Origin of the sequence: Kitasatospora sp. NPDC058218 (assembly GCF_042882445.1) — a bacterium.
Lineage (GTDB): Bacteria > Actinomycetota > Actinomycetes > Streptomycetales > Streptomycetaceae > Kitasatospora.
Map to the genome: position 1 here is coordinate 1 of NZ_JBHVWC010000078.1, position 48,673 is coordinate 48,673.

General features: G+C 74.2%; 49 protein-coding genes. 36 read left to right on the forward strand and 13 right to left on the reverse strand.

Translation table 11 applies throughout. The features are described 5' to 3' along the window. The 4 genes from ACFVYI_RS36420 to ACFVYI_RS36435 all read left to right on the forward strand — a co-directional run. A partial coding sequence (locus ACFVYI_RS36420; protein ID WP_387893571.1) for a glutamine synthetase occupies positions 1-1,333 on the forward strand: 1,333 nt, incomplete at its 5' end. A gap of 3 nt (positions 1,334-1,336) precedes the next feature. Further along, positions 1,337-2,455, forward strand: a complete 1,119-nt coding sequence (locus tag ACFVYI_RS36425; protein ID WP_387893572.1) for an amidohydrolase family protein — start codon at positions 1,337-1,339, stop codon at positions 2,453-2,455. A 349-nt stretch (positions 2,456-2,804) separates the two neighbouring features. After that, complete coding sequence (locus ACFVYI_RS36430; protein WP_387893574.1) at positions 2,805-4,295, forward strand: S8 family serine peptidase; 1,491 nt, start codon at positions 2,805-2,807, stop codon at positions 4,293-4,295. 191 nt (positions 4,296-4,486) lie between these two features. Next, the gene (locus ACFVYI_RS36435; protein WP_387893576.1) at positions 4,487-4,852 is read left to right on the forward strand and encodes a hypothetical protein; all 366 of its coding nucleotides are present in this window, start codon (positions 4,487-4,489) and stop codon (positions 4,850-4,852) included. Positions 4,853-4,913: 61 nt separating this feature from the next. Here the strand turns inward: ACFVYI_RS36435 and ACFVYI_RS36440 are convergent, their stop codons facing one another. After that, positions 4,914-5,807 (reverse strand): HipA family kinase, encoded by an 894-nt coding sequence (locus ACFVYI_RS36440; RefSeq protein ID WP_387893578.1) that lies wholly within the window; start codon positions 5,805-5,807, stop codon positions 4,914-4,916. Positions 5,808-5,847: 40 nt separating this feature from the next. After that, a complete protein-coding gene (locus tag ACFVYI_RS36445; RefSeq protein WP_387893579.1) occupies positions 5,848-6,735 on the reverse strand; it encodes a winged helix-turn-helix transcriptional regulator in 888 nt (295 codons plus the stop codon). Between the two features lie 141 nt (positions 6,736-6,876). Between ACFVYI_RS36445 and ACFVYI_RS36450 the strand changes: the two genes are divergently transcribed. The 12 genes from ACFVYI_RS36450 to ACFVYI_RS36505 all read left to right on the forward strand — a co-directional run bounded on the left by ACFVYI_RS36450 (position 6,877) and on the right by ACFVYI_RS36505 (position 20,764). After that, positions 6,877-7,680 (forward strand): ABC transporter permease, encoded by an 804-nt coding sequence (locus tag ACFVYI_RS36450; RefSeq protein ID WP_387893581.1) that lies wholly within the window; start codon positions 6,877-6,879, stop codon positions 7,678-7,680. A gap of 31 nt (positions 7,681-7,711) precedes the next feature. Next, positions 7,712-8,740, forward strand: coding sequence for an ABC transporter ATP-binding protein (locus tag ACFVYI_RS36455; protein WP_387893583.1), 1,029 nt, complete (start codon positions 7,712-7,714; stop codon positions 8,738-8,740). Further along, complete coding sequence (locus tag ACFVYI_RS36460) at positions 8,737-9,756, forward strand: ABC transporter permease (protein ID WP_387893585.1); 1,020 nt, start codon at positions 8,737-8,739, stop codon at positions 9,754-9,756. The genes ACFVYI_RS36455 and ACFVYI_RS36460 overlap by 4 nt, the downstream gene beginning before the upstream one ends. Before the next feature lie 126 nt (positions 9,757-9,882). Beyond that, entirely contained in the window at positions 9,883-10,323 is a 441-nt protein-coding gene (locus ACFVYI_RS36465; RefSeq protein ID WP_387893587.1) for an SRPBCC family protein, read from the forward strand. A gap of 202 nt (positions 10,324-10,525) precedes the next feature. Further along, complete coding sequence (locus ACFVYI_RS36470) at positions 10,526-11,680, forward strand: glycosyltransferase (RefSeq protein WP_387893589.1); 1,155 nt, start codon at positions 10,526-10,528, stop codon at positions 11,678-11,680. Between the two features lie 334 nt (positions 11,681-12,014). Next, positions 12,015-13,538 (forward strand): exopolysaccharide biosynthesis polyprenyl glycosylphosphotransferase, encoded by a 1,524-nt coding sequence (locus ACFVYI_RS36475; RefSeq protein ID WP_387893591.1) that lies wholly within the window; start codon positions 12,015-12,017, stop codon positions 13,536-13,538. Between the two features lie 5 nt (positions 13,539-13,543). Then, positions 13,544-14,872, forward strand: coding sequence for an O-antigen ligase family protein (locus ACFVYI_RS36480; RefSeq protein WP_387893593.1), 1,329 nt, complete (start codon positions 13,544-13,546; stop codon positions 14,870-14,872). Further along, positions 14,869-16,611, forward strand: a complete 1,743-nt coding sequence (locus ACFVYI_RS36485) for a lipid II flippase MurJ (protein WP_387893595.1) — start codon at positions 14,869-14,871, stop codon at positions 16,609-16,611. Before ACFVYI_RS36480 ends, ACFVYI_RS36485 begins: the two co-directional genes overlap by 4 nt. Further along, positions 16,601-17,626, forward strand: coding sequence for a polysaccharide deacetylase family protein (locus ACFVYI_RS36490; RefSeq protein ID WP_387893597.1), 1,026 nt, complete (start codon positions 16,601-16,603; stop codon positions 17,624-17,626). Before ACFVYI_RS36485 ends, ACFVYI_RS36490 begins: the two co-directional genes overlap by 11 nt. After that, entirely contained in the window at positions 17,623-18,738 is a 1,116-nt protein-coding gene (locus tag ACFVYI_RS36495; RefSeq protein ID WP_387893599.1) for a glycosyltransferase, read from the forward strand. The genes ACFVYI_RS36490 and ACFVYI_RS36495 overlap by 4 nt, the downstream gene beginning before the upstream one ends. A gap of 83 nt (positions 18,739-18,821) precedes the next feature. Continuing rightward, on the forward strand, positions 18,822-19,604 hold the full coding sequence (locus ACFVYI_RS36500; protein WP_387893601.1) for a Wzz/FepE/Etk N-terminal domain-containing protein: 783 nt from the start codon (positions 18,822-18,824) through the stop codon (positions 19,602-19,604). Beyond that, positions 19,601-20,764, forward strand: coding sequence for a GNAT family N-acetyltransferase (locus ACFVYI_RS36505; protein WP_387893603.1), 1,164 nt, complete (start codon positions 19,601-19,603; stop codon positions 20,762-20,764). The genes ACFVYI_RS36500 and ACFVYI_RS36505 overlap by 4 nt, the downstream gene beginning before the upstream one ends. 30 nt (positions 20,765-20,794) lie before the next feature. Here ACFVYI_RS36505 and ACFVYI_RS36510 read toward each other — a convergent pair whose 3' ends face one another. Further along, positions 20,795-22,078 carry a glycoside hydrolase family 26 protein gene (locus ACFVYI_RS36510; protein WP_387893605.1) on the reverse strand — a complete coding sequence of 428 codons (1,284 nt, stop codon included), beginning with the start codon at positions 22,076-22,078 and terminating at the stop codon, positions 20,795-20,797. Between the two features lie 353 nt (positions 22,079-22,431). Between ACFVYI_RS36510 and ACFVYI_RS36515 the strand changes: the two genes are divergently transcribed. The 9 genes from ACFVYI_RS36515 (at position 22,432) to ACFVYI_RS36555 (ending at position 29,532) form a co-directional block, all read left to right on the forward strand. Next, positions 22,432-23,361, forward strand: coding sequence for a hypothetical protein (locus tag ACFVYI_RS36515; RefSeq protein ID WP_387893607.1), 930 nt, complete (start codon positions 22,432-22,434; stop codon positions 23,359-23,361). Positions 23,362-23,564: 203 nt separating this feature from the next. Beyond that, positions 23,565-25,163 (forward strand): ABC-F family ATP-binding cassette domain-containing protein, encoded by a 1,599-nt coding sequence (locus ACFVYI_RS36520; RefSeq protein ID WP_387893609.1) that lies wholly within the window; start codon positions 23,565-23,567, stop codon positions 25,161-25,163. Positions 25,164-25,512: 349 nt separating this feature from the next. Further along, on the forward strand, positions 25,513-25,746 hold the full coding sequence (locus tag ACFVYI_RS36525; protein WP_049658450.1) for a helix-turn-helix domain-containing protein: 234 nt from the start codon (positions 25,513-25,515) through the stop codon (positions 25,744-25,746). Between the two features lie 221 nt (positions 25,747-25,967). Then, the gene (locus ACFVYI_RS36530; RefSeq protein WP_387893611.1) at positions 25,968-26,774 is read left to right on the forward strand and encodes an enoyl-CoA hydratase/isomerase family protein; all 807 of its coding nucleotides are present in this window, start codon (positions 25,968-25,970) and stop codon (positions 26,772-26,774) included. 168 nt (positions 26,775-26,942) lie between these two features. Beyond that, positions 26,943-27,455: an Asp23/Gls24 family envelope stress response protein gene (locus ACFVYI_RS36535; protein ID WP_387893613.1), complete on the forward strand. Its 513-nt coding sequence runs from the start codon at positions 26,943-26,945 to the stop codon at positions 27,453-27,455. 38 nt (positions 27,456-27,493) lie between these two features. Then, positions 27,494-27,685 carry a hypothetical protein gene (locus ACFVYI_RS36540; RefSeq protein ID WP_329490120.1) on the forward strand — a complete coding sequence of 64 codons (192 nt, stop codon included), beginning with the start codon at positions 27,494-27,496 and terminating at the stop codon, positions 27,683-27,685. Beyond that, positions 27,685-28,038, forward strand: a complete 354-nt coding sequence (locus tag ACFVYI_RS36545) for a hypothetical protein (RefSeq protein WP_387893616.1) — start codon at positions 27,685-27,687, stop codon at positions 28,036-28,038. Before ACFVYI_RS36540 ends, ACFVYI_RS36545 begins: the two co-directional genes overlap by 1 nt. Further along, positions 28,035-28,811 (forward strand): DUF6286 domain-containing protein, encoded by a 777-nt coding sequence (locus tag ACFVYI_RS36550; RefSeq protein WP_387893618.1) that lies wholly within the window; start codon positions 28,035-28,037, stop codon positions 28,809-28,811. Before ACFVYI_RS36545 ends, ACFVYI_RS36550 begins: the two co-directional genes overlap by 4 nt. A gap of 79 nt (positions 28,812-28,890) precedes the next feature. Then, positions 28,891-29,532: an alkaline shock response membrane anchor protein AmaP gene (locus ACFVYI_RS36555; RefSeq protein WP_387893620.1), complete on the forward strand. Its 642-nt coding sequence runs from the start codon at positions 28,891-28,893 to the stop codon at positions 29,530-29,532. A gap of 28 nt (positions 29,533-29,560) precedes the next feature. Here ACFVYI_RS36555 and ACFVYI_RS36560 read toward each other — a convergent pair whose 3' ends face one another. Continuing rightward, a complete protein-coding gene (locus tag ACFVYI_RS36560; protein ID WP_387893622.1) occupies positions 29,561-30,328 on the reverse strand; it encodes an SDR family oxidoreductase in 768 nt (255 codons plus the stop codon). A gap of 257 nt (positions 30,329-30,585) precedes the next feature. Between ACFVYI_RS36560 and ACFVYI_RS36565 the strand changes: the two genes are divergently transcribed. Both ACFVYI_RS36565 and ACFVYI_RS36570 read left to right on the forward strand, forming a co-directional pair. Then, positions 30,586-31,011, forward strand: coding sequence for a MerR family transcriptional regulator (locus ACFVYI_RS36565; RefSeq protein WP_387893624.1), 426 nt, complete (start codon positions 30,586-30,588; stop codon positions 31,009-31,011). After that, positions 31,012-31,344, forward strand: coding sequence for a thioredoxin domain-containing protein (locus ACFVYI_RS36570; protein WP_360631931.1), 333 nt, complete (start codon positions 31,012-31,014; stop codon positions 31,342-31,344). A gap of 17 nt (positions 31,345-31,361) precedes the next feature. Here ACFVYI_RS36570 and ACFVYI_RS36575 read toward each other — a convergent pair whose 3' ends face one another. Further along, positions 31,362-32,159: an SURF1 family protein gene (locus tag ACFVYI_RS36575; protein WP_387893626.1), complete on the reverse strand. Its 798-nt coding sequence runs from the start codon at positions 32,157-32,159 to the stop codon at positions 31,362-31,364. A 31-nt stretch (positions 32,160-32,190) separates the two neighbouring features. Beyond that, entirely contained in the window at positions 32,191-33,186 is a 996-nt protein-coding gene (locus ACFVYI_RS36580; protein ID WP_387893628.1) for a DEDDh family exonuclease, read from the reverse strand. A 159-nt stretch (positions 33,187-33,345) separates the two neighbouring features. Here ACFVYI_RS36580 and ACFVYI_RS36585 point away from each other — a divergent pair, with 159 nt between their 5' ends. The 4 genes from ACFVYI_RS36585 (at position 33,346) to moaA (ending at position 37,686) form a co-directional block, all read left to right on the forward strand. Beyond that, complete coding sequence (locus ACFVYI_RS36585; protein ID WP_360631940.1) at positions 33,346-34,389, forward strand: zinc-dependent alcohol dehydrogenase family protein; 1,044 nt, start codon at positions 33,346-33,348, stop codon at positions 34,387-34,389. A gap of 251 nt (positions 34,390-34,640) precedes the next feature. Next, the gene (locus ACFVYI_RS36590) at positions 34,641-34,997 is read left to right on the forward strand and encodes a DUF485 domain-containing protein (RefSeq protein ID WP_387893631.1); all 357 of its coding nucleotides are present in this window, start codon (positions 34,641-34,643) and stop codon (positions 34,995-34,997) included. Continuing rightward, positions 34,994-36,604, forward strand: coding sequence for a cation acetate symporter (locus ACFVYI_RS36595; RefSeq protein ID WP_387893633.1), 1,611 nt, complete (start codon positions 34,994-34,996; stop codon positions 36,602-36,604). Before ACFVYI_RS36590 ends, ACFVYI_RS36595 begins: the two co-directional genes overlap by 4 nt. 92 nt (positions 36,605-36,696) lie before the next feature. After that, positions 36,697-37,686 (forward strand): GTP 3',8-cyclase MoaA, encoded by a 990-nt coding sequence (moaA, locus tag ACFVYI_RS36600; protein ID WP_387893635.1) that lies wholly within the window; start codon positions 36,697-36,699, stop codon positions 37,684-37,686. Positions 37,687-37,743: 57 nt separating this feature from the next. On the opposite strand, the gene ACFVYI_RS36605 is transcribed toward moaA, so the two are convergent. The 6 genes from ACFVYI_RS36605 to ACFVYI_RS36630 form a co-directional block, all read right to left on the reverse strand. Next, complete coding sequence (locus ACFVYI_RS36605; RefSeq protein WP_387893637.1) at positions 37,744-38,001, reverse strand: hypothetical protein; 258 nt, start codon at positions 37,999-38,001, stop codon at positions 37,744-37,746. A 265-nt stretch (positions 38,002-38,266) separates the two neighbouring features. Beyond that, positions 38,267-38,650: a DUF3099 domain-containing protein gene (locus ACFVYI_RS36610; protein WP_387893639.1), complete on the reverse strand. Its 384-nt coding sequence runs from the start codon at positions 38,648-38,650 to the stop codon at positions 38,267-38,269. Positions 38,651-38,752: 102 nt separating this feature from the next. Further along, positions 38,753-39,301: an RNA 2'-phosphotransferase gene (locus tag ACFVYI_RS36615; protein ID WP_387893641.1), complete on the reverse strand. Its 549-nt coding sequence runs from the start codon at positions 39,299-39,301 to the stop codon at positions 38,753-38,755. 31 nt (positions 39,302-39,332) lie between these two features. Continuing rightward, a complete protein-coding gene (locus ACFVYI_RS36620; RefSeq protein WP_387893643.1) occupies positions 39,333-40,730 on the reverse strand; it encodes a metallopeptidase TldD-related protein in 1,398 nt (465 codons plus the stop codon). Next, positions 40,730-42,283 carry a TldD/PmbA family protein gene (locus ACFVYI_RS36625; RefSeq protein ID WP_387893659.1) on the reverse strand — a complete coding sequence of 518 codons (1,554 nt, stop codon included), beginning with the start codon at positions 42,281-42,283 and terminating at the stop codon, positions 40,730-40,732. The genes ACFVYI_RS36620 and ACFVYI_RS36625 overlap by 1 nt, the downstream gene beginning before the upstream one ends. 148 nt (positions 42,284-42,431) lie before the next feature. After that, the gene (locus tag ACFVYI_RS36630; RefSeq protein WP_387893645.1) at positions 42,432-43,577 is read right to left on the reverse strand and encodes an MBL fold metallo-hydrolase; all 1,146 of its coding nucleotides are present in this window, start codon (positions 43,575-43,577) and stop codon (positions 42,432-42,434) included. Between the two features lie 338 nt (positions 43,578-43,915). Between ACFVYI_RS36630 and fabG the strand changes: the two genes are divergently transcribed. Together fabG and fabI are read left to right on the forward strand one after the other, a co-directional pair. Then, entirely contained in the window at positions 43,916-44,635 is a 720-nt protein-coding gene (gene fabG / locus ACFVYI_RS36635) for a 3-oxoacyl-[acyl-carrier-protein] reductase (protein ID WP_387893647.1), read from the forward strand. A 2-nt stretch (positions 44,636-44,637) separates the two neighbouring features. Beyond that, a complete protein-coding gene (gene fabI / locus ACFVYI_RS36640; RefSeq protein ID WP_387893649.1) occupies positions 44,638-45,405 on the forward strand; it encodes an enoyl-ACP reductase FabI in 768 nt (255 codons plus the stop codon). 89 nt (positions 45,406-45,494) lie between these two features. Here fabI and ACFVYI_RS36645 read toward each other — a convergent pair whose 3' ends face one another. Beyond that, a complete protein-coding gene (locus ACFVYI_RS36645) occupies positions 45,495-46,169 on the reverse strand; it encodes a FadR/GntR family transcriptional regulator (protein WP_387893651.1) in 675 nt (224 codons plus the stop codon). A gap of 130 nt (positions 46,170-46,299) precedes the next feature. On the opposite strand from ACFVYI_RS36645, the gene ACFVYI_RS36650 reads away from it, so the two are divergent. From ACFVYI_RS36650 to ACFVYI_RS36660, 3 genes are all read left to right on the forward strand, one after another. Beyond that, on the forward strand, positions 46,300-47,601 hold the full coding sequence (locus ACFVYI_RS36650; RefSeq protein ID WP_387893653.1) for a CynX/NimT family MFS transporter: 1,302 nt from the start codon (positions 46,300-46,302) through the stop codon (positions 47,599-47,601). Between the two features lie 84 nt (positions 47,602-47,685). Next, the gene (locus tag ACFVYI_RS36655) at positions 47,686-47,808 is read left to right on the forward strand and encodes an SGM_5486 family transporter-associated protein (protein WP_387893655.1); all 123 of its coding nucleotides are present in this window, start codon (positions 47,686-47,688) and stop codon (positions 47,806-47,808) included. A 194-nt stretch (positions 47,809-48,002) separates the two neighbouring features. Then, entirely contained in the window at positions 48,003-48,530 is a 528-nt protein-coding gene (locus ACFVYI_RS36660) for a SixA phosphatase family protein (RefSeq protein WP_387893657.1), read from the forward strand. The last annotated feature ends 143 nt before the right edge of the window (positions 48,531-48,673 follow it).

Consider the following 48,673-nt stretch of genomic DNA (forward strand, 5'->3'; position numbering starts at 1 on the left):
GGCGCAGGCGGCCGTCGAGCGGCTGCGCCCGGAAGGCGTCGAGGCGGTGGCCGTCACCTGGGTGGACAACGCCGGCATCGCCCGGGTCAAGGCCGTCCCGCTGGACGGGCTGGTGCACGCCGCGCAGTGGGGCGTCGGCGCGGCGCCCTGCTTCGACGTCTTCCTGGCCGACGACACGATCGTCAGCAGCCCCCTGATCGGCGGCCCCACCGGAGACCTCCGGCTCTACCCGGACCTCGACCGGGTGGTCCCGCTGGCCGCCCAGCCCGGCTGGGCCTGGGCGCCGGGGGAGCGCTACACCCAGTCCGGCGCCCCGCACCCGGGCTGCCAGCGGCTGTTCGCCCGCCGGATGACGGCCGCCGCGGCCGCGCGCGGGATCACCGTCAAGGCCGGCATCGAGGTCGAGTGGGTGGTCGCGCTCGCCGGGCCGGCGCAGGAGGAGCCCCGCTACCCGACCGAGGGCCCGGCCTACGGCATGCAGCGCCTGACCGACCTCTCCGACTACCTGCGCGAGGTGCTGCGCGCGCTCACGGCCCAGGGCCTGACCGTGCTGCAGATCCACCCCGAGTACGCCCCGGGCCAGTTCGAGGTGTCGGTCGCCCCGGAGGGGCCGGTCGAGGCCGCGGACACCTCCGTGCTGATCCGCCAGACCGTCCGGGCCGTCTCCGCGCGGCACGGCCTGCGTGCCTCCTTCGCCCCGGTGGTCGAGGCCGGTTCGGTCGGCAACGGCGGCCACCTCCACCTCAGCCTCTGGCGGGACGGCCAGAACCTCGCCCGCGGCGGGGCCGGCCCGCACGGGCTGACGGCCGAGGCGGAGGGCTTCCTCGCCGGGGTGCTCGGCGCGCTGCCCGAGCTGCTGGTGCTCGGCTCGTCCAGCCCGGCCGGGTACCTGCGGCTGGTGCCCTCGCACTGGGCCGGCGCCTACCAGTGCTGGGGCCTGGAGAACCGCGAGGCGGCGCTGCGACTGGTGACCGGCTCCTCCGGGGAGCGCGCCACCGCGGCCAACGCCGAGGTCAAGTGCTTCGACGCCACCGCCAACCCGTACCTCGCGGTCGGCGCGGTGCTCGCCGCCGGCCTCGCCGGGCTGGACCAACGGCTGGCACTGCCGCCGGAGTTCACCGGTGACCCGGCCGAGGCCGCGCCCGGCACGGTGCCCCGGTTGCCGGCGAGCCCGGGCGACGCGCTCGCGGCGTACCAGAAGTCGGCGGTGCTCCGCGAGGCGCTCGGCGAGCCGTTGTACGAGGCGGTGCTGGCCGTCCGTCGGGCCGAGGGCGAGCAGTACGCCTCGGCCACCCCGGAGCAGCTGGTCGCGGCCACCCGCTGGCGGTACTGACCGGTGCACTCGCTGGACGTCCCGGCGCTGGTCGACCACCACTGCCACAGCGTGGTGGCGGCCGATCTCGCCGACGGCGCCCTGGCCGGGCTGCTCACCGAGTCCGACCGGCCGCCCGCGCCCGGCACCTCGCCGTTCGACAGCGCGCTCGGTCTCGCCGTGCGGCGCTGGTGCCCGCCCGCGCTCGGGCTGCCCGCGCACGCCCCCGCCGCCGACTACCTGGCCCGGCGGGCCGAGCTGGGCGCCGCCGAGGCCACCCGGCGGCTGCTGTCCGCCGCCGCGCTGGACACCTGCCTGGTGGACACCGGGCTGGCCGGGGCGGCCGGCCACCCGCTGCTGCCGCTCAGCGAGTTCGCCGAGGTGGCCGGCGCCCGGGTGCGCGAGGTGATCCGGCTGGAGTCCGTCGCCGAGGCGGTGTCGGCGACGGCCGGCGCGTGGCCGCTCCTCGTCCGCGACGCGCTCGGCGCCTCGGCCACCGGTGCGGTGGCGGTCAAGTCGGTCCTGGCCTACCGGCACGGCCTGGCGGTGCCGGCCGAGCGGCCCGCCCCGGCGGCGGTGACGGCGGCCGCGGGGGAGTGGCTGCGCGCCGGGCACGGCCGGCTGACCCACCCGGTGCTGCTGCACCACCTGCTCTGGACGGCGCTGGACGTCTGCGCCGAGCTCGGTCTGCCGCTCCAACTGCACACCGGCTTCGGCGACCCGGACCTCACCCTGCATCGGGCCGACCCGTCGCTGCTGACCGACTTCGTCCGGGCCGCCGAGCCGAGCGGCGTGCCGCTGGTGCTCCTGCACGGCTATCCCTACCATCGGCAGGCGGCCTGGCTGGCCCAGGCCTTCCCCCAGGTGTACACCGACCTCGGGCTGACGGCCTCCTACGTCGGGCCCCGGGCGGCCGCCGTGCTCGGCGAGATGCTGGAGCTGGCGCCGTTCGGCAAGCTGCTCTTCTCCACCGACGCCTACGGGCTGCCGGAACTGTACCTGGTCGGCGCGGCCCAGTTCCGGCACGGCCTGGGCACCCTGTTGGACGGCTGGCGGGCGGACGGCGCCTGCTCGGCGGCCGACGCGCGGCGCCTGGCACGGCAGGTCGCTGCCGACAACGCCCGCCGCCTGTACCGGCTCTGAGCGGCGGGCAGGAGCGGCGCGGGCCCGGCCCGGCGCCGACGGACACGGTCCGGACGGGTGCGGCGAAGCCCCCCGGGAGGCCGTCCGACCGGGTGCGCAGGCCGGTGCCGGGGCCCGGAAAATGTGGATCGTCCACGCCCGGCTGAGGGAAAGAACGCGCAGTCCGGATATTCACCGTATGGATTGACGCCGGGTCGGCGAGCCCGGAGCCACACCCCTCGGAAGTGGCCGAACGGTGTCGATTAGATGACTACCTCTTGCGGATTGCAACGCATGTTCACTAGCGTCCCGATCATTCCACTGCACCTGCCATCCGCAGCTGCACGACGACTCGGGAGGGCCAACCCCTATGAGTGTTCCTCGGATCAGCCGGACCCGGTACGCCGCGGTGGGCGTCGCCCTTGCCGCGGCAGGTGCCCTGGCGCTGCCCGCCGGTACCGCCGTCGCGGCCACCGGGGCCGAGCCGACGACCGGGCCGCTGCTGAGCTACGTCGTCAACACCCAGGCCAACCACGGCCAGGTGCAGAAGGTCGAGAAGGCCGTCACGACCCTCGGCGGCAGCGTGGTGTACTCCTACGAGCAGATCGGCGTGGTGATCGCCCGCTCGACCGACACCCAGTTCGCCGCGAAGCTGCGCAAGGCGAAGGGCGTCCAGTCGGTCGGCACCAGCCGCACCAAGGGCATCACGGCCGCCGAGTCGCAGAAGGCCGAGGTGGCCGCCGAGCCGGTGGCCGCCGCCGCGGCCGGCGAGGAGCCCTACTGGGCCAACCAGTGGGACATGCGCCAGATCGGCGTGGACAAGGCCCACAAGCTCTCGCTGGGCAGCCGCAACGTGACCGTCGGCGTGCTGGACTCCGGCATCGACGGCACCCACGAGGACCTCGCCGCCAACGTCGACGCCTCGCAGTCGGTCTCCTGCATCGACGGTGGCAAGCCGAACACGGACTGGGCGGCCTGGCAGCCGGGCCCCGACGGCGACCACGGCACCCACGTGGCCGGCACCATCGCCGCCGCCAAGAACGGCAAGGGCATCGAGGGCATAGCCCCGAACGTCAAGCTGGCCGCGGTCAAGGTCGTCGACGACGGCGGGTTCATCTACCCGGAGTACGCGATCTGCGGCTTCGTCTGGGCCGGTGAGCACAAGTTCAAGGTGACCAACAACAGCTACTACGTCGACCCGTGGATGTTCAACTGCCAGAACGACGCGGACCAGGCGGCGATCACCACCGCCGTGCGCCGCGCGGTCGAGTTCTCGCAGCGCAAGGGCGTCCTCAACGTCGCCGCGGCGGGCAACGAGAACATCGACCTGGCCCACAAGACCGTCGACGTCAGCAGCCCGGACGACACCACCCCGGGCACCCGCCCGGTCACCCAGGACTGCCTCAGCCTGCCGACCGAGCTGGACGGCGTGGTCTCGGTCTCCTCGGTGGGCGTCAACGGGGACAAGGCGTACTACTCCAGCTACGGCAAGGGCAAGGTCACCGTGGCCGCCCCCGGTGGCGACCGCCGCTACCAGATCCCGGACACCCCGGACAAGAACGGCCGCACCCTCTCCACCATCCCGGGCGGCCAGTACGGTTACATGCAGGGCACCTCGATGGCCTCCCCGCACGTTGCCGGCGTGCTGGCGCTGCTGGCCAGCACCTTCCCGTGGGCGAGCCCGGAGGAGCTGACCGAGCTGCTGACCAACCAGGCCGAGTCGCACGCCTGCCCGTCGGGCCCGTACAACCCGGGCGGCGCCGGCGAGTGGACCGCCACCTGCGAGGGCGGCGTGGACGACAACGGCTTCTACGGCGCCGGCATCGTCAACGCCGAGAAGGCGGTCCAGTGGTGGCGCTGACGCGCTGACCGGCCGTCACCGGCGCGCGAGCCCGGGGCGGACGGCGCTTGACCGAACCGTGGGTGGGGAGCGGGACTCAGGTCCCGCTCCCCACCCTTTTTTGAGTACCGGTACTCAGGTGCCGTTCCCGGCGCGCTCACCAGGATGGACCCGCACCACCACGCGAAACCCTGGTCGAGGAGCGGAACGCCATGGCAGAGACCTACGCCGGCCGGCAGCCCCGGACGCGTCCGGGCGGCGACCGGACCTGGCCGTGGGTCCTGCTGGGGGTCGTTCAGCTGATCGCGGCCGGTCCGATGCTGGGGCTGATCGTGGGTGGCGTGCTGGCGGTCACCGTGATGGGGCTCGCCTCCGGCGGGACGACGGCCGCGGTGGCGGGCTTCGCCCTGCTGCCGGCCCTCGGCCCGGGGCTTGGTCTGGCGCTGCCGGCCCTGGCGCTGCTCTCCCCGGCGGTGCGCCGGGTGAACCGGGCGGCGCTCTTCGCCCTGCACTGCTTCGGCCTGCTGATCGGGACGACCGTCGAGTACGTCGGCTGGGTCGGCCCGGCGATCGGCTGAGCCGGCGCGAACCCCGTGCCCGTCGGCTCGACGACCGTCCCAGCCCGAAGCCGCCCGGCGCTCACTCGAAGTGGTGGTCCCAGACGGTCTCGACCGACGGCTTGCCGTGCAGGTCCGGCACCTCCTGGAGCCACGCGGGCCGGCCCGCCCGGCTGCGGGCGGCGCGCCGGCGCTCGGCCTCGCCCAGCTGCTCGGGAGTGGCGAACCCGTCCGGCAGCCAGTCGCGGGAGAGCGCCGCCCGGGCGGCCAGCTGCGCGACGTAGGCGTGCCGCAACGCCTCCACCGAGTCGAAGCCGGGCTCGTCGGCCAGCCACGCGTCGGGGACGAGCGCCACGACCTCCTCCAGCAGCGCGGTGGTGACCAGCGGTCCGAGCTCCTCGTCGGCCAGCCGCACGTCGGGGGCGGCGCCGCCGAGGGCGTGGGCGCTCAGGTCGTACCGTTTGCCGACCGAGGCCGCGGCGCCGGACCAGCGGTGGTGGAAGACCAGCGCGGCGCCGTTGTCGATCAGCCAGAGCTTCCCGTGCCAGACCATCAGGTTGGGGTTGTGCACGGTGCGGTCGACGTTGCCGGTGAGCGCGTCCAGCCAGACCACCCGGCCGGCCTCGACCGGGTCGACCGGGATCATGCCGGGCTTGAAGTCGCGGGCGCCGGGCAGGAGGTCCATCCCGAGGTTGAGCCCGCTGCTCGCCCGCAGGATGTCCTGGACCTCGGGGTCGGGTTCGGCGTCGGCGACCGCGGGGTCGAAGTCGACCAGCCGGAGTTCGGGCACCGGCAGGCCGAGCCGCCGGGCCAGCTCGCCGACGATCACCTCGGCCACCAGCGCCTTGCGGCCCTGCGCGGCACCGATGAACTTGACCACGTAGGTGCCCAGGTCGTCGGTCTCCACGACGCCGGGGACGGACCCGCCGGCCCGCAGCGGATCGACGTAGCGCACTGCTGTCACCTGATCGAGCACATCCGTCACCCTACCCGTGCACCTTCCGTGCCCGACCCGTTCACCGGGATTCCCGCGCCACCTCGCGTGCGTCCGCGAGCGCCTGCCGGACGGCGGCGGGGATGTCGGTGACCGGGAAGGCCACCCGGCGCACCACCCGTTCGCGGTCCAGCACGAGCACCGCCCGCTTCAGCCGCAGGCCTTGGCCGACGTGGAAGGTGGGCAGCCGCAGGGCGGCCGCCAGCCGGACGTCCAGGTCGGACAGGAGCGGGAACGGAATCTCCTCCGCCTCGGCGAACTCCCGCTGCTCGTCCGGCCGTTGGGTGGAGATCCCGCGCAGGGCCAGCCCGGCCGCGCGGAACTCGGGGTACGCCTCGCGGAAGAGCCGGTTCTCCAGCGTGCAGCCGACCGCGCCGGGGATGTCGCCCCAGCCGGCCGGCAGCGGCGCGGGCCGGCCGGTCGCGGGGTAGCAGAACAGCACGGTGGCGCCGGCCGCCGGGTCGACCGGGTCCAGCTCGCCGCCGGTGTGCGCGGGCAGGGTGAGCGCCGGCAGCCGGGTGCCGGGCAGCGCCGCCATCCGGGCGGCCTCGGCGCTGTCGGGACCGGCCGAGCCGGAGAGCGCGCCGTCGCCGAGCAGCCAGCGGTCCGCCCAGTCCTGCATCGCGACCAGGACCGGCAGCAGCGCCCGCCCGGCCTCGGTGAGCCGGTACTCGTAGCGCACCGGGCCGCTCTGGTAGGGCACCCGTGCCAGTACGCCGGCCTCGGTCAGGTGGCCGAGCCGTTCGGTGAGGACCTTCCGGGAGATGCCCAGCTCGTGCTGGAGCTCGTCGAAGCGCAGCAGGCCGCGCGCCGACTCGCGGACGATCAGGATGCTCCACCAGTCGCCGATCACGGCCGCCGAGTGGGCGATCGCGCAGGTGGCGTCCCGCTCGGGTACCTCTTTGAGCACCGTCGCTCCTCTCGCGGTCAGGACGGTCCATCCTCGCACCCCCTTGCGAGTTCCAAAAGGGAACTTGTAAGTTCCTAATGAAAACTCAAGCGGGGAGCGCATGAGGGCGAACCAGAACGAACGAGAACGAAGGGGGAGCACATGTCCGTCGCCTGGGCGACGCTGCACCGCACCTGGACGATGACCCGCCGGGCCTACCCGTGGTCCTACGCCGTCGGCTGCCTGCTGATCGGCGTGTTCACCCTCGGCCTGTCCTACCTGGGCCTGCACGCCATCGGCGGCGGCTCGGTGGCCGAGGACTTCACCGCCCGCACCGGCGGCGCCGACTACCTCGGCTACATCGCGATCGGCGCGGCCGGCTACATGTTCACCGTGCGGATGCTGCTCTGGAGCAGCAAGGCGCTGATCACCGAGCAGCGCCAGGGCACCCTGGGCGCGCTGCTGATCGCCCCGGCCGGGCGACTGCCCTACCTGCTGGGCTTCACCGGGTTCGCGCTGCTCAACACCGCCGTCGAGGTCGGCCTGCTCGGCGGGTTCGCCGCGGTGCTCGGCGTCACCCTGCCCGCCTGGCACCCGCTGGCGGCCCTCGCCGGGCTGCTCGCGCTCACCGCCGCCGTCTTCGCCGTCGCCGTCGTGCTCGGCGCGCTGATGATCGTCGCCGGCGAGGCACACATCTCGCAGAACACCGTCTTCCTCGCCGTCTCACTGCTCTGCGGCATCACCTTCCCCAACAGCTACCTGCCCGCGCCCGCCCGGTGGCTGGCCGAGCTGCTGCCCGTCACCTCCGCCATGGACGTGCTGCGCGGCGCGCTCGGCCGGGGGCAGCCGCTCACCGAGCTCACCGCGCGGCTGGTGACCTGCCTCGCCCTCAGCCTCGGCTACCTGCTGCTCGGCCTGCGGCTGCTGCCCGGCGCCGAGCGCCGCGCCGTCGAACGGAGCTTCTGACCCATGGACCACTCGGACCGGAGCCACTGACATGATCCGCACCCGCGCCCTGCGCAAGACCTTCCGCACCCGGGAGAAGGGCCTGTTCGGCCCGCGCGCCGTGAAGACCGCCGTCGACGGCCTCGACCTGGAGATCCCGGCCGGCCGGGTCACCGGACTGCTCGGCCTCAACGGCGCCGGCAAGACCTCCACCATCAAGATCCTCGCCACGCTGCTCCGCCCCACCTCCGGCACGGTCACCCTGGACGGCCTCGACCTGGTCGACCACGCCCGCGAGGCCCGGCGCCGGATCAACCTGATCGCCGGCGGCGAGCGGATGGTCTACGGCAAGCTCACCGGCGCCGAGAACCTCCGCTACTTCGGCCACCTCTACGACGTCCCCGGCGCGGTGCTGCGCCCCCGGATCGGCGAGCTGCTGGAGCTGGTCGGCCTCACCGGGGCCGCCGACACCCCGGTCGAGCGGTACTCGCGCGGCATGACCCAGCGGCTCTCGATCGCCCGCGGCCTGATCAACGACCCGGCGTACCTGCTGCTGGACGAGCCCACCCTCGGCCTGGACGCCCCGATCGCCCGGGACCTGCGCCGGGTGGTCGCCGGCCTCGCCGCCGAGGGGCGGGGCGTGCTGCTCACCTCGCACTACCTGGCCGAGGTCGAGGAGCTCTGCGAGCACGTCTACGTGATCTCCGGCGGGCGCCACCTCGCGGCCGGCAGCCCGGCCGAGCTCAAGACGCAGACCGGCAGTCACCGCAGCGTCCGGGTCACCGTCACCAACCCGTCTCCCGAACTGGAGTCCGCCGTGGCCGACTTCGCGCTCCGCCTGGGCGTGCGCGCCGAACTCGGGGTGACCGGGCAGGGCGGCCTGCTGGTCACCGTCCGCCACCCGGAGGACGTGGCCGGCCCGCTGGCCGGGGCGATCGTCGCCGCCGGCGGGGCGATCGGCGGGCTGGAGGTCACCGAGGCCAGCCTGGAGGACGCCGTCCTGGCCCTCACCGGCACGGCGTCGGCACCCACCGGCACCACCGCGGCGCCCGCCGACAGCCGGACGGCGGTGAGCGCGTGACCGGCCTGCCCCCCACCCGGGCGCTGCCCCCCACTGAGGCGCTGCTGCTCGGCGCGGCCGACCGCGGCGCGCGCCCGCCGTACCCCGCCGGCCCCGCCCTCCCGCCGCACCTCCGCGGCCGCATCCTCCCGCCGCCCCGCCCGGGTACGCGTCGGCCGCCCGGCCCGGGCGGCGACCGGCTCCCCGCCAGGCCGCTGCGGCACGCCGGCAAGGTGTTCGCCGCCGAGGCGCTGAAGCAGCACCGCACGCTCTTCGGCCAGCCGCTGGTGCTCGCCTCGATGCTGCTCTGGCCGCTGCTCCAACTGGCCGCCACCTACTACACCCTGCACCCGATCGCGGCCGGCTCGACCGCCGCCGCCCGCTGGCCGCTGGCCGCCGACCCGGCCAAGCTGCTCGGTTTCCTCGCGACCGGGGCACTGGCCTGGGCGTTCTTCTTCTCGCTGGTCCAGTCCGCGTGGAACTTCGCCTTCGAGCGCACCACCGGCACGCTGGAACTGCTCTTCCTCTCGCCCGCCGACCGGCTGGTCCTGATGCTGGCCAACGGCACCGGCGCGCTGCTGCAGAACGCCTGGCTGCTCACCTGCTTCCTGGGCGCCGCCGCGTTCGGCTTCGGCAGCCTGGACGTCGCCGGGCCCTGGATGTACCCGGTGGTGCTGCTCGCCCTGCTGCTGCCGGCGGTGGCCTGGGGCGCGCTGCTCAACAGCCTGATGGTGTTCTCGCGGGACTCCGCCTTCGTCTACACCGTGCTGGACGATCCGATGTGGTTCGTCGCCGGGGTCCGGCTGCCCGTCTTCGCACTGCCCGGTGTGCTGCGGGTGCTCGGCGCGGCGTTGCCGCTGACCGGCAGCCTGGCGGTGGTCCGTGGTGCGCTGCTGGAGGGGGAGGGGCTCGGTGAGCTCGCGCCCGGGCTGGCCCGGCTGGCGGTGCTCTGCGCACTGCTGCTGGCCGGTGCCGCGCTGGCGCTGCGGCTCGGCGAGGCCCGGGCGCAGCGGACGGGGGGTCTGCGCCTGTCCTGAGCCGGGGCCCGCGTGCCCCGCGCCCGGACGGACCCCGGGCCACCCCGAGCCCCTGCACCGCCCCGGGCCGCGCCCTGTGGTTGGCTTGCCGGTGAAACCGGACGTCCAGACGAGGAGAGCAAGGTCATGGGACAGGTGCAGGCCACCACCGAGCGGGTCTACGACGCCACCCCCGAGCGGGTCTACGAGGTGCTGGCCGACTACCAGGTGACCCGCCCCAAGCTGCTGCCCGCGCAGTACAGCGAGTACGAGGTCAGGGTCGGCGGCACCGGGGCGGGCACCCAGGTGCACTGGCGGCTCCAGGCCACCGAGAAGCGGGTGCGGGACTGCCTGTTCACCGTCTCGGCGCCCGCGCCGGACCAGCTGGTGGAGAAGGACGCCAACTCCAGCATGGTGATCACCTGGACGGTGGCCGCGGCGGGCGAGGGCCGGTCGAAGGTCACCGTCTCGGCCGCCTGGCAGGGGGCGGGCGGCATCGGCGGCTTCTTCGAGCGCACCTTCGCGCCGAAGGGCCTGAACCGGATCCACGACGAGGTGCTCGCGAACCTGGCCGCCGAGGTCCGCTGACGCCCGCGAGGCCCCCCGGAACCCCGCCCGAGGAGCTCCGGGGAGCCCCGGGGACCGCTGCGCCGGTCGCCCGGTCAGCAAGAAGATTCGAGGAGTTCGCCCACCCGTACGACAAGCAAGCCGTACGGGTGGACGGCCGCCACCTGCGGGTGACGAGGGCCCCCGGGCACGGCGGAGCCACCCTAGGCTCGCCGCCGTGCATATGACGATCCTTCACATTTCGCAGCCCGTCGACGGCGGGGTCGCCCGCGTCGTCGTCGACCTGGTCCGCGGTCAGCGCGAGGCCGGCCACCGGGTGCTGGTCGCCTGCCCGCGCGGCGGCCGGCTGGCCGAGGAGGCCGCCGCCGCCGGCGCGCTGGTCCAGGACTGGTCCGCCCGCCGTTCGCCCGGTCCGTCCGTCGCCGCCGAGGCGTGGCGGCTGCGCCGGATCGTCCGCGCCGCCGCGCCCGACATGGTCCATCTGCACAGCGCCAAGGCCGGGTTGGCCGGTCGGCTGGCCATCCGGGGCGCGGTGCCGACCGTCTTCCAGCCGCACGCCTGGTCGTTCGCCGCCGTCGACGGCGCGCTGGCCGCCGCCACCCTGCGCTGGGAGCGGTACGCGACCCGCTGGGCGCACCGCCTGCTCTGCGTCAGTGTCCAGGAGCGGGCCGACGGCGTCGCCGCGGGTCTGCACGCCGACTGGGCGGTGGTGCCCAACGGTGTCGACGTGCGCCACTACGCGCCCGCCGAGCGGCGGGCCGCCCGGATCGCGCTCGGCCTGGACCTCGACGCCCCGCTGGCCGTCTGCGTGGGCCGGCTCTGCCGCCAGAAGGGCCAGGACGTCCTGCTCGACGCCTGGCCCGAGGTGCTGCGCCTGGTGCCGCAGGCTCGGCTGGCCCTGGTCGGCACCGGGCCGGAGGAGGCCCGGCTGGCCGCCGCCGTGCGGGAGACGGTCGAGCCGTCCCGGGTGCGGCTGGTCGGGGAGGTGTCGGACCCGCGGCCGTGGCTGGCGGCGGCCGACCTGGTGGTGCTGCCCTCGCGCTGGGAGGGGATGGCGCTGGCGCCGCTGGAGGCGATGGCGGCGGGCCGGCCGGTGCTGCTGACGGATGTGCCCGGTGCGCGCGAATGCCTGCCCCCGGCCGAACGGAAGCACGCGGTCGTGCCGCCCGAGGACGCCGCCGCGCTCGCCACCCGAATGGCCGAAGCATTGTCCGACCCGATCGAGTGCGAGCGACGCGGCGCGCGCCTGCGCGACCATGCCGTGGCGCGCCATGACGTGCGATCGGTGGTCGAACAGGTGGACGCGCTCTACCGGGATCTGCTGGGGGCCGGGCCGGCGGCCGGACGGCGCCGTGCCCGTGTCCCAGAGCGGATCTGATCGTTTCACATGCCGTGAATGCCCTCCGCTGCGGAGCTGTCGTATTCGCACCCTCAACCGGTTTGTGGGCGAGGGGTGAAATCAGAAATACCTATTAATGGGCGGCTGGAATGAAATGGCAAGTCAACTTCCAGCATCCAGGCCCACGTTCGGTACTGTCTGATTTTGCCTGCTTCATTTCGATTTCACGCCGGGAATTCGCGAGAAAACCGAAAGCCGCCAGCGGCAGCAGGTGCAGTCAGGACCGCGCCCACCGGGCCGGGACGGCCGCCCCGGGCCAACCGGTGCAGGGCCGCCGTCACCCCGGGCACACAGCAGGGGAGTTCGTGCGCTGATGACCATTGACCACGACAGCGTGCCACGGCCCGGCCGGCCCCTGTCCGGCCCGCGCCGGCCCGCCACCGGGCTGCTCGACCGCCCGGCCCGGTCCGCCCAGACCCGCAGCGCCCCGCCCTCCCGCCGCCACCGCCGACCGGTCCGCTCCCGGCTCGCCCTCCCCGTCGCCCTGGCCGCCGTCGACGCCCTCGCCCTGTGCACCGCCACCGGGCTCGCCAACCGCGCCCTCGACCCGGTGGTCCGGGTCGATCCGCTGCTGGGCGTGGCCGCCCTGCTGCCCCTGCTGCTCCTGCTCAACCTGGCCGGCGGCCTCTACCGGGCCCGGCTCACCCTCTCCGTCCTCGACGAACTCCCCGCGCTGACCGTCCGGGCCGTCGTCGCCACCGCCTTCGCCGTGACCCTGGCCGGCTGTCTGGACGGCCGCTGGCCCGACTGCGGCCCCGCCACCCCGGCCCGGCTGACCGTGCTGCTCGGCGTCCAGCTGCTGCTCGCCGTCTGCGGCCGTGCGCTGCTCTACCACCTGGTCCGCCGGATCCGCCGCAGCCGGCCCAGCCCCGTGCTGGTCCTCGGCGCCGGCCGGCTCGGCCGCCGGGTCGCCGCGGCCCTCAGCGAGCGCGGCGAGTACGGCATGCGCCCGGTCGGCTTCCTCGACCCCGACCCGCCGCTGCTGGCCGGCGACACCGACCTGCCCGTGCTCGGCGGCCGCGAGGTGCTGGAGCGCGAGGTCCGCCGCCACCGGATCCACCACGTTGTGGCCACCGCCGGCGCCGCCGACGAGGCCGAGACCGCCGCGGCCCTGCGCGACGCCGCCCGGCTCGGCTGCCAGGTCTGGCTGGTGCCCGCGCTGCGCGAGTACGGCTCGCTGGAGAACTGCCGCTCCGCCGGCGGCGACCACGTCTGGGGGTTCCCCTGCCTCAAGGTGGACCGCCCGGCGATGCGCCGCCCCGGCTGGGCCGTCAAGCGCGCCCTGGACGTCACCGCCGCCGGCCTCGGTCTGCTCGCCCTGGCCCCCGTGCTCGCCCTCTGCGCGCTCGCCGTACGCTTCGACACCGGCCCCGGCGTGCTCTTCCGCCAGCAGCGCACCGGGCTCGACGGCCGGGTCTTCACCGTCCTCAAGTTCCGCACCCTGCGCCCGAGCAACGAGCACGAGTCGGCGACCCGCTGGAACATCGCCCAGGACCACCGGATGGGCGCCGTCGGCAGGCTGATGCGCCGCAGCTCCCTGGACGAGCTGCCGCAGCTGTGGAACGTCCTGCGCGGCGACATGAGCCTGGTCGGCCCGCGCCCCGAGCGCCCCTACTTCGTCATGCGGTTCGGCCAGGCCTACCCCGAGTACGCGGACCGCCACCGCGTCCCGGTCGGCCTCACCGGCCTCGCCCAGGTCAACGGCCTGCGCGGGGACACCTCCATCGAGGACCGGGCCCGCTTCGACAACCGCTACATCGAGAGCTGGAGCCTCTGGCAGGACGTCAAGATCCTGTGCCGCACCGCGGCCCTGATGCTCCACCCGGACGGAAGCTGACCAGCGTGGCCCTCACCCTCGATCCCGCCCCCACCCCGGCCCGGGCGTTACGCCGGACGGGTGCGGCGCTCGCCGCCCGGCCCAGCCTGCTCGCCGCCGCCACCGTGCTGCTGGTCTGCGTGCCCACCGGCGAGAAGGACGTCACCGCCGCCGTCCACATCACCGCCGCCGACCTCGCCTCGCTGGCCCTGGTCGCCGTCACCGCCGTCGACCTGCTGCGCGGCCGCACCCCCGCGATCGGCCGGACCACCGCCGTCCGGTTCGGCGCGATCGTGCTCGCCGCCGCCGTCGCCACCGTCGGCTCGATCGACCCGGCCGGCAGCCTCACCGGGTTCGTCCGGCTCACCCAGGTCTTCGTCCTGGTGCCCGCCGCCGTCCTGTGCTCCCTGCGCGACCGCACCGACCAGCGGCTGGTGCTCGGCTCCTTCGTCGCCGCCGCGCTGATCCAGGGCGTGGTCGGCGTCCACCAGTACCTCACCGGGACGGGCGCCTCCTACACCGGCCGGCCGATCCGGGCCGTCGGCACCTTCGGCGCGCTCGACATCATGGCGATGTCCACCGTGGTCAGCTACGGCCTGCTCGCCGCCCTCGCCCTGGCCCTCGGGGCCCGCGAGGACGGCGCCGACCCCCGGCTGCGCCGCGCCATGTACGCCGCCGCCGCGTTCCTGGCCTTCCCGCTCGCCGTCTCGTTCAGCCGCGGCAGCTGGATCGCCACCGGCGCCGCCGCCGCCGTCCTGCTGCTGCGCGCCGACGCCCGGCTCGCCGTCCGCAGCGCCGTCCTCGGCCTGGCCGCCGCCGTCGTCCTGATCGGCGGCCTCGGCCTCGGCGCTTCCGGGGTCACCGCCCGGATCAGCTCCATCGGCTCCGTCTCCGCCGCCCCCGACCAGTCGGTGTCCGACCGCTACGACCTCTGGTCCACCGCCGGGCGCATCTGGCAGGACCACCCGGTCAGCGGCGCCGGGCCCAAGGCGTTCCAGCAACTGCGCGACAGCCACGCCCCCTTGCGGCTCTCCTCCGGCAGCGACGCCGCCGACGCCACGATCGGCTTCCAGCGCGAGCCGCTGCTCTCCCCGCACAACATGTACTTCCTGGTGCTCAGCGAGCAGGGGCTGATCGGCATCGTCGCCTACGCCGCGCTCTTCCTCGGCCTGCTGATCGGCTGCCTGCGCCGGGCCCGCGGCACCGGCCTCGCGGCGCTCGCCCTGCTGGTCTGGGTCCTGGTCGACTTCCTCTACGCGGACATCGGCGGCACCACCACCGTGCTGACCTCCGTCGTCCTCGGCCTCGCCGCCCGCACCGCCCGCGGCGCCACCCCGGAGGCGACCGCCCGATGACCACCGACCGGCCGACCGCGCTCACCCCGACGCTGCCGGCCCCCCGCCCCGCACCACCCGCCGCCGGGACGCCGGCCGCCCCCCGGCGCGGCTTCCTCGCCAAGGCCTTCGGCGTCACCGCCGTGCTCAGCGCCGCCGGCTCCGCCCTGGGCCTGCTCCGCGACCTGCTGCTGGCCCGCTACTTCGGCGCCAATCAGGGCACCGACGCCTTCCTGGTCGCCTGGACGGTCCCGGAGACCGCCGCACCGCTGCTGATCGAGGACGCCATGTCCTTCCTCATGGTGCCCGCCTTCGCCCTGGCGCTGGTCCTGCGGGAGGAGCACCCCGACGGCCCCGACCCGGTCCGCCAGCTGGTCCGCGCCACCCTGCCCTGGCTGCTGCTCGCGCTCACCGCGCTCTCGCTCGGCGCCGCCCTGGGCGCCCCCCAACTGGTCGACCTGCTCGCCCCCGGCCTGGCCGATCCCGACCTCGCCGTCACCTGCACCCGGATCACCGCCTGCACCGTGCTGCCGTTCGGCGTGGCCGGCTACCTCGCCGCCGCGCTCCGGGCCCACCACTGCTTCACCGCCCCGGCCGGCATCTACGTCGCCTACAACGTCGGCATCCTCGGCGTCCTGCTCAGCTGCCACGCGCTCTGGGGGGTCCGCTCCGCCGCGATCGGGGTCGCCCTCGGCAGCCTGCTGATGGCCGGTCTGCTGGTCGCCCCGTTCCTGCGCCGGCTGCGGGCAGGCCGCTCCGCCGGGGCCCCCGCCCGGCCCGGCGGCCGGGAGGTGCCCCCGGGCGCGCGGCCCGCGCTCGTGCTGATCCCGCTCGCCCTGCTGCCGGTGGCCGCCTTCACGCTGACCCGGCAGGCGCAGGTCTTCATCGAGCGCTTCCTCGGCTCCGCGCTGCCGCCCGGCACCATCTCGCACCTCAACTACGCCGCCAAGGTCTCCCAACTGGCCATGACGGCGGCCATCCTGATCTGCACCGTCACCTTCCCGCTGGTCGCCCGGGCCCTCGCCGCCGGGGATCTCACCGCCGCCCGCGACCGGGTCGAGAAGGACCTCGGCCAGGCGGCCGCGGTCGTCCTGCTCGGCACCGCCTTCCTGCTCGCCTGCGCGCCCTCGGTGGTCGCCCTGCTCTTCCAGCGCGGCGCGTTCGGCGCCCAGGACACCGCCGCCACCGCGGCCGTGATCCGGGTCTACAGCTTCGGCCTCCCCGCGCAGGCGCTGATCGGCGTGATGATCCGCCCCTACTTCTCGCTCCGCCCGGTCGTCCGCCGGGCCGGTGACCCGCGCAGCGACGACGGCGGCCGCCGGCTGCTCGACTGGTACCCGGCCGCCGCCATGGTGTTCGGCCTGGTCGTCACCGTCGCCGTCGGCCTGCTCGCCACTCCCCGCTTCGGCGCCCTCGGCCTGGCCGCCGGGAACGCGGCCGGCATCACGACCACCGCGGCGCTGCTGCTGCACGGCCTCGTCCTGCGGGGCATCGCGCTGCGCCTGCGGCTGGTCCTCGGCGGCCACGCCCGGCTGCTCGCCGCCGCCGCCGGCGCGGCCGCGCTCGGCACCCCCGCCGCCGGGCTCCCCGCCGACCCCCTGCTCTCGACGCTGCTCGGGGGCCTCACCGTGGCGCTCGCCTTCGCCGCCCTCGGCACCGGCCTCGGTGCCCGCGAGGTGCGCGGACCGGTCCTCGCCGCCGTCCGGGCCCTGTGCCCGCCATCCGTTGCCGATGAAGGGAAGCCTCCCCATGGACGTTGAACGGGGACCCGTCCGGTCGGTGCTGTCGGGCGTACGCCGCTCCGGCGCGCCGACGGCAGCCGGTCCGCGGACCGAGGCGCCGCGCGCCGGTGTCCGCCGCCCGGAGGCACAGCTGCCCCGAAGTAGCCGGCCCGCCACCCGGGCCCCCGCCCCGGAGAGCACCTCGCCGTGGATCCTGATGTACCACTCGGTGGCCGTCGAGGAGGACGACCCGTACCAGCTGACCGTCAGCCCCGAGCGGTTCGCCGAGCAGATCGCCTGGCTCCACCGGCGCGGGCAGCGCGGCGTCTCGGTCCGCGAGCTGATGCGGGCCCGGGCCGCCGGCCGGGCCGACAACCTGGTCGGCCTGACCTTCGACGACGGCTACGCCGACTTCGGCCGCTTCGCCGTACCGATCCTGCAGGCGTACGGCTTCACCGCGACCGCCTACGTGGTCGCCGACCTGCTCGGCCGGGCCAACGACTGGGACGTCGAGGGCCCGCGCAAGAAGCTGCTCACCGTCCAGGAGGTCACCGAACTCGCGGCCGCCGGCTGGGAGATCGGCTCGCACGGCCTCGGCCACCAGGCCCTGCCCGGCCTGCCCGCCGACGTGCTCGCCACCCAGACCAGGGAGAGCCGGCGCGCCCTGGAGGAGGTCGTCGGCGGTCCGGTCACCGGTTTCTGCTACCCGTACGGCGCCGTCGACCTGCCCGCCACCCTGGCCGTCCGGGACGCCGGCTACGACTACGCCTGCGCCATCGCGCACTCCCCGCTCACCGGCCGCTACGCGCTGCCCCGCTGCTACGTCGGCGACCGCGACGGCGCCTGGCGGCTGCGGGCCAAGCGCGGCCGGCACCGTCTTCGCGACACCGTCACCGAGCTGCGCCGCAGCCGCCTCGCGGCCCGCCCGGGGCCGAAGCGGCGCGCCGCGGGCGACGGCGAGGAGCGGCAGGGGAGCGCAGCGGCCAGGAGTGCCGGCAGCGGGTCGGAGCGCTCGGCCGCGGAGCGGGCGCCCCGCCGGGGGGCCGGCCGGTGAGGGTGCTGCACATCGTCACCGGTCTCGCCTCCGGCGGCGCCGAGCGTCAACTCCAGTTGCTGCTGCGGCACCTGCCCGAGCACCAGCACTGCGAGGTGGTCGCACTGACCAACCCCGGCACGGTGGCCGCCGCGCTGCGCGCCGAGGGCGTCACCGTCCACCACCTCGCGATGCGCGGCAACCGGGACGTCGGCGCGCTGCCCCGGCTGGTCCGGCTGATCCGGTCCGGCCGCTACGACCTCGTCCACACCCACCTCTACCGGGCCGGTCTGTACGGGCGCCTCGCCGCCCGGCTCGCCGGGGTCCGGGCGGTGGTGGCCACCGAGCACTCGCTGCACGCCGGGGTGATCGAGGGCCGCCCGGTGACCCGCGGCGTCAAGGGCCTCTACCTGGCGGCCGAACGCCTGGGCACCACCACCGTCGCGGTCTCCCGGCAGGTCGCCCAGACCCTGCACGCCTGGGGCGTGCCGCCGGCCCGGGTCGAGCTGATCCCCAACGGCATCGACACCGCCCGCTACCGCCGACCGGACGCCGACCGCGCCGCGGCCCGGCACCGGCTGCGCGCCGACCTCGGCCTGCCGCAGGGGAGCTGGGTGGTCGGCGGGGTCGGCCGACTGGTGCCCGGCAAGCGCTTCCACGTCCTGCTGGAGGCGCTCGCCGACCTCGACCCGGCCGCCCGGCTGGTGCTGGTCGGCGAGGGCCCGGAGCGAGCCGCCCTGGAGCACCGGGCCGCCGAACTCGGCGTCCGGGAGCGCCTGGTGCTCACCGGCGAGCGCGACGACGTCCCCGACCTGCTCGCCGCGCTGGACGTACTGGCCGCCCCCTCGACCGAGGAGACCTTCGGCCTCGGCGTCCTGGAGGGCCTCGCGGCCGGTCTGCCGGTCCGCCACAGCGCCTGCCCGGCCCTGGACGAACTCCCGCCCGCCGCCGCCCCGCAGGCCCGCCGGATCCCCTCCGACGCGGCGGCCTACACCGCCGCACTGCGCGAGCTGCGCCACCTCAACGACCACAGCACCGAGCCGCTGCCCCGGCCCCCGGCGGTCGGCCACTACGACATCGTCCGGGTGGCCGCCGACCTCGGCGCCCTCTACGACCGCCTGGCACCCGCTTGAGCCGCCGGCAGCCTGGGGCGTGTCCGACACGCCCGCAACCCCGAGCCGCCGGCCGGGCGGCCCGCATACCCAAGGAGCACCCCATGTCCGAACCGCGCCGAAGCGTCCGCAGCCTGGCCCGCCGCTGGTGGCCGGTGGTCCTCGCGGTGCCGCTGGGCGCCGCCGCCGGCGCCGGGTACGCCGTCGTCGCCCACCCCTCGTACGCCGCCAACTCCTATGTGATCGTGGTGCCGGAGAACCAGGGGGAGAGCGCCACCGCGATCAACTTCGCCCAGGCGTACGGCCGGCTGGCCGGCCAGCCCCAGGTGCTCGCGGCCGCCGCCGCCGAGACCGGGCACAGCCGCGCCGAGCTAGAGGTCCTGGTGCACGGCACCACCTCCCCGGACGCTCCGATGATCGAGATCACCGGTACCGGCGCGCGGCCGCCGGAGGCCGTCCGGGCCGCCGACGCGGTGGCCCGCTCGCTGGTCGCCTTCGCCAACACCAGCAGCAAGGAGACCGGCGTCCGGCTGGTCCCGCTGGCCGCCGCCGCCGAGCCGGACAAGCCGACCACCCCGTCCGCGCAGCTGGACGTCGCGGTCGGCGCCGCCGCCGGGGTGCTGATCGGCGCGCTGGTGATGATGACCCGCCGCCGGGGCACCGAGCCGGTCCCGGCCGCCGCCGCGTCCGGCAGCGGCCCGGCGCCGACCACCCCGCGCCCGCGCACCGAGGAGGCCCCGGCCCGGGCGGCCGACGCCCCGGCCGAGCCGGCGCCCGCCGAGCAGCCGGCCACCGGGAAGGCACCCGCCGAGAAGGCCGCTGCCGGGAAGACGGCCGCCGAGAAGACCCCGACCAAGGAGAAGAGCGCCGCCGGGAGCGGCCGATGAGCACCGAGGCGCCGGTCACCGCCGGCCTGCCCGCCCAGTCCGGCGCGCCCCGCTGGACGACCGAACTGCGCCGGGAGGACGACGCCCTCGACGCCCTCGCCGAGGAGTGGGACGACCTCGCCGCCCGCTGCCGGACGGCCACCTTCTTCCAGGCCGCCGTCTGGCAGCGTTCCTGGTGGCGCCAGTACGGCCGTCCGGGCGAGCTGCTGGTGCTGCTGGTCCGCCGCAACGGCCGGCTGGTCGGCGCGGGGGCGTTCCAGCGGCGCCACGGCCCCCTCGGCGGGCTGACCGGCCTCGGCGACGGGCTGATCGACTTCACCGACATCCTGCTCGACGACTCCTGCGCGGACCGCGCCGCCGCCGAGTTCGCCGCCGCGCTCCCGCTCACCCGTCCCTGGCACAGCCTGGAGCTGCGCGAGGTGCACCCCGAGGCGGCCGTCCAGCGGGTCTTCGAGCAGTGGCGCGGCCGGCGGTGCCGGTTCACCGACTCGCTCTGCCAGTACCTGCCGGCCGTCCCGATGGAACAGCTGCTCAAGCGGGTGCCCGGCAAGACCGCCCAGCGCAGCCGGGTGAAGCTGCGCAAGATCGCCGAGGTCGGGGTCGAAGTCCGCTCGACGCCGCCGGAGGAGGTGCCCGAGGCCCTGGCCGGGCTGCTCCGGCTGCACTTCCTGCAGTGGAGCGAGCGCGGCGTGACGCCGGAGCACCGCACCGAGCGGTTCGCCCGGCACCTCGCCGAGTCCACCACCGGCCTGGTCGCCACCGGCCGCGCGGCCGTCCACCAGTACTGGCTGGACGGCGAGCTGGTCGCGGTGAACCTGCTGCTGCTCTGCCCGTCCTTCGGCGGCCTCTACCTGTACGGGGCGCACCCGGAGCTGCGGGAGCGGCTGGACATCGCCGGCCTGCTGTTCGGCGCGGCGCTGGACGAGACGGTCGGTGCGGGGATCCCGGTGCTGAGCCTGCTGCGCGGCCAGGAGCCGTACAAGCAGCGCTGGCGGCCGGACCGCCTGCCCAACCAGCGGTTGCTGTTCGGCCCGCGCGGGCCCGCCCCGGCGACCGCCGCCCGGGCCGGCTCGGTGCGGGCCCGGCAGGTCGCGGTGCACGTCCTGCGCACCCGGCTGCCGAGGCTCAAGGAGGCGTTGGCGGCCCGCCGGCGGAGCTGACCGCTCGCCGGCGGGCCCGGACACCGGCCCTCAGCGCCGGGCCGGCAGGTTGTTGGGCGAGGGCGAGGGCGAAGGGGAAGCCGACGCGCTCGGTGCCGCGCTCGGTGCCGCGCTCGGTGCCGCGCTCGGCGCCGAGGACGGCGCCCCGGAGGCGGACGCCACCGCCGACGGCGACGGCCCGGCCGAAGGAGAGGCGGAGGCGGCGCCCGTGGCGGGGGGAGTAGCCCCCGGCACCGGGGTGACCGTCGGGGCGGGCGCCGGCGCCGCCGCGGCCGGCGCCCCCTTCGACCCGGCCATCAGCTGCTTGAACCGGCTGCTGGAGCGCGGGTTCTGCCCGCACTGCCAGAAGCCGTGCGGGCAGTAGTCGGTGACGGTCTGGTAGCTGGTGTCGTGGGTGCGGATCCACTCCACCATCCGCTGCACGAACTCCGGGTTGTCCCCGTTGCGGAACAGCCCCCACTCCGGGTAGGAGACCGGCTTGCCGCGCTTGGCGGCGAACTCCACCTGGTCCTGCAGCCCGTACGGCTCGCGGACGTAGTCGTCGAAGGTCGCGCCGGCCGGCTGGTCGTAGCTGTCCATGCCGATGATGTCGACCACGTCGTCGCCCGGGTAGCACTTGGTCCACGGGATCGCGTCCAGCCCCCGGTTGGGCGTGAAGTCGAAGCGGAAGCGCTGCCCGGGCACCGAGCGCATCACCGAGACGATCCGCCGCCAGTACGCCTTCCAGGCGGTCGGGTCGGGCTTGCAGCGGTGGGTGTAGGTGACGCCGTTCATCTCCCAGCCGAGGGTGAGCACGGTGTCCGCGCCGCCGAGCGCCACCAGCCGGCGGGCGAGCCGCAGGAAGTGCCGGTCGAAGTCCCCGCGCGCGCCCTGGGTGAGCAGCTTGGCCACCTCGCCGTCCGGCACGTTCGCCTCGTTGGGCACGAGCATCGGGACGCCGAGGATCAGCATCCGGGCCGGGTCGGCCAGCCGCCACTGCGACCACATCCCGAGCACCACCGGCTCGCCCTCGACGTCCGCCCAGCTGTTTCCGGCCAAATAGGTGTGGCCGACCTGCACGTTGGCGTTGTTCAGCCACTGCGCGTAGCGGCCCAGCTGGGGGATGTACTTGTCCCACGAGCCGACGAAGGCGCCGAACGGCGCCTCGTGGTTCGGCCGCTGGACGGCCGGCCGGGGGGCGGCGCCGCGGGGCTGGAAGGCATCGGAGGAGAGGGCGTGCCGTTCGGTCTGGCTGAGCGGCGTCCCGGCGGGGACGCTCGCGGTGGTCAGCATCAGCAGGGCGGCGGCAGCCAGCGTCAGGCGGCCGAGTCGCATGATCTCTCCTCCGGGCGTCACGGGGCGGGGCAGGGGGACGGACCGTGATACCCCGCTCGCAGACAGTAGGCCCCGCGAGCGTCGGAAAAGCCGAATGTCACCCTAAAGTGGGCGATATTCGAACGCCGTCTGCCGCAATGCGCCGTGTATCACCTCTGTAACAGTCCGGACGGCCCTGGAGGCCCTACCTCGACGGTCGGCCCGGAGTGTCGCCTGGGCGGTGGGTGGCCCGACGGCGCAGGTGGGCGGGTGGTTCGGGCGAAGGGCGCGAAACGACCGCCCGCGCATCCACCGTTCGGACGCGCGGCCGGGTCCGGCTGACTCGTGAGGGTGTCGAAAGGTACGCTCCGCCCGTGTCCTGGAAGCCGCTGCGTGTACTCACCCCTCGATCGATCCTCCCTGCCCTGGCGGTGCTGCTGGTCCTTGTGGCGGGCGCGGCCGCGCACGCCAACAAGCCGGTGCCGTTCGGGGACCGGGTGGCCGAGCCGGGTGGCGCGAGCGCCGGGCCGGTCGGCACGCAGTCGCCGGGCGCCGACGGCCTGGAGCTGAAGGTGGGCCCCGGGCTGGAGGCCTACAACCGGGCCACCGGCGAGCACGCGTGGTCCTACCGCCGCGAGGGCGCCACCGCGCTGTACCTGTCGATGGCGGGCGAGAGCGCCGTGGTGGTCTGGGACGACGGCCTGATCACCTCGGTGCGCCCCGGCGACCACGAGGTGCGCTGGCACCGCGCGGTGCCCGGTCTGGAGGACTGGCTGAGCGGCGAGGGCGAGCCGGGCGCCGAGAAGCGCACCGACGAGCAGCGCAGGCAGCTCCAGCGGGAGCGGGCCGCGGCGGCCCTGCACACCGTCCAGCAGTCCTCGCCCTGGGTGGCCGTGGTCACGCCGGAGCTGACCATGGGCTTCCGCGACGCCGACGGTGACCTTCGCTACAACTCCAAGCCGGCCGGCAACTGCGTCTACGACCCGACCCGCACGGTGGGCACCGACTTCGCGGTGCTCGTCCCGCGCAGCTGCACCAACAGCACCGGCCAGCCGGTCTCCGGCGGCGTCACCGGCTACCGGCTGGACAGCACCGGCTGGCAGCTCAACGCGGGCCCGACGGTGTCGATGAAGGCCCTGGACGGTCGCCGGGTGCTGATCTCGGACGGTCCGATCGTCGGCCCCAAGGTGTTCGACACCAAGGCGGCGGCCCCCGAGGCGGCCTGCGGCAGCCCGGCCGAGCCCTTCGCCGCCGTCCGCCCGCAGGGCAGCTGCACCGCCCCGGAGGACGCCCCGCAGCCCTGAGGCCGGTACCCGCAGCGGTCAATACCACCGGGCCCCGCCACGGGGCCCGGTAGACTTGCCGTCATGGCTGTTCTCTCCGGGCACTAGCGGACGAGCGGCGCCGCCCCGAGCGGTCCGCCGATCCGACGACGACGCCCCCTTCCGCTGCCCCGGCCCTGTGCCATGCCCAGGCGCCCGCCCACGTCCCAGGAGTAGTCCCAGCCATGATTTCCGCCAACGCCCTTGAGCTGCGCGCCGGTGCCCGCATCCTGATCGAGTCCGCGAGCTTCAAGGTCGCCCCGGGCGACCGGATCGGTCTGGTCGGGCGCAACGGCGCCGGGAAGACCACGCTCACCAAGGTGCTGGCCGGCGAGGGCCTGCCGGCCTCGGGCACGGTCACCCGCTCCGGCGAGGTCGGCTACCTCCCGCAGGACCCGCGCACCGGCGACCTCGACGTCCTCGCCAAGGACCGCATCCTCTCCGCCCGCGGCCTCGACAGCGTGCTGAAGAAGATGCGCGAGAACGAGGAGCGGATGGCGAACGGCAAGGGCGCCACCCGGGACAACGCGATGAAGAAGTACGCGCGCCTGGAGACGGAGTTCCTCACCAAGGGCGGGTACGCCGCCGAGGCCGAGGCCGCCACCATCGCCGCCGCGCTGGGCCTGCCGGACCGCATCCTGGAGCAGGAGCTGCACACCCTCTCCGGTGGTCAGCGCCGCCGCGTCGAGCTGGCCCGGATCCTCTTCTCGGACTCCGACGTGCTGCTGCTCGACGAGCCCACCAACCACCTCGACGCCGACTCCATCGCCTGGCTGCGGGACTTCCTGAAGACGTACAAGGGCGGCTTCATCGTCATCTCGCACGATGTCGAACTGGTCGAGACGGTCGTCAACAAGGTCTTCTACCTCGACGCCAACCGCTCCGCGATCGACGTCTACAACATGGGCTGGAAGCAGTACCAGCAGCAGCGCGAGGACGACGAGAAGCGCCGCAAGCGCGAGCGGGCCAACGCCGAGAAGAAGGCCGCGACCCTCAACTCGCAGGCCGACAAGATGCGGGCCAAGGCGACCAAGACGGTGGCCGCGCAGAACATGGCCCGCCGCGCCGAGAAGCTGCTCTCCGGGCTGGAGCAGGTCCGGGTGAACGACAAGGTCGCCAAGCTGCGCTTCCCGGACCCGGCCCCCTGCGGCAAGACCCCGCTGACCGCCAGCGGCCTCTCCAAGTCCTACGGCTCGCTGGAGATCTTCACCGACGTGGGCCTGGCCATCGACCGGGGCTCGCGGGTCGTCATCCTCGGGCTCAACGGCGCCGGCAAGACCACCCTGCTGCGGATGCTGGCCGGGGTGGAGCAGCCCGACACCGGCGAGGTGGTCCCGGGCCACGGTCTGAAGATCGGCTACTACGCCCAGGAGCACGAGACCCTGGACCCGGAGCGTTCGGTGCTGGAGAACATGCGCTCCTCGGCCCCCGACACCGACCTGGTGCAGATCCGCAAGATCCTCGGCTCGTTCCTGTTCTCCGGCGACGACGTCGACAAGCCGGCCGGGGTGCTCTCCGGTGGCGAGAAGACCAGGCTGGCGCTGGCCTCGCTGGTGGTCTCCAGCGCCAACGTGCTGCTGCTCGACGAGCCCACCAACAACCTCGACCCGGCCAGCCGCGAGGAGATCCTCGGCGCGCTGCGCGAGTTCAGCGGCGCGGTCGTGTTGGTGACCCACGACGAGGGCGCGGTCGACGCGCTCCAGCCGGAGCGGATCATCCTGCTGCCGGACGGCGTGGAGGACCTCTGGAGCCCGGCGTACCACGACCTGGTCTCGCTGGCCTGATCCGAGCCCGGCTCCCGTCCAGCATGGAGTAGACGCCTCATCCACTCTTCGGACCAGAAAAACTAGTACTTACGGCGTGTCCGGGAATGAAGAGGTCCGGGATTCCGTTTGAGAAGCTTCCGTCGGCCCGCCACTCGATCGTGGTCGGGCCGACGCTGCTGATCAGCTCTTTCGCGCCGAATGGCGGTAACACCCCGGGGGCGTGCACTCTGCGTGAGCGCCCTTGTGCGCTCGGATCACCACCGACGGACGGCGCATTCCCGGCATCGACCTTGTCGAATGGGTGGCCAGGAGGCGGTGGATGGGTGATCATGGGAATCTGACCGAGCAACGCTACGAGGAGGCACGGGTGGCCGAGACTCTGAAAAAGGGCAGCCGGGTGACCGGTGCCGCGCGTGAGAAGCTCGCGGCCGATCTCAAGAAGAAGTACGACTCCGGGGCGAGCATTCGCGCTCTCGCGGAGGAGACCGGTCGCTCGTACGGCTTCGTGCACCGGATGCTGAGCGAGTCCGGAGTGATCCTCCGGGGCCGCGGCGGTGCCACGCGGGGCAAGAACAAAGCTACTGCTGGAGCCAGCTCCTGACGGTCCGTCAGTTCATGGACGGATGACTCGGCGGCAGGGCGCGGGCCGGGGAGACGACGATCGGTCGTCCGCCTCCGGTCAGAGCGAACCGGCCGCCGATCGTCATGCCCGCCGCCACCCGACCCGGGTCGTCCGCGACGGCGGGCGCTCCGGCCCTGCCGCTGCGCGTCCAGTTTTGTTACTCTCCGGTAGCCAAGTCCCTCGCCACCGGAGGTCCCCGCATGACCGCCCCCGCCACCGACCCGCAGGCCCCGAGCTGGGAGCAGGACGGCGTCCGTCTGGAGATCGACGGTGAACTCGCCGTCGTCACCCTCTGTCAGCCCGAACGGCGCAACGCCCAGTCGCCCGCGATGTGGCGCGCGCTGACGACCGTCGGCCGCGAACTGCCCGGCAGCGTCCGGGTGGTGCTGCTGCGGGCCGAGGGTCTCTCCTTCTCCGCCGGCCTGGACCGCGCGATGTTCACCCCCGAGGGCATCCCCGGCGAGCGCACCTTCCTCCAGCTGGCCGCCGCCGAGGACAAGGACCTCGACGACACCATCGCCTCCTACCAGGAGGCCTTCTCCTGGTGGCGCCGGCCCGACCTGGTCTCGATCGCCGCCGTCCAGGGCCACGCCGTCGGCGCCGGCTTCCAGCTCGCCCTCGGCTGTGACCTGCGCGTGGTCGCCGACGACGTCCGGTTCTCCATGAAGGAGACCTCGCTCGGCCTCGTCCCCGACCTGGCCGGGACCAAGCCGCTCACCGAACTCGTCGGCTACGCCCGGGCGCTGGAGATCTGCGCCACCGGCCGCTGGGTCGGCGCCGAGGAGGCCGCCGCCATCGGCCTGGCCAACCTGGCCGTGCCCGGCGCGGAGCTGGACTCCGCCGCCCGCGACCTCGCCGCCGCGCTGCTGGCCGCCCCGCGCAGCGCCGTCATCGAGACCAAGGCGCTGCTCCAGGGTGCGGGCGGCCGCTCCTACGACGAGCAGCGTTCGGCCGAACGGGTGGCGCAGGCCCGCCGGCTGCGCGATCTGGCCGGCATCGGCGACTGACCGCACGACCGCACCGAAGGCCCGGCACCGGGGGACCGCCCCCGTGAGCCGGGCCTTCGGCGTTCCGGCCGTCCGGGCGCGGGTGCTCCGGGGGCGAGAATCGTGGCGAAATGCCAGAGTTGGAACGATTTGCGATATAGCTGGAGCCGTACGACGGGAGAAGCGCCCATGCCTGACACTCCGACGCCCGCCACCATGCACAAGAACCCCCCTGCCCCCGCCGCGCCCGGATCGGGCGCCCCGGCGACCGACGTCGGCCGGGTGGAGGCCGAACGCGGCCGCACCGCCCTGGCCGTCGGGGTGATCGAGAAGATCGCCGGCATGGCCGCCCGCGAGGTCTCCGGCATCCACGCCCTCGGCTCGGGCCTGTCCCGGACCTTCGGCGCGATGCGCGACCGGGTGCCCGGCGGCAAGTCCAGCATCGGGCGCGGGATCAAGGCCGAGGTCGGCGAGAAGCAGACCGCCATCGACATCGCCCTGGTCGTCGAGTACGGCGTGGTCATCCCCGAACTGGCCCGCCAGGTGCGGGAGAACATCATCGACTCGGTCGAGCGGATGACCGGGTTGGAGGTCGTCGAGGTCAACATCGCCGTCAACGACGTCCACCTGCCCGACGAGCCGGACGTCGAGGAGGAGGAAGAGGAGAGCATCCCCGCCGGACAGCGGCCCAAGTTGAAGTAGCCCCTCGGCGGGCAGCAGCGGAAGACGAGGAGTAGCGGATGAACCTGGCCATCGTCGGCCTGGTGGTGGGTATGGCCCTCGGCTTCGCCGGCTATTTCGGCGGCTTCGCGGCGTTCCTGCTGGTGGCCGCGCTGGGCGTGGTCGGCTTCGTGGTCGGGCGTCTGCTGGAGGGCGACATCGAGATCGGTGACCTCGGCGATCTGCTGCGCGGCCGCGACCGGCGCCGCTGATGGCGTCCCCCGCCGCCCCCGTCGCCCGCCGCCGCGAGCCCGGTGCCCGCGGGCGGCTGCGGATCGCCGACCGGGTCTACGCCCGGATCGCCGCCCGGGCCGCCCGTGAGGCGCTGACCGACGCGTGGAGCGGGCGGGCGGAGCGCGGCGGGCCGCCGAAGGTGTCGGTCGCCGCGCGGGGCACCACCGTCTCCGTCCGGGTCGCCGTCGACCTGCCCTTCCCCGCCGACCTCGCCGCGCTCGCCCGGGCCGTACGGGACCGGATCGCCGCGCAGGTCGGCGCGCTGACCGGGACGCGGGTCGCCGAGGTGGTGGTGGTCGTCGAGCATCTGGTCACCGGGGCAGCGGTATGACCGGGCAGGCGCCGGACGCGCTCCCGGCGGAGGTCGTCGAGCCCGAGCCGGTGGCCGTCAAGGTGCCCCGGCTGCGGTCGCCGCGGACGGTCGCCGCCGTGCTGGTCGCCGTCGCCGTCCTGCTGATCGGCGCCGCACTGCTCTACGACGTGATCGCCGTGCGCACCGGGCACGCCGCCCGGCGCTGGCGGGCCGAGGTCGCCGACGAACTGGCCACCCGCCACCTGGACGACTTCTGGGTGCTGCTCGGCGCCGGGGCGGCCGTCCTGCTCGGCGGCTGGCTGCTCTGGCTCGCGCTCGCCCCCGGCCTGCGCCGCTGGCTCCCGCTGCGCCCGCACGGCGGCACCTCCGCCGCCATCGACCGCACCGGCGTCGGGCACCTCCTGCACGACCGCGCGGCCGGTCTGCCGGGCATCGAGCACCTCACCGTCCGGATCAACCGCCGCCGGGTGAAGGTGGCGCTCACGGGCCCCGCGGATCCGGCCTCGGTGCAGCGGCAGCTGCGCGCGGAGCTGGCCAGGGTCACCCTGGCCCGGCCGCTGCGCCTCGATGTGCGGGCGACGCGCGGCAGGGGGGAGGGCGGCGCCGTGCCGGGGCCACCACCGGAGGGCACCGAGGGCGCTCCGTCGGGCGGCCGGGTCGGCCCGGGCGGAGAGGTCGGCCAGGTCGGTGGGGTCGGCGGGACTGGCAGGACCGGCGAGGCCGGCAGGGTTGACGAGGCAGGCGAGGCAGGCGAGGCCGGCAAGGTCGGCGGGACCGGCGAGGCCGGGTGAGCGGGCCGAGCGGGGTGCCGGGCGGGAGCGGGCGGCGGAGTACGGGGGCGCCGGTGCGGGTCGGACGAGGAGGGGTCTGATGAGTCGGTCCACCGTCAACCGGGTGCTGCTGGGCGTGGCCGCCGTGCTGCTGCTGGCGGCCGGAGTACTCGTCCTGGCCGGCGGGCTCGACCTCTACGCGCGACTCGGGCTGGACATGCCCGGCTGGTGGCCGCTCACCTCGCCGGACCAGCCGGTGGTCAGCGCCGGCTCACGGACCCGCTGGGCGGACGAGTCCTGGTGGTGGCCGGCCGTGATCGCCGGGCTGGCCCTGGTGGTCGCCGGCACGGCCTGGTGGCTCCTGGCCCAGCTGCGCCGCAGCGGCCCGGCGACCATCGCCCTCCCCACGCCCGGTGCGAGCGGGCTGCGGCTGCGGCTGCGCACCCGGGCCCTGGAGGAGGCGCTGGAGACCGGGACGGTGGTCCTTCCGGAGGTGGAACGGGTGAGCGTCCGGCTGCTGCGCGGGCCCCGGCGGCCGCGGCTGCGGGCCGCCGTGCGGTTGACCCCGGGGGGTGATCCGGCGGAGCTGGTCGAGCACTTCGAGACCGGCCCGTGCTCCAGTGCGCGGTCCAGCCTCGGCCTGGCCGAACTGCCCGCCGAACTGCGGATCCGGGTGCTGGCGGCGAAGCCGGCCGCCGCCCCGGGGCGCGGCGGCCGGCGCAGGCGTTCGCGGGTCGAGTAGCCGCGTACCGCCGGGTCCGGCAGGCGGGTCAGAGGCCGCGCAGGGCGCCCCCGTCGACCGGGATCATCACACCGGTCAGGTAGGAGGCGGCGGGGGAGAGCGCGAAGGCCGCGACCTTCCCGAACTCCGCCGGGGTGCCGTAGCGGCCGAGCGGGATGGTGGCGCTGTTGCGGGCCCGGGCGGCGGCGGCGTCGCCGCCGAGGGCGTCCAGCTCGCGGACCCGGTCGGTGTCGATCCGCGCCGGGAGCAGGCCGACCACCCGGATCCCGCGCGGGCCCAGCTCGTCGGCGAGCGACTTGGCGGCCATCGCCAGGCCGGGCCGCAGACCGTTGGAGATGCCGAGGCCGGGGATGGGCTCGCGGACCGAGCCGGAGAGCACGAAGCCGATCACGCCGCCCTCGCCGAGCTGCTCGGCCGCCGCCCGGGCGAGCCGCAGGGCGCCGAGGAAGACCGACTCGAAGGCGCCGCGCCAGGCCTCCTCGGGGGTGCTGGTCACCGGGCCGGCCGCCGGCCCGCCGACGCTGATCAGCACGCCGTCCAGCCGGCCGAAGCGCTCGACGGCCTCGGTGAGCAGCCGCCCGGCGGTCTCAGGGTCCGCGTTGTCGGCCACCAGGCCGTGCGCCGTGCCGCCGCCGAGGGCGTCGAGCTCGGCCACCGCCGCCGCGACGGACTCCTTGCTCCGGCCGCTGATCAGCACCCGGGCGCCGTCGGCGGCCAGCTCCCGGGCGGCCGCGAGGCCGAGGCCCCGGGTGGCGCCGGTGACCACGTACACCGTGTCCTTCAGTCCAAGATCCATGGCTCCCATCCTGCCGGGTCGGGGGAGCGGCGGGGTAGGGGGCGCGTCGGTCGGGCCGGCGGCGGGGCGGAGCCGCTCGGTGGTGGCCGAAAGCCGGGGTGGCCGGCGGCGGTCCGGGCCGGATCCGCGGCCCGCGGCAGGCCCCGCGCCGACGAGTTTCGGCCGACTGCGCCGGCACGCTGGCCTTGACGCCCGCGTCAAGGTCTACCGTCGTACCCGACGGCGTTCGAACGGCGGCCGGAAGGAATGGTGCGGTCATGCGGATCGGCGAGCTGGCGGAGCGGGCGGGGACGACCACCCGGGCGTTGCGCTACTACGAGCAGCTCGGGCTGTTGCCCGCCCGACGGGCGGGCAACGGCTACCGCGCGTACGGCGAGGACGACCTGCGGCTGCTGAAGCAGATCCGCACGCTCCAGGACTTCGGCTTCGAGCTGGAGGAGACCCGCCCGTTCGTGGAGTGCCTGCGGGCGGGCCACCCGGAGGGGGACTCCTGCCCGGCCTCGCTGGAGGTCTACCGGCGCAAGCTGGCCGAGCTGGACGAGTGCATCGTCCGGCTCCAGGAGGTCCGTACGCAGGTGGCCGAGCAGTTCGCCCGGGCCGAGCAGGCCCGCGACGAACTGGCGGCCGAGGCCGCCTGGCAGACGCCGCAGTGTGAGTTGGCAGTCGAGTGGGAGGAGCGGTAGATGGGGAAGATCGCTGGGGTTCCGGAGGTCACGGACGACACGTTCGCGACCGAGGTACTGGCGGCCGAAGGGCCGGTCCTGGTGGAGTTCACGGCGGACTGGTGTCCTCCGTGCCGCCAGATGGTGCCGGTCCTGGCCGACATCGCGAAGGAGGAGGCGCACCGGCTCACCGTGGTGACCGTGGACGTGGACCACAACCCGCAGACCCAGGCCGCGTACGGGGTCCTGTCGATGCCGACACTGATGGTCTTCCGGGGCGGTGAGCCGGTGAAGTCCATGGTCGGCGCCCGGGCCAAGGTGCGGCTGCTGCGCGAACTGGAGGACGTGCTGTAGCTCGCGGAACCCGCGGGCTACGCCGGCACGGCTTCCAGCGCCACCTCGGCTTCGGCGGCCTCCTTGGCACGGTCCTTGGCCTCGCGGCGGGCCATGACCCAGAAACCGACCGGGATCATCGCCGTGAACAGCCACCACTGGATCGCGTACGCCATGTGCGGGCCGATGTCGGAGTGGTTGGGCTCGGGCAGCAGCTCGGGCTGGTCGGCCGGGGCCGGGGTGGTGGTGGTGAGCTCCAGGTAGCCGCCGAGCAGGGGCGCGCCGCTCTCCTTGGTCTGCTGGTCGCTGCTGATCAGGTTGAACTGCCGGTCCGGCAGGCCGGCCCGGTCCCGGATGCTGCCGGTCGCGGCCTCGTCGGGGCGCAGGCGGCCGGTGAGGGTGACCTCCCCGGCCGGCGCGGCCGGCACCTGCGGGTAGGTGGTGGCGGAGTCGCCGGACGGCACCCAGCCGCGGTTGACCAGCACGGTGCCCCCGCCATCGGCGAGCCTGAGCGGGGTGACGACGAAGTATCCGATCTTGTCCCCGCCGGAGTCGGTCCGCTTGCGGACCACGAACTCGTGCTCCGGGTCGTACTGCCCGGTGGCCGTCACCGCTCGCCAGGTCAGGTCCTTCGGGACAGCGAGACCGGGCGTGGCCGACAGTGTGTCGAACGGGACCGGCCGGTCGGCGAGCGCGTGCGCGATCAGCTCGTTGCGGGCGACCCGCGCCTCGTGGCGGTGCAGCTGCCAGAACCCCAGCCGGATGGTGGCGGGGATCATCAGCAGGGCGATCAGCAGCGTGATCAGCCAGCGCCGGGAGAGCAGAAAACGGTACACATGGGCACGGTACGCCCACCTCACACCCGGCTCACGCACCGGGGTGCGGCGCGACCTCGCGCAGCAGTTGGAGGAAGGCGTCCTCGCCGACCACCGGGGTGCCGACCTCGCGGGCCTTGCGGGCCTTGCCGCTCCAGCCGCCCGGTTCGTTGGTGACCAGCAGGCTGGTGAGCCGGCTCACCGAGGACGCGATGTGCAGGCCGGCCTCCACCGCGCGGTCCTCCAGGAGCTCGCGGTCGGTCGCGGTGTCGCCGGTGAACGCCACCCGCATGCCCTGCACCAGCGGCTTGCCGTCCTCCCAGCGACCCGGGTTCGGGTACGGGCACGGCGGGCGCTTGCGGGCCTGCCGGTAGGAGGAGCCGGTCCAGGAGCTGCGGCCGGGGGAGGCGGGCTCCTCCACGCCGAGGTCGGTGACGGCCACGCAGGTCTGCAGCGGCAGCGGGACGCCCCCCGCGCGGGCCAGGTGCAGGCTGGGGCGGAACGCCTCGGCGAGCACCCGGGCGTCGTCCAGGGCGTTGTGCGCCTGGCGCTGGCTGACGCCGAAGTACCCGGCGAGCGAGGACAGCTTGCCGTTGGGCAGCGGCAGCCGCAGGTCGCGGGAGAGGACCATGGTGCAGATCCGCTGGTCCACCGGGGCGCGCAGGCCGGCCCGGGAGAACTCGCGGGAGATCATGTTCCAGTCGAAGAGCGCGTTGTGGGCGACCATGACCCGGCCGCGCAGCCGTTCGGCGAACTCCCCGGCGATCTCCGGGAAGGTCGGCGCGCCCGCCAGCAGGTCGTCCGTGAGGCCGTGGATCCAGACCGGGCCCGGGTCGCGCCCGGGGTTGACCAGCGTGTACCAGTGGTCGGTGACCTCGCCGTCGGCGTCCAGTTGGTAGAGGCCGGCCGAGATGACGCGGTCCGAGCGGCCGAGGCCGGTGGTCTCGACGTCGACCACCGCGAAGCCCTCGTCGGGGGCGGCGGAGCGCTGGGCGGGGACGGGGACGGTCCGCGGCGCGCCGTTCGTCTCGGGCTGGATCGCATGCATGGTCAAACAGAATAAGCGCCGTCGCGGCCGGGCTCGGTCGAAATGTTCGTACCGACCGGCCGGAATAGAGTGGGAGGCGTATTCGTCGTACACCCAGTCGAATATCCCCCGGCCGCTCGACACCCCCACGCGGCCGTCTCTGCGAAGGACGAAACCCCCATGCGCGCCACCGTGATCCACGGCCCGAACGACATCCGGATCGAGGAGGTGCCGGACCCGGTGATCCAACACCCGACCGATGCCGTGGTGCGTGTGGTGAACGCCTGCATCTGCGGCAGCGACCTCTGGGCCTACCGTGGCGTGGCGGCGCGGGTGGCCGGGCAGCGGATCGGGCACGAGTTCCTCGGCGTGGTCGAGGAGACCGGCGCCGAGGTCCGCGACGTACGGCCGGGCGACTTCGTGGTCGCGCCGTTCGTCTGGTCGGACGGCACGTGTGACTTCTGTCGCGAAGGCCTGCAGACCTCCTGCCCGCACGGTGGCTTCTGGGGCCAGGTCGGCTCGGACGGCGGCCAGGGCGAGGCGGTGCGCGTCCCGTTCGCCGACGGCACGCTGGTGCGGCTGCCCAAGGAGGCGGCGGGCGACGAGAAGCTGCTGCCGAACCTGCTCGCCCTCTCCGACGTGATGGCCACCGGCCACCACGCCGCCGTCTCGGCGGGCGTGCGGCCCGGCGCCACCGTCGCGGTGGTCGGCGACGGCGCGGTCGGCCTGTGCGGCGTGCTGGCGGCGCACCGGCTCGGCGCGGGCCGGATCATCGCGCTCGGCCGGCACACCGCCCGGACCGACCTGGCCCGGCGCTTCGGGGCGACGGACGTGGTCGCCGAGCGCGGCGAGGCCGCGATCGAGGCGGTCAAGGAGCTGACCGGCGGGCAGGGCGCGCACGCCGTGCTGGAGGCGGTCGGCACCGAGGAGTCGATGCGCACCGCGATCTCGATCACCCGTGACGGTGGCGCGGTCGGCTACGTCGGGGTGCCGCACGGCGGCAGTGCCGGCGTGGACATCGGCCAGATGTTCGGCCGAAACGTTTCGCTCAACGGCGGTGTCGCGCCGGCCCGCGCGTACATCCCCGAGCTGCTGCCGGACGTCCTCTCCGGCGCCATCGAGCCCGGCCTGGTCTTCGACCGCACCGTCGACCTGGACGGTGTCCCGGACGGCTACCGGGCGATGGACGACCGCTCCGCGCTGAAGGTGCGGATCGCTTTCTGACGCACCGTCATCACGCGTTCCGGAAGGGGCGGTACCGCACGTCGGTACCGCCCCTTCACGCTGTCCGGATGTGATGGTTTTCGGCCAATTGACTAGCGCGAGTGGGTGAACGGATGGCTGATCACGGTCAATCCCTTTCGGGGCGGGCGCGACCCTCCTAGCATTGCGCGGCGCGCATCCGGACTGTGACGCCCCTCACGTCCGATCGTTCCACTGGTGCGACCACTACGCCGAAGGAGTGAGGAGACAGCGTGGAATCGCCGCCGATCACCACTGCCCCTACCGAAGTCCAACTCATCGAAGAGGGCCAGGAGTTCCGCACCCTTCGAAGCTCGTTCCGGAGCTTCGCGTTCCCGGTCACCATCGGGTTCGTCCTCTGGTACCTGCTCTACGTCCTGCTCTCCAGCTACGCCCCCGGCCTCATGGGCACCAAGGTGGCCGGGCACGTCAACGTCGCCCTGGTGCTGGGGCTGCTGCAGTTCGTCACCACCTTCGCCATCGCGGCCTGGTACGCGCGCTACGCGGACCGGCGGCTCGACCCGCCCGCCGCCGCGATCCGCGAAGCCCAGGGCGCCGTGGTCCACGCCCCCCGGGAGGCCGCCGAATGACCCTGCTCGCCAGCTCCGCCACCGAGCACCGCGGTCTGACGATGACCCTGTTCGGGATCTTCGTCCTGGCCACCCTCGGCATCACCGTCTGGGCCGGTCGCCAGACCAGGGGCGCCGCCGACTTCTACGCCGGCGGCCGCGGCTTCACCGGCTTCCAGAACGGCCTGGCCATCTCCGGCGACTACATGTCCGCCGCGTCCTTCCTCGGCATCGCCGGCGCCATCGCGCTCTCCGGCTATGACGGCTTCCTCTACTCGGTCGGCTTCCTGGTCGCCTGGCTGGTCGCGCTGCTGCTGGTCGCCGAACCGCTGCGCAACTCCGGCCGTTTCACCATGGCGGACGTGCTGGCCTTCCGGATGAAGCAGCGCCCCGTCCGGACCGCCGCCGGCATCTCCACCATCGTGGTGTCGATCTTCTACCTGCTCGCCCAGATGGTCGGCGCCGGGACGCTGGTGGCCCTGCTGCTCGGCGTCAGCGGGGACGGCGCCAAGCGTCTGACCATCGTCGCCGTCGGTGCGCTGATGGTGATCTACGTGGTGATCGGCGGCATGAAGGGCACCACCTGGGTGCAGATCGTCAAGGCGGTGCTGCTGATCGCGGGCACCGCGCTGATGACCGTCCTGGTGCTGGCCAAGTACCACTTCAACCCCTCCGCGCTGCTCGGCGCCGCCGCCGACGCCAGCGGCAAGGGCGCCGCCTTCCTCGAACCGGGGCTGAAGTACGGGGCCACCGGGACGACCAAGCTCGACTTCCTCAGCCTCGGGATCGCCCTGGTGCTCGGCACCGCCGGTCTGCCGCACATCCTGGTCCGCTTCTACACCGTGCCCACCGCGAAGGTCGCCCGGAAGTCGGTGCTCTGGGCGATCGGCATCATCGGCGGCTTCTACCTGATGACCCTGGCGCTCGGCTTCGGCGCGGCGGCGATCGTCGGCCACAAGGCCATCGAGGACACCAAGTCCTCCGGCAACACCGCCGCCCCGCTGCTCGCCGAACAACTCGGCGGCGGCGCGGGCTCCACCGGCGGCGCGATCCTGCTGGCGGTGATCTCCGCGGTGGCCTTCGCCACCATCCTCGCCGTGGTGGCCGGCCTCACCCTGGCCTCGTCGGCCTCCTTCGCCCATGACCTCTACGCCAACGTCATCCGGCGCGGCAGGGCGAGCGAGAAGGAGGAGATCCTCTCGGCGAAGTGGGCCGCCGTCGCGATCGGCGCGGTCGCCATCGTGCTCAGCCTCTTCGCGGGGAAGCTCAACACCGCCGCCCTGGTCGCACTGGCCTTCGCGGTGGCCGCCTCCGCCAACCTGCCCACGCTGCTGTTCTCACTGTTCTGGAGGCGCTTCACCACGACCGGCGCGGTCAGCTCGGTCTACGCCGGTCTGATCAGCTCGGTGACGCTGGTGGTCTTCTCGACCGTCGTCTCCGGCAAGCCCACCTCGCTGTTCCCGAACTCCGACTTCCACTGGTTCCCGCTGGAGAACCCGGGCCTGGTCTCCATCCCGATCGGCTTCCTGGCCGGCTGGATCGGCACCCTGCTCTCCAAGGAGAAGGCCGACCCGGCGAAGTACGCTGAACTGGAGGTCCGCTCGCTGACCGGGCTGGGCGCCCACTGACGGGCGGACGATGGCTAAGCTGGCCCGGCGCCGCGGTCGCGGTGGCCGGGCCGGCCGCATCCCCGGCCGCAACCTCACGGGAAGGGACCGCCGTGCTGCTCGACACTTTCGGCCGGCAGGCCGTCGACCTGCGGGTCTCCCTCACCGACCGGTGCAATCTGCGCTGCACCTACTGCATGCCGGAGGAGGGCCTGCAGTGGCTGGCCAAGCCCGACCTGCTCACCGACGAGGAGATCGTCCGGCTGGTCACCGTCGCCGTGCGCGACCTCGGCGTCCGGGAGGTCCGCTTCACCGGTGGTGAGCCGTTGCTGCGCCCCGGACTGGTCGGGATCGTCGCCGCCTGCTCCGCCCTCGAACCGCGCCCCGAGCTCTCCCTGACCACCAACGGCATCGGCCTCGCCCGGACCGCCGAGGCCCTGCGGGCCGCCGGGCTGGACCGGGTCAACGTCTCGCTCGACACCCTCGACCCGGACACCTTCCACACCCTCACCCGCCGCCGCCGCCACCAGGACGTGCTGGACGGGCTGGCCGCGGCCGAGGCCGCCGGGCTGACACCGGTCAAGCTGAACGCCGTGCTGATGCGGGGGGTCAACGACCACGAGGCGCCCGACCTGCTGGCCCGGTGCCTGGAGCACGGCTACGAGCTGCGGTTCATCGAGCAGATGCCGCTGGACGCCCAGCACGGCTGGGACCGCTCCTCGATGGTGACCGCCGAGGAGATCCTGGAGCGCCTCTCCACCCGGTTCACGCTCACCCCCGAGCCCTCCGCCCGCCGCGGCGCCGCCCCGGCCGAGCGCTGGCTGGTGGACGGCGGCCCGGGCCGGGTGGGCGTGATCGCCTCGGTCACCCGCCCGTTCTGCCGCGCCTGCGACCGCACCCGGCTGACCGCCGACGGGCAGGTCCGCAACTGCCTCTTCGCGACCGGTGAGACGGACCTGCGGACCGCGCTGCGTTCGGGTGCCGGGGACGCCGAGCTCGGTGAGCTCTGGCGGGCGGCGATGTGGGGCAAGAAGGCGGGCGCCGGGATCGACAACCCGGAGTTCCTCCAGCCCGAGCGGCCGATGTCCGCGATCGGCGGCTGAGGCGCGCGGTGGCCGTGCGGTGGCCTCGCGGTGGCCGGGATGGCTGCCGCGAGGTCGCTAGGAGAGCGGCAGGCGCGGGCCCGGCGCGTCCTGCGGGGTCCAGTCGGCGAGGGCCACGACCTCCTTGAGGAAGCCGCGGACCCCGAGGAACTGGGAGAGGTGCTCGCGGTGCTCCTCGCAGGCCGCCCAGGTCTTGCGGCGGTCCGGGGTGTGCAGCTTCGGGTTGTTCCAGACCAGCACCCACCGGGCGTCCGCCCGGCAGCCCTTGGCCGAGCAGACCGGCGTCTGCGTCTGCGGGGAGCCCGGGGATTCCATGGTGCCGTCCTCAGCGATAGGCGGGTGGTCTGCACCGCCAGTCTTTCACGGCTCCGGACGGCGAAGGTCAGTCCGGGCATGGCGACGCCGGGCAGCCACGGGGGGAGCCGCCCGGCGTCGGTCCGTCGCTCCGACGGGGGATGCGGAGCGCGTACGCAGTATGTCACGGCAGGGCCCCGGTATGGGGAGGTCTTGCATGATTAATCTGAGGTTCTTTTGAGCTTTCTGTCGAGGTTAATAGTTGATAACCCCTTAAAACGGACAGTCAGTTCTTCCTCTGTGAAGAATCGGTGGGCACGCTCTGTGCCACACCGGCATCACGCGAAGCACCAGCCCCACCGGTACCACCGGGGCCGAGCATCAGCGGGGTGCCCGGCGGGACGTCGAAGGTGCTCGGCAGCCCCGGCGCCCGCTCGCGGCCGGCATTGGCGATCAGCACCGCGAAGTAGGGCAGCAGCACCGCGCCCGCCAGTGCGATGAACGCCAGCACCCGCTGGACGTCCCACAGGACGACCGCGAGCAGGACGCAGACCGTGCGGAGCAGCATCGAGGCCACGTAGCGGCGCTGTCGCCCCCGGACGTCCTCGGTGAGGCTGCTGCGTGCCCCCGTGATCCGGTGGACCTGTCCACCGCCGGCGCTCTTGCCCATGTCCTACCGCCCTCGTCCACGCGCCCGTGCGTCTCGCCGCACGGCCACTTCACGGTACGCCGCGCGGAGGCGGCCGACGAGACCGGGGGCGGACGGCTCGTCCTACTGGGCCAAGGAGAGGTACTCCGGCGGTACCGCGTCGGTCAGCCAGACGCCGTTGGCGCTGATCCGGAAGGCGTGGCCGGCCGCCGCCATCGCGGCGGCGTCGACCGTCAGGACCACCGGACGGCCGTGCCGCGCGCCGACCCGCACCGCGGTGTCGGTGTCGGCCGAGAGGTGGACGTCCCGGCGGGCCATCGGCCGCAGGCCCTCCCGGAATATCGCGTCCAGGCTCCGGGTGGCGGTGCCGTGGAACAGTCGCGCCGGCGGCTCGGCGGCGGCCAGACCGAGGTCGACCGCCACCGTGTGCCCCTGGCTGGCGCGGATCGAGAGGCCGTCCTCGGAGTAGGCGAAGCGGCGCTTGTTGTTCGTCGCCACCACGTGGTCCAGCTCGGGCCTGGTCAGCCGGTTGCCCCTCGCCGCCAGCGCGGCGAGCAGGACGTCCACCTCGACCCAGCCGGCCGCGTCCAGGGTGATCCCGGCCCGCTCGGGCTCGTGCCGCAGGATGCGGGACAGCATCTTGCTCGTCCTGACCGTGCGCTTCTCGTCCATGCCTCTCGATCCCCTCGCCCCCGAGCCGGCCCTAGGAGGCCTGGCTCACCGAACTCATGTTGAAGCCCGCGACCCGCACCGGCGGCATCGCGGCCCGGGTGAACCAGTCGCCCCACTCGCGCGGCAGGCAGCGCTCCGTGCGGCCCACTTCGGTGATCCGGCCGAGCAGGTCGACCGGCGACTCGTTGAACCGGAAGTTGTTCACCGCGCCGACGACCTCGCCGTTCTCCACCAGGTACACGCCGTCCCGGGTGAGGCCGGTGAGCAGCAGGTTCGCCGGGTCGACCTCGCGGATGTACCAGAGGCAGGTGACCAGCAGACCGCGCTCGGTGCGGGCGATCATCTCGTCCAGGGTCGGCGCGTCGGCGCGGTCGGCTGTCTCCAGGACGAGGTTGTCCACCGCCGGCCGCAGCGCCAGGCCGGTGAGCCCGGCGGAGTGCCGGGTGGTGATCAGCTCGGCCAGTTCGCCGTCGCGGATCCACTCGGTGGCGGTGAGCTCCAGGCCGTTGTCGAAGACCGAGGAGTCCCCGCCGGTGGAGTGCGCCAGCACGAACGGCGCCGCCTCCAGGCCCGGCTCGGCCGGGTCGGAGCGCAGCGTCAGCGGCAGCGGGGCCAGCTTGTCGCCGATCCTGGTGCCCCCGCCGGGCTTGGAGAAGACCGTCCGGCCCTCGGCGGCGTCGCGGCCGCCGGCGGACCAGCTCAGGTAGACCATCAGGTCGGCCACGGCCGAGGGCGGCAGCAGCGTCTCGTAACGGCCGGCGGGCAGGTCGACCTTCCGGGCGCCCCAGGCCAGCCGCCTGGTCAGCTGGGTGTGCAGCTCGGCGACGTCCACGTCGGCGAAGTCCCGGGTGGCCGCGCCGGCCCAGGCCGAGCCGGACAGGTCGGCGGTCTTGGCGTTCAGCTCGACCGTGCCGGTCGGCTGGTCGTGGCGCAGCCGCAGGCCGGTGGAGGTGCCCAGGTAGCTGGAGACCACCTCGTGCCGGGCGAAGCCGTACAGCAGCTCGCCCTGGGCGGCGGCCCGGGCGAAGGCCTCGCCGAGGGCGGGCGCGAAGGCCGCGAAGACCTCGATCGACGTCTCGGCCGGCGGCTCGCCGAAGTCGGGCGAGGAGGGCCGGTCGGCCACCAGCGGCTGCGCGTCCTCGGCCGGGCCGGCCGCCAGGGCGGCCTGCTCGGCGGCCCGGACCAGGGCCTCCACCTCGTCCGGGGTGACGGCCTCGGCCGAGACCACGCCGGAGGCGGTGCCCTCGGCCCCCGCCACCGTGGCGATCACGGTGAGCCGGCGCCCCCTGGTCACCCCGTTGGTGGTGAGCGCGTTGCCGGCCCAGCGCAGGTTGGCGGTCGACTCCTCGTCGGCGATCACCACGCAGCCGTCCGCGCGGGAGAGGCCGAGCGCGAGCTCGACGAGTTCGTGGGGCTGAATCGCGGTCATCAGTGACCCGCCTCCTGCTGGGTGTTGAGCACGTTGACGTTGCGGAACAGCGCCGAGGGGCAGCCGTGGCTGACCGCCGCGACCTGGCCGGGCTGGGCCTTGCCGCAGTTGAAGGCCCCGCCGAGGACGTAGGTCTGCGGGCCGCCGACGGCCGCCATCGAGCCCCAGAAGTCGGTGGTGGTGGCCTGGTAGGCGAAGTCCTTGACCTGGCCGGCGAGTTCTCCGTTGCGGATGGCGTAGGCGCGCTGGCCGGTGAACTGGAAGTTGTAGCGCTGCATGTCGATCGACCAGGAGCGGTCACCGACGATGTACAGGCCGTTCTCGACGCCCGCGAACAGGCCCTCGGTGTCGGGGCCGTCGGCGGCCGGCCGGAGCGAGACGTTGGCCATCCGCTGGACCGGGACGTGCGCGGGGGAGTCGGCGAAGGCGCAGCCGTTGGAGCGGTCGAAGCCCTTGAGCCGGGCCATGCCGCGGTCGAGCTGGTAGCCCACCAGGACGCCGTCCTTGACGAGGTCCCAGGACCGGGTGGCGACGCCCTCGTCGTCGTAGCCGATGGTGGAGAGGCCGTGCTCGGCGGTGCGGTCACCGGTGACGTGCATCAGCTCGGAGCCGTAGCGCAGCGAGCCCAGCTTGTCGAAGGTGGCGAAGGAGGTGCCGGCGTAGGCGGCCTCGTAGCCGAGCGCGCGGTCCAGCTCGGTGGCGTGGCCGATCGACTCGTGGATCGTCAGCCAGAGGTTGGACGGGTCCACCACCAGGTCGTAGCGGCCCGGCTCGACGCTCGGCGCCTTCATCTTCTCGGCCAGCAGGGTGGGCAGTTCGGCCAGTTCGGCGTCCCAGTCCCACCCGGTGCCGCGCAGGTACTCGAAGCCGCGCCCGACCGGCGGGGCCAGCGTGCGCATCGAGTCGAAGGCCCCGGTGCGCTCGTCCACCGAGGTGGCCTCCAGCGAGGGGTGCAGCCGGATCCGCTGCTGGGTGGTGACGGTGCCGGAGGTGTCGGCGTAGAACTTGTTCTCCTGCACCGTCAGCAGGCTGGCCTGGACGTGCGAGACGCCCTCGGCGGCCAGCAGCCGCGAGCTCCAGTCGGCGAGCAGCGCCGTCTTCTCCGCGTCCGGCACCTCGAAGGGGTTCACCTCGTACGCGGAGACCCAGGTGGCGTCCGGGTACACCGGCTCGTCCGCCAGCTCCACGCGCTCCTTCGACCCGGCCGCGCGGCTGATCCCGCCGGACAGCCGGGCCACCGCGACGGCCTGCTCGGCGACGCGCGCCGCCGCGACCGCGGTGAGGTCCACCCCGGCGGCGAAGCCCCAGGCGCCGTCCAGCAGCACCCGGACGGCGAAGCCGAGCTGGACGCTGTCGGAGGTGCCGGCGGGCCGGGCGTCGCGCAGTCGCCAGGACGCGCTGCGGACCCGCTCCAGGCGGAAGTCCGCGTGCTCGGCGCCGAGTTCACGCGCGCGGGTGAGTGCCGCGTCGGCCAGGGCGCGCAGCGGGTAGGCGAGGAACAGCGGGTCGACGGCGCGCCCGTTCGGGGCGCCGGAACTGCTGGTCGGGGGCATCGGAGGCAAGCGGGCTCCCTGGTCGGGGGGATGACGGTGCGGGTACTCCGGACCGGGGCACCCGCACGGCATCATGTCCCGTTCAGGGGGTTTGGGCCAGCGCATTCGGGCGGTGACACGCGGCGGTCGCCGCCCCCCGGGGAGCCGGTCAGCCGACCGTCTCCCACCAGCCGTCCAGCTCCGGCGGGTTGTCGACGTCCACCCGCTCGCCGGGGCGCGGCACCGCGAGCGGCACGGCCTGCGCCTTGGCCTCGACCAGCAGCCGCTCGATCGGCTCGGCCCACGGGTGCAGGCCCAGGTTGAAGGTGCACCAGTGGACGGGCACCAGCAGGCCGGCGTCGAGCTCGCGGTGGGCGAGGACGGCGTCCTCCGGCGTCATGTGGATGTCGGCCCAGGCCGTGTCGTACGCGCCGATCTGCACCAGGGCGGCGTCGAACGGGCCGTGCTGCTCGCCGATCCTCGCGTAGCCCTCGAAGTAGCCGGAGTCCCCGGTGTAGAAGACCTTGCGGGTCGGCCCGGCGATCACCCAGGAACCCCAGAGCGTGGTGTTGCGGGTCAGACCGCGCCCGGAGAAGTGGTGGGCGGAGGTGAGCGTGACGACCAGCTCGCCGAGCGTGCAGGTCTCGTCCCAGTCCAGCTCGATGATCCGGTGCTCCGGGACGCCCCAGCGGCGCAGGTGGCCGCCGATGCCGAGCGGCACCGCGAACGGCGCGGACTGGCTGCGGACCAGCCGCCTGACCGTCGCCATGTCCAGGTGGTCGTAGTGGTCGTGCGAGATCAGCACCGCGTCGACCTGCGGCAGCTCCTCCAGCTCCACCGGCACCGGGTGCAGCCGCTTGGGGCCGACGTGCGCGGCGGGGGAGCAGCGGTCGCTCCAGACCGGGTCGAGCAGCACCCGGGTGCCCTCGATCTCGACCAGCGCGGAGGCGTGCCCGTACCAGGTGATCTCCACGCCCTCGGCCGCCGGGCGCGGTCCGGTGGCCGGGCGGACGGTGGGCACCGGGTTGGCGGGGACCCGGCCCTCGCGCTGGAACAGCATCCGGCGTACGGTGTCCCGGTCGATGTCGGGCGCGGACCCGGCCCGGGCCACCGTGGACGGCGCATTGTGGAAGACGCCGTCCCGGTACTGCGGGGAGTTGCGCACCCGGGCCTCGCGGGCGGCGTCCGGCCGCCGCCCGAACGCCGCCGGCAGGTCGCGCAGCGACCAGGCGGCCGCTCCCGCGCCGGCGGCCAGGGCGGCCAGGGCCAGCAGTCGTCCCCGCCGGTGGGTGGTACCGGGCTGTGCCTCGCTCATCCGTGCTCTGCCTTCACTCGTCGCCGTGGCCGCCGGGCCGCGCGCGCCGGGGCCCGTCCAGGAATCGGTACGGCCGGCCCCGGTCGTCCCGCACCACGGGGGCAACGGGTGCGCCCCGTCGTGTTGTTCCCGGAAAACCGCCGAAGTGGACGCCACCAGGGTAGGCCGGGGCGAGTGGGGACCGGGTGGGAGCGGTTCCGGCACAGATTGTCGGATTGCGACAGTTCCTTCGGTGAGGCGCTGTGGGAGCTCGATTCGTCGCCGCCCCGGGCCGACCGATAGCGTCACACTGCGTGCGCATTCCGACGTACGCGCACACTACGGAGAGAGGTGGATCGTTGAGCCGCTCGGTTCTCGTCACCGGAGGAAACCGGGGCATCGGCCTCGCGATCGCCCTGGCCTTCGCCGAGGCGGGCGACAAGGTCGCCATCACCAGCCGTTCGGGTGAGGTTCCCGCGGAGCTGGCCAAGTACGACGTGCTCGCGGTGCGCTGCGACATCACGGACGGCGCGCAGGTCGATGCGGCGTTCACCGAGGTCGAGGCCAAGCACGGCGGGGTCGAGGTGCTGGTCGCCAACGCCGGCATCACCCACGACACCCTGCTGCTGCGGATGTCCGAGGAGGACTTCACCTCCGTCGTGGACACCAACCTGACCGGGACGTTCCGGGTGGTCAAGCGCGCCTCCAAGCTGATGATGCGCGCGCGCAAGGGCCGGGTCGTCCTGATCTCCTCGGTGGTCGGCCTCTCGGGCTCTCCGGGCCAGGCCAACTACGCCGCCTCCAAGGCCGGTCTGGTCGGCTTCGCGCGCTCGCTGGCGCGCGAGCTGGGCCCGCGCAACATCACCGTCAACGTGGTCGCCCCCGGCTTCGTCGACACCGACATGACCGCAGTGCTCAGCGACGAGCGCCGCGCGGAGATCGTCTCGGGCGTGCCGCTGGGCCGCTACGCGGCGCCCGCCGAGGTCGCCAACACCGTGCGGTTCCTCGGTTCGGACGAGGCCGCGTACATCACCGGAGCCGTCATTCCCGTCGACGGCGGATTGGGCATGGGTCACTGAGCATGAGTGGAATCCTTGAGGGCAAGCGGATCCTGATCACCGGAGTGCTGATGGAGTCCTCCATCGCGTTCCACACCGCGAAGCTCGCGCAGGAGCAGGGCGCGGAGATCATCCTCACCGCGTTCCCCCGGCCCAGCCTCACCGAGCGGATCGCCAAGAAGCTGCCGAAGCCGGTCAAGGTGCTGGAGCTGGACGTCTCCAGCGAGGAGCAGCTGGCCGGCATCGCCGACCAGGTGCGCGAGCACCTGCCGACCCTGGACGGCATCGTCCACTCGATCGGCTTCGCCCCGCAGGACGCCCTGGGCGGCAACTTCCTGAACACGCCGTGGGAGTCCGTGGCGACCGCCATGCACGTCTCGGCGTTCTCGCTGAAGTCGCTCACCACGGCGCTGCTGCCGCTGATGCAGGACGGCGGCTCGGTCGTCGGTCTGACCTTCGACGCCCAGTTCGCCTGGCCGAAGTACGACTGGATGGGCCCGGCCAAGGCCGCGCTGGAGGCCACCTCCCGCTACATGGCCCGCGACCTCGGCGCCCGCAACATCCGGGTGAACCTGGTCTCGGCCGGCCCGATCGGCTCGATGGCCGCCAAGTCCATCCCGGGCTTCGCGGACCTCGCCGCCACCTGGGACACCCGTTCCCCGCTGAAGTGGGACCTGGCCGACCCGGAGCCGGCCGGCCGTGGCGTCGTCGCCCTGCTCTCGGACTGGTTCCCGAAGACCACCGGCGAGATCGTCCACGTGGACGGCGGCCTGCACGCCATCGGCGCCTGACCGCTGCGCTGACCGACCCGGCCCGGCACCCCTCACGGGGGTGCCGGGCCGCGGTGTTGTCCGGGTGCTGCGCGCCCCGGCCGGGCGGGTCAGGCGTCGGGCGGGGTGCAGGCGCCGATGGCGCGGCCGGCCTCGACCGAGGCGCGCTGGGGGTCACCGGCCCGGATCGCGTCGAGGATCTCGTCGTGCCCGAGGTAGCGCTCGGCGATCAGCTCCGGGCCCACGTCGTGGCGCAGGTGGGCCCGGGTGACCTCGCCGAGATCGGCGTAGACGGCGAGGAGGACGTCGTTGTGGGCGGCGGCGACCACGGCCTGGTGGAAGGCGGCGTCGGCCTGGATGAAGTCCTCGGCGTCGCCGGAGCGCCAGGCGTCCTCGCGGCGGGCCAGGGTGGCGTCCAGCAGGGCGAGGTCGCGCGCGGTGCGGCGGGTGGCGGCCAGACCGGCCGCCGAGGTCTCCAGGGTGACCCGCAGCTCGGCGACCTGCGACTGGTCGGCGTCGGCGAACCGGCGGTGCATGACCCCGGCCAGCTCGCTGGTGGCCAGGACGTAGGTGCCCGAGCCCTGGCGGATGTCCAGCAGCCCGTTGTGGGCGAGCGCGCGGACCGCCTCGCGGACGGTGTTGCGGGCGACGCCGAGCTGCTCGACCAGTGCGGCCTCGGTCGGGATGCGCGAGCCGACGGGCCACTCGCCCGAGGTGATCTGGGCGCGCAGCTGCGCGATCACCTGGTCGGACAGCGGGGTGCGCCTCGGAGAGGACAGCGCCACGGGGGACTCCTTGCGGCTTCGGGTCGGCGGTGGGGGCGTCGGCCGGCGGGTGGGTCGGCTACGGGCGGGTCGGGACATCATGCCAAGTCGAGGGTGCGCTAATTCATCCCATCATTCTATGATGGCTCGCATGCCTCCCGCAGCAGACACCACCACCGCCCCGCCAACCGGGCTCCGGCCGCAGACCGAGCGGCCCGCCACCACCGCCTCCCCCTCCTCCGACCGGAGCAAGTACGTCGGCTGGCTGTTCGCCGTCGCGATCGCCGCCGCCGCCTTCAACCTGCGCCCGGTGGTCACCAGCCTCGGGCCGCTGCTGAAGGAGGTCACGGCCGACCTCGGGATGAGCCCGACGGTGGCCGGCCTGCTCGCGGCCGTCCCCTCGCTCTGCTTCGCCGTCTTCGGCTTCTCCGCGCCGGGGATGGCCCGCCGGGTCGGCCCGATCGCGGTCGTCACCGCGGGCATGGGTGCGATCACCGCAGGTGTCCTGGCCCGGTCGTTCGCGGGCGGCACGGCGGTGTTCCTGCTGCTCACCGCGCTGGCGCTGGCCGGGGTGGCGGTCTCCAACGTGCTGATCCCGGTCGTGATCAAGCGCTACTTCCCGGACCGGGTCGGCCCGATGATCGGCCTCTACTCGATGGCCCTGTCGGCCGGCACCGCGCTCGCCGCCGCGGTCACCGTCCCGATGACCAGCGCGCTCGGCGGCGACTGGCGGGTCGGGCTCGGCGTCTGGGCCGCGCTCGGGGCGGTCGCCCTGGTGCTCTGGCTGATCGTCGCCGCGCTCAAGCGCGAGCGCGGTGACAAGGCTTCCGGCACGACCACCGACCGGCTGCCGATCACCCGCAGCCGCACCGCCTGGGCGATGGCCTGCTTCTTCGGGCTCCAGGCCACCGGCGCCTACGCCGTGATGGGCTTCCTGCCGACGATCTTCCAGGACGCCGGCGTCTCCGAGGGCACCTCCGGGGTGCTGCTGGCGCTCACCATGGTGATCGGCGTGCCGGTCTCCTTCGTGCTGCCCAACCTCGCCGCCCGGCGTGGCGACCAGCGCGTGTTCGTCGTGGTCCTGGCCGCCTGCGGCATCGCCGGCTACACCGGGCTGGCGCTGGCCCCGGCGGGTGGGTCCTGGATCTGGGTCGTCCTGGTCGGCCTGTCCAACTGCGCCTTCCCGCTGGTGCTCACCATGATCGGCCTGCGGGCCCGGACCGCCGGCGGCGTGGCCCAGCTCTCCGCCTTCGCCCAGGGCGTCGGCTACCTGATCTCCATCCCGGGCCCGATCCTGATCGGCCGGCTCTACGACGTGACCGGTGCGTGGTACCTGCCGCTGGGCCTGCTCGCCCTGCTGCTGGTGCCGCAGATGCTGTTCGGCCTGCGGGCGGCGATGGCCCGGCACATCGAGGACGAGGCGGTGCGCCCGGCCGCGGCCGCGAAGGCCTGAGGCGGCCCCGGCGGCCCCGGCGGCCCCGGCGGCCCCGGCAGGGCCGGTGACCGGCGGGCAGGGCCGGGGTGGGAGAATCCGGTCATGCCCGTACTCGACCCGAACCCCACCGACGGCCACAAGAAGCTCGGCCAGCTCGCCGCACTGATCGTCGGCATCGTGGTGCTGCTGGCGATCGTCGCCACGGTGGCCCAGAACCTCGGCTGATCCACCGCCCTCGGCCCGCCCGCCGCCCGGCCACCCGCGTGCCGCCCGTCGGCCGGTCGTCGGCGCGCGGGCCGGGCGCCGTCCGCCGGGCCAACCTCCGGTGAACGCCGCATGATGACACCCTGCACCCCTGAGAGTGGCGGCAACCGGCGGCATCGCGCCCCCGGGCGGCTTTTCTGCCAAGCTTGCTGGGTATGAGCGCCGAAACGCCCCGCAGGATCATCGTTCTCCGCCATGCCAAGGCCGACTGGCCCGACGGCGTCGACGACCACGAGCGGCCGTTGGCCGACCGGGGCCGCCACCAGGCCCCGGAATCCGGCCGCTGGCTCGCGGACTCCGGCATCAACCCCGACTACGTGCTCTGCTCGACCGCCCTGCGCACCCGCGAGACCTGGAAGCTCGCCGCGCACGAGCTGGAGAAGCGCTCCCGCAGGACGGTGTACGAGGACCGGATCTACGAGGCCAGCCCCGGCGAGATCATCACCGTCCTCCAGGAGACCCCCGAGGAGTACCCGGACGTGCTGCTGGTGGGCCACAACCCCGGTGTGCTCGGGCTGACCCAGGTGCTGGCCGGTGACGAGGGCGACCGGGACGCGCTGGAGCGGCTGCGGCTCGGCGGCTTCCCGACGGCGGCGATCGCGGTGCTCAGCTTCGACGGCTCCTGGAAGGGCGTCGAGCCGGGCGTGGCCGCGCTGGTCTCGTACTACACGCCGCAGGACTGAGCCGCGACCGGTCCGGGCCGACCGGTCGCGCAGCCGGGCCGGGCCCGGCCCGGCAGACGTGTGGGGCGGGGGGGGGTGGGGGCCAGCCCCCCCCCGCGGACCGGCCGCGCGGGCAGTCGGGGGGGGGGGCGCGCAGCGCGGGG

What these genes read in the sequence shown, in the direction of transcription:
- ACFVYI_RS36430 (WP_387893574.1), top strand. Translation starts at nt 2,805, where the DNA reads ATGAGTGTTCCTCGGATCAGCCGGACCCGGTACGCCGCGGTGGGCGTC.
- ACFVYI_RS36435 (WP_387893576.1), top strand. Translation starts at nt 4,487, where the DNA reads ATGGCAGAGACCTACGCCGGCCGGCAGCCCCGGACGCGTCCGGGCGGC.
- ACFVYI_RS36450 (WP_387893581.1), top strand. Translation starts at nt 6,877, where the DNA reads ATGTCCGTCGCCTGGGCGACGCTGCACCGCACCTGGACGATGACCCGC.
- ACFVYI_RS36455 (WP_387893583.1), top strand. Translation starts at nt 7,712, where the DNA reads ATGATCCGCACCCGCGCCCTGCGCAAGACCTTCCGCACCCGGGAGAAG.
- ACFVYI_RS36465 (WP_387893587.1), top strand. Translation starts at nt 9,883, where the DNA reads ATGGGACAGGTGCAGGCCACCACCGAGCGGGTCTACGACGCCACCCCC.
- ACFVYI_RS36470 (WP_387893589.1), top strand. Translation starts at nt 10,526, where the DNA reads ATGACGATCCTTCACATTTCGCAGCCCGTCGACGGCGGGGTCGCCCGC.
- ACFVYI_RS36475 (WP_387893591.1), top strand. Translation starts at nt 12,015, where the DNA reads ATGACCATTGACCACGACAGCGTGCCACGGCCCGGCCGGCCCCTGTCC.
- ACFVYI_RS36485 (WP_387893595.1), top strand. Translation starts at nt 14,869, where the DNA reads ATGACCACCGACCGGCCGACCGCGCTCACCCCGACGCTGCCGGCCCCC.
- ACFVYI_RS36490 (WP_387893597.1), top strand. Translation starts at nt 16,601, where the DNA reads ATGGACGTTGAACGGGGACCCGTCCGGTCGGTGCTGTCGGGCGTACGC.
- ACFVYI_RS36500 (WP_387893601.1), top strand. Translation starts at nt 18,822, where the DNA reads ATGTCCGAACCGCGCCGAAGCGTCCGCAGCCTGGCCCGCCGCTGGTGG.
- ACFVYI_RS36505 (WP_387893603.1), top strand. Translation starts at nt 19,601, where the DNA reads ATGAGCACCGAGGCGCCGGTCACCGCCGGCCTGCCCGCCCAGTCCGGC.
- ACFVYI_RS36510 (WP_387893605.1), bottom strand. Translation starts at nt 22,078, where the DNA reads ATGCGACTCGGCCGCCTGACGCTGGCTGCCGCCGCCCTGCTGATGCTG.
- ACFVYI_RS36520 (WP_387893609.1), top strand. Translation starts at nt 23,565, where the DNA reads ATGATTTCCGCCAACGCCCTTGAGCTGCGCGCCGGTGCCCGCATCCTG.
- ACFVYI_RS36530 (WP_387893611.1), top strand. Translation starts at nt 25,968, where the DNA reads ATGACCGCCCCCGCCACCGACCCGCAGGCCCCGAGCTGGGAGCAGGAC.
- ACFVYI_RS36535 (WP_387893613.1), top strand. Translation starts at nt 26,943, where the DNA reads ATGCCTGACACTCCGACGCCCGCCACCATGCACAAGAACCCCCCTGCC.
- ACFVYI_RS36540 (WP_329490120.1), top strand. Translation starts at nt 27,494, where the DNA reads ATGAACCTGGCCATCGTCGGCCTGGTGGTGGGTATGGCCCTCGGCTTC.
- ACFVYI_RS36545 (WP_387893616.1), top strand. Translation starts at nt 27,685, where the DNA reads ATGGCGTCCCCCGCCGCCCCCGTCGCCCGCCGCCGCGAGCCCGGTGCC.
- ACFVYI_RS36550 (WP_387893618.1), top strand. Translation starts at nt 28,035, where the DNA reads ATGACCGGGCAGGCGCCGGACGCGCTCCCGGCGGAGGTCGTCGAGCCC.
- ACFVYI_RS36555 (WP_387893620.1), top strand. Translation starts at nt 28,891, where the DNA reads ATGAGTCGGTCCACCGTCAACCGGGTGCTGCTGGGCGTGGCCGCCGTG.
- ACFVYI_RS36560 (WP_387893622.1), bottom strand. Translation starts at nt 30,328, where the DNA reads ATGGATCTTGGACTGAAGGACACGGTGTACGTGGTCACCGGCGCCACC.
- ACFVYI_RS36565 (WP_387893624.1), top strand. Translation starts at nt 30,586, where the DNA reads ATGCGGATCGGCGAGCTGGCGGAGCGGGCGGGGACGACCACCCGGGCG.
- ACFVYI_RS36570 (WP_360631931.1), top strand. Translation starts at nt 31,012, where the DNA reads ATGGGGAAGATCGCTGGGGTTCCGGAGGTCACGGACGACACGTTCGCG.
- ACFVYI_RS36580 (WP_387893628.1), bottom strand. Translation starts at nt 33,186, where the DNA reads ATGCATGCGATCCAGCCCGAGACGAACGGCGCGCCGCGGACCGTCCCC.
- ACFVYI_RS36585 (WP_360631940.1), top strand. Translation starts at nt 33,346, where the DNA reads ATGCGCGCCACCGTGATCCACGGCCCGAACGACATCCGGATCGAGGAG.
- ACFVYI_RS36595 (WP_387893633.1), top strand. Translation starts at nt 34,994, where the DNA reads ATGACCCTGCTCGCCAGCTCCGCCACCGAGCACCGCGGTCTGACGATG.
- ACFVYI_RS36605 (WP_387893637.1), bottom strand. Translation starts at nt 38,001, where the DNA reads ATGGAATCCCCGGGCTCCCCGCAGACGCAGACGCCGGTCTGCTCGGCC.
- ACFVYI_RS36610 (WP_387893639.1), bottom strand. Translation starts at nt 38,650, where the DNA reads ATGGGCAAGAGCGCCGGCGGTGGACAGGTCCACCGGATCACGGGGGCA.
- ACFVYI_RS36615 (WP_387893641.1), bottom strand. Translation starts at nt 39,301, where the DNA reads ATGGACGAGAAGCGCACGGTCAGGACGAGCAAGATGCTGTCCCGCATC.
- ACFVYI_RS36620 (WP_387893643.1), bottom strand. Translation starts at nt 40,730, where the DNA reads ATGACCGCGATTCAGCCCCACGAACTCGTCGAGCTCGCGCTCGGCCTC.
- ACFVYI_RS36625 (WP_387893659.1), bottom strand. Translation starts at nt 42,283, where the DNA reads ATGCCCCCGACCAGCAGTTCCGGCGCCCCGAACGGGCGCGCCGTCGAC.
- ACFVYI_RS36630 (WP_387893645.1), bottom strand. Translation starts at nt 43,577, where the DNA reads ATGAGCGAGGCACAGCCCGGTACCACCCACCGGCGGGGACGACTGCTG.
- fabI (WP_387893649.1), top strand. Translation starts at nt 44,638, where the DNA reads ATGAGTGGAATCCTTGAGGGCAAGCGGATCCTGATCACCGGAGTGCTG.
- ACFVYI_RS36650 (WP_387893653.1), top strand. Translation starts at nt 46,300, where the DNA reads ATGCCTCCCGCAGCAGACACCACCACCGCCCCGCCAACCGGGCTCCGG.
- ACFVYI_RS36655 (WP_387893655.1), top strand. Translation starts at nt 47,686, where the DNA reads ATGCCCGTACTCGACCCGAACCCCACCGACGGCCACAAGAAGCTCGGC.
- ACFVYI_RS36660 (WP_387893657.1), top strand. Translation starts at nt 48,003, where the DNA reads ATGAGCGCCGAAACGCCCCGCAGGATCATCGTTCTCCGCCATGCCAAG.